At 64.2% G+C, this 55722-nt stretch carries 53 protein-coding genes and 3 tRNA genes (2 of these 56 only partly in view); 21 read left to right on the top strand and 35 right to left on the bottom strand.

Going from position 1 to position 55722, the window contains the following annotated elements:
- Positions 1-211, bottom strand: partial view of a (2Fe-2S)-binding protein gene (locus tag BVH73_RS01070; protein WP_079420209.1) — the 5' portion only. The gene continues 263 nt to the left of window position 1, outside the view; the window shows 211 of its 474 coding nt (coding positions 1-211); it begins with the start codon at positions 209-211; its stop codon lies beyond the left edge, outside the window.
- Positions 212-425: 214 nt separating this feature from the next.
- Here BVH73_RS01070 and BVH73_RS01065 point away from each other — a divergent pair, with 214 nt between their 5' ends.
- Together BVH73_RS01065 and BVH73_RS01060 are read left to right on the top strand one after the other, a co-directional pair.
- Entirely contained in the window at positions 426-1556 is a 1131-nt protein-coding gene (locus tag BVH73_RS01065) for a helix-turn-helix domain-containing protein (RefSeq protein ID WP_079415331.1), read from the top strand.
- A gap of 139 nt (positions 1557-1695) precedes the next feature.
- Positions 1696-1772 (top strand) — tRNA-Arg (locus BVH73_RS01060).
- A gap of 169 nt (positions 1773-1941) precedes the next feature.
- Here BVH73_RS01060 and BVH73_RS01055 read toward each other — a convergent pair.
- The 13 genes from BVH73_RS01055 to BVH73_RS00995 form a co-directional block, all read right to left on the bottom strand.
- Positions 1942-2847: an alpha/beta hydrolase gene (locus tag BVH73_RS01055; RefSeq protein WP_179947967.1), complete on the bottom strand. Its 906-nt coding sequence runs from the start codon at positions 2845-2847 to the stop codon at positions 1942-1944.
- A gap of 34 nt (positions 2848-2881) precedes the next feature.
- On the bottom strand, positions 2882-5083 hold the full coding sequence (locus tag BVH73_RS01050; RefSeq protein ID WP_079415327.1) for a TonB-dependent siderophore receptor: 2202 nt from the start codon (positions 5081-5083) through the stop codon (positions 2882-2884).
- Positions 5084-5648: 565 nt separating this feature from the next.
- A complete protein-coding gene (locus BVH73_RS01045) occupies positions 5649-7157 on the bottom strand; it encodes a glucose-6-phosphate isomerase (RefSeq protein WP_079415325.1) in 1509 nt (502 codons plus the stop codon).
- Positions 7158-7195: 38 nt separating this feature from the next.
- Positions 7196-9679 (bottom strand): glycogen/starch/alpha-glucan phosphorylase, encoded by a 2484-nt coding sequence (locus BVH73_RS01040; RefSeq protein WP_079415324.1) that lies wholly within the window; start codon positions 9677-9679, stop codon positions 7196-7198.
- On the bottom strand, positions 9676-11157 hold the full coding sequence (gene glgA, locus BVH73_RS01035) for a glycogen synthase GlgA (RefSeq protein WP_179947966.1): 1482 nt from the start codon (positions 11155-11157) through the stop codon (positions 9676-9678). The genes BVH73_RS01040 and glgA overlap by 4 nt, the downstream gene beginning before the upstream one ends.
- Before the next feature lie 169 nt (positions 11158-11326).
- Positions 11327-12655, bottom strand: a complete 1329-nt coding sequence (gene glgC / locus BVH73_RS01030) for a glucose-1-phosphate adenylyltransferase (protein WP_079415319.1) — start codon at positions 12653-12655, stop codon at positions 11327-11329.
- A gap of 50 nt (positions 12656-12705) precedes the next feature.
- Positions 12706-14337 (bottom strand): alpha-D-glucose phosphate-specific phosphoglucomutase, encoded by a 1632-nt coding sequence (locus tag BVH73_RS01025; RefSeq protein WP_079415317.1) that lies wholly within the window; start codon positions 14335-14337, stop codon positions 12706-12708.
- On the bottom strand, positions 14334-16490 hold the full coding sequence (gene glgX / locus BVH73_RS01020) for a glycogen debranching protein GlgX (RefSeq protein WP_079415315.1): 2157 nt from the start codon (positions 16488-16490) through the stop codon (positions 14334-14336). The genes BVH73_RS01025 and glgX overlap by 4 nt, the downstream gene beginning before the upstream one ends.
- A 9-nt stretch (positions 16491-16499) precedes the next feature.
- The gene (gene glgB / locus BVH73_RS01015) at positions 16500-18695 is read right to left on the bottom strand and encodes a 1,4-alpha-glucan branching protein GlgB (protein ID WP_079415313.1); all 2196 of its coding nucleotides are present in this window, start codon (positions 18693-18695) and stop codon (positions 16500-16502) included.
- 14 nt (positions 18696-18709) lie between these two features.
- Positions 18710-20233, bottom strand: coding sequence for a 4-alpha-glucanotransferase (gene malQ, locus BVH73_RS01010; RefSeq protein WP_079415311.1), 1524 nt, complete (start codon positions 20231-20233; stop codon positions 18710-18712).
- Between the two features lie 33 nt (positions 20234-20266).
- Positions 20267-20956, bottom strand: coding sequence for a 6-phosphogluconolactonase (gene pgl, locus BVH73_RS01005; RefSeq protein ID WP_079415308.1), 690 nt, complete (start codon positions 20954-20956; stop codon positions 20267-20269).
- Positions 20957-20959: 3 nt separating this feature from the next.
- Positions 20960-22420, bottom strand: a complete 1461-nt coding sequence (gene zwf, locus BVH73_RS01000) for a glucose-6-phosphate dehydrogenase (protein ID WP_079420207.1) — start codon at positions 22418-22420, stop codon at positions 20960-20962.
- A gap of 249 nt (positions 22421-22669) precedes the next feature.
- Positions 22670-23176 carry a MaoC family dehydratase gene (locus tag BVH73_RS00995; protein WP_079415306.1) on the bottom strand — a complete coding sequence of 169 codons (507 nt, stop codon included), beginning with the start codon at positions 23174-23176 and terminating at the stop codon, positions 22670-22672.
- 213 nt (positions 23177-23389) lie between these two features.
- Here BVH73_RS00995 and BVH73_RS00990 point away from each other — a divergent pair, with 213 nt between their 5' ends.
- The 3 genes from BVH73_RS00990 to BVH73_RS00980 all read left to right on the top strand — a co-directional run bounded on the left by BVH73_RS00990 (position 23390) and on the right by BVH73_RS00980 (position 25286).
- A complete protein-coding gene (locus BVH73_RS00990) occupies positions 23390-24433 on the top strand; it encodes a DUF3034 family protein (protein WP_079415304.1) in 1044 nt (347 codons plus the stop codon).
- 27 nt (positions 24434-24460) lie between these two features.
- Positions 24461-24916, top strand: coding sequence for a group I truncated hemoglobin (locus BVH73_RS00985; protein WP_079415302.1), 456 nt, complete (start codon positions 24461-24463; stop codon positions 24914-24916).
- Between the two features lie 76 nt (positions 24917-24992).
- Complete coding sequence (locus BVH73_RS00980; RefSeq protein ID WP_079415300.1) at positions 24993-25286, top strand: high-potential iron-sulfur protein; 294 nt, start codon at positions 24993-24995, stop codon at positions 25284-25286.
- Between the two features lie 73 nt (positions 25287-25359).
- Here the strand turns inward: BVH73_RS00980 and efp are convergent, their stop codons facing one another.
- Both efp and earP read right to left on the bottom strand, forming a co-directional pair.
- On the bottom strand, positions 25360-25914 hold the full coding sequence (efp, locus tag BVH73_RS00975; RefSeq protein ID WP_079415298.1) for an elongation factor P: 555 nt from the start codon (positions 25912-25914) through the stop codon (positions 25360-25362).
- Positions 25915-25949: 35 nt separating this feature from the next.
- Positions 25950-27116, bottom strand: a complete 1167-nt coding sequence (gene earP, locus BVH73_RS00970; RefSeq protein WP_079415296.1) for an elongation factor P maturation arginine rhamnosyltransferase EarP — start codon at positions 27114-27116, stop codon at positions 25950-25952.
- A 97-nt stretch (positions 27117-27213) separates the two neighbouring features.
- Here earP and BVH73_RS00965 point away from each other — a divergent pair, with 97 nt between their 5' ends.
- Positions 27214-27807 carry a uracil-DNA glycosylase gene (locus BVH73_RS00965; protein WP_245800375.1) on the top strand — a complete coding sequence of 198 codons (594 nt, stop codon included), beginning with the start codon at positions 27214-27216 and terminating at the stop codon, positions 27805-27807.
- Between the two features lie 5 nt (positions 27808-27812).
- Positions 27813-29759 (top strand): excinuclease ABC subunit UvrC, encoded by a 1947-nt coding sequence (uvrC, locus tag BVH73_RS00960; RefSeq protein WP_079415294.1) that lies wholly within the window; start codon positions 27813-27815, stop codon positions 29757-29759.
- 37 nt (positions 29760-29796) lie between these two features.
- Here the strand turns inward: uvrC and BVH73_RS00955 are convergent, their stop codons facing one another.
- Positions 29797-30273: a hypothetical protein gene (locus BVH73_RS00955; RefSeq protein WP_079415292.1), complete on the bottom strand. Its 477-nt coding sequence runs from the start codon at positions 30271-30273 to the stop codon at positions 29797-29799.
- A 486-nt stretch (positions 30274-30759) separates the two neighbouring features.
- On the opposite strand from BVH73_RS00955, the gene BVH73_RS00950 reads away from it, so the two are divergent.
- The 10 genes from BVH73_RS00950 to BVH73_RS00905 all read left to right on the top strand — a co-directional run bounded on the left by BVH73_RS00950 (position 30760) and on the right by BVH73_RS00905 (position 39761).
- On the top strand, positions 30760-32241 hold the full coding sequence (locus BVH73_RS00950; RefSeq protein WP_079415290.1) for a cytochrome ubiquinol oxidase subunit I: 1482 nt from the start codon (positions 30760-30762) through the stop codon (positions 32239-32241).
- A gap of 3 nt (positions 32242-32244) precedes the next feature.
- Positions 32245-33489, top strand: a complete 1245-nt coding sequence (locus BVH73_RS00945) for a hypothetical protein (protein WP_079415288.1) — start codon at positions 32245-32247, stop codon at positions 33487-33489.
- 28 nt (positions 33490-33517) lie between these two features.
- Positions 33518-33835 (top strand): c-type cytochrome, encoded by a 318-nt coding sequence (locus BVH73_RS00940; RefSeq protein ID WP_079415286.1) that lies wholly within the window; start codon positions 33518-33520, stop codon positions 33833-33835.
- Positions 33836-34239: 404 nt separating this feature from the next.
- Positions 34240-34818 (top strand): CDP-diacylglycerol--glycerol-3-phosphate 3-phosphatidyltransferase, encoded by a 579-nt coding sequence (gene pgsA, locus BVH73_RS00935; RefSeq protein WP_079415284.1) that lies wholly within the window; start codon positions 34240-34242, stop codon positions 34816-34818.
- Between the two features lie 121 nt (positions 34819-34939).
- A complete protein-coding gene (locus BVH73_RS00930) occupies positions 34940-35791 on the top strand; it encodes a DMT family transporter (RefSeq protein WP_154048512.1) in 852 nt (283 codons plus the stop codon).
- Positions 35792-35810: 19 nt separating this feature from the next.
- Positions 35811-36914, top strand: a complete 1104-nt coding sequence (locus BVH73_RS00925) for a tartrate dehydrogenase (protein WP_079415280.1) — start codon at positions 35811-35813, stop codon at positions 36912-36914.
- A 207-nt stretch (positions 36915-37121) separates the two neighbouring features.
- On the top strand, positions 37122-37394 hold the full coding sequence (locus tag BVH73_RS00920) for an HU family DNA-binding protein (protein WP_079415278.1): 273 nt from the start codon (positions 37122-37124) through the stop codon (positions 37392-37394).
- A gap of 74 nt (positions 37395-37468) precedes the next feature.
- A tRNA-Val gene (locus tag BVH73_RS00915) sits at positions 37469-37544 on the top strand.
- Positions 37545-37697: 153 nt separating this feature from the next.
- Positions 37698-39620 carry a SurA N-terminal domain-containing protein gene (locus tag BVH73_RS00910; protein ID WP_079415276.1) on the top strand — a complete coding sequence of 641 codons (1923 nt, stop codon included), beginning with the start codon at positions 37698-37700 and terminating at the stop codon, positions 39618-39620.
- 65 nt (positions 39621-39685) lie between these two features.
- Positions 39686-39761 (top strand) — tRNA-His (locus tag BVH73_RS00905).
- Positions 39762-40507: 746 nt separating this feature from the next.
- Here the strand turns inward: BVH73_RS00905 and BVH73_RS00900 are convergent.
- The 3 genes from BVH73_RS00900 to BVH73_RS00895 form a co-directional block, all read right to left on the bottom strand.
- A complete protein-coding gene (locus BVH73_RS00900; RefSeq protein WP_079415274.1) occupies positions 40508-40738 on the bottom strand; it encodes a hypothetical protein in 231 nt (76 codons plus the stop codon).
- Positions 40735-40944 (bottom strand): hypothetical protein, encoded by a 210-nt coding sequence (locus tag BVH73_RS15625; protein ID WP_154048382.1) that lies wholly within the window; start codon positions 40942-40944, stop codon positions 40735-40737. The genes BVH73_RS00900 and BVH73_RS15625 overlap by 4 nt, the downstream gene beginning before the upstream one ends.
- A gap of 377 nt (positions 40945-41321) precedes the next feature.
- Positions 41322-41675 carry a Rha family transcriptional regulator gene (locus BVH73_RS00895; RefSeq protein WP_154048381.1) on the bottom strand — a complete coding sequence of 118 codons (354 nt, stop codon included), beginning with the start codon at positions 41673-41675 and terminating at the stop codon, positions 41322-41324.
- Between the two features lie 317 nt (positions 41676-41992).
- Between BVH73_RS00895 and BVH73_RS15620 the strand changes: the two genes are divergently transcribed.
- Positions 41993-42568 (top strand): hypothetical protein, encoded by a 576-nt coding sequence (locus BVH73_RS15620; protein WP_154048380.1) that lies wholly within the window; start codon positions 41993-41995, stop codon positions 42566-42568.
- A gap of 30 nt (positions 42569-42598) precedes the next feature.
- Here the strand turns inward: BVH73_RS15620 and BVH73_RS00885 are convergent, their stop codons facing one another.
- From BVH73_RS00885 to BVH73_RS00820, 14 genes are all read right to left on the bottom strand, one after another.
- A complete protein-coding gene (locus BVH73_RS00885) occupies positions 42599-42943 on the bottom strand; it encodes a hypothetical protein (protein WP_079415270.1) in 345 nt (114 codons plus the stop codon).
- A gap of 177 nt (positions 42944-43120) precedes the next feature.
- Positions 43121-43390 carry a hypothetical protein gene (locus BVH73_RS00880; protein ID WP_245800374.1) on the bottom strand — a complete coding sequence of 90 codons (270 nt, stop codon included), beginning with the start codon at positions 43388-43390 and terminating at the stop codon, positions 43121-43123.
- Between the two features lie 27 nt (positions 43391-43417).
- Positions 43418-44311 (bottom strand): baseplate hub protein, encoded by an 894-nt coding sequence (locus tag BVH73_RS00875; RefSeq protein ID WP_079415268.1) that lies wholly within the window; start codon positions 44309-44311, stop codon positions 43418-43420.
- Between the two features lie 97 nt (positions 44312-44408).
- Complete coding sequence (locus tag BVH73_RS00870) at positions 44409-45413, bottom strand: DnaB-like helicase C-terminal domain-containing protein (protein WP_079415266.1); 1005 nt, start codon at positions 45411-45413, stop codon at positions 44409-44411.
- A complete protein-coding gene (locus BVH73_RS00865; protein ID WP_079415264.1) occupies positions 45410-45670 on the bottom strand; it encodes a hypothetical protein in 261 nt (86 codons plus the stop codon). The genes BVH73_RS00870 and BVH73_RS00865 overlap by 4 nt, the downstream gene beginning before the upstream one ends.
- Positions 45670-46425, bottom strand: coding sequence for a hypothetical protein (locus tag BVH73_RS00860; protein ID WP_079415262.1), 756 nt, complete (start codon positions 46423-46425; stop codon positions 45670-45672). The genes BVH73_RS00865 and BVH73_RS00860 overlap by 1 nt, the downstream gene beginning before the upstream one ends.
- Positions 46426-46641: 216 nt before the next feature.
- A complete protein-coding gene (locus tag BVH73_RS00855; RefSeq protein ID WP_079415260.1) occupies positions 46642-46977 on the bottom strand; it encodes a helix-turn-helix domain-containing protein in 336 nt (111 codons plus the stop codon).
- Between the two features lie 87 nt (positions 46978-47064).
- Complete coding sequence (locus BVH73_RS16125) at positions 47065-47193, bottom strand: hypothetical protein (protein WP_342746330.1); 129 nt, start codon at positions 47191-47193, stop codon at positions 47065-47067.
- A 93-nt stretch (positions 47194-47286) separates the two neighbouring features.
- The gene (locus tag BVH73_RS00845) at positions 47287-48120 is read right to left on the bottom strand and encodes a hypothetical protein (RefSeq protein WP_079415258.1); all 834 of its coding nucleotides are present in this window, start codon (positions 48118-48120) and stop codon (positions 47287-47289) included.
- 107 nt (positions 48121-48227) lie between these two features.
- Complete coding sequence (locus BVH73_RS00840; protein WP_079415256.1) at positions 48228-48503, bottom strand: hypothetical protein; 276 nt, start codon at positions 48501-48503, stop codon at positions 48228-48230.
- Entirely contained in the window at positions 48496-48849 is a 354-nt protein-coding gene (locus BVH73_RS15615) for a hypothetical protein (protein ID WP_154048379.1), read from the bottom strand. The genes BVH73_RS00840 and BVH73_RS15615 overlap by 8 nt, the downstream gene beginning before the upstream one ends.
- A gap of 80 nt (positions 48850-48929) precedes the next feature.
- Positions 48930-49223 (bottom strand): HigA family addiction module antitoxin, encoded by a 294-nt coding sequence (locus tag BVH73_RS00830; RefSeq protein WP_079415252.1) that lies wholly within the window; start codon positions 49221-49223, stop codon positions 48930-48932.
- 17 nt (positions 49224-49240) lie between these two features.
- Positions 49241-49519: a type II toxin-antitoxin system RelE/ParE family toxin gene (locus BVH73_RS00825; protein ID WP_079415250.1), complete on the bottom strand. Its 279-nt coding sequence runs from the start codon at positions 49517-49519 to the stop codon at positions 49241-49243.
- Positions 49520-49575: 56 nt separating this feature from the next.
- On the bottom strand, positions 49576-50952 hold the full coding sequence (locus BVH73_RS00820) for an integrase family protein (RefSeq protein ID WP_079415248.1): 1377 nt from the start codon (positions 50950-50952) through the stop codon (positions 49576-49578).
- A 613-nt stretch (positions 50953-51565) separates the two neighbouring features.
- On the opposite strand from BVH73_RS00820, the gene BVH73_RS00815 reads away from it, so the two are divergent.
- From BVH73_RS00815 to bla, 3 genes are all read left to right on the top strand, one after another.
- Positions 51566-52390, top strand: coding sequence for an SDR family oxidoreductase (locus BVH73_RS00815; protein ID WP_079415246.1), 825 nt, complete (start codon positions 51566-51568; stop codon positions 52388-52390).
- Between the two features lie 35 nt (positions 52391-52425).
- Positions 52426-53421: an AraC family transcriptional regulator gene (locus BVH73_RS00810; protein WP_079415244.1), complete on the top strand. Its 996-nt coding sequence runs from the start codon at positions 52426-52428 to the stop codon at positions 53419-53421.
- A 226-nt stretch (positions 53422-53647) separates the two neighbouring features.
- Positions 53648-54553 carry a class A beta-lactamase gene (gene bla, locus BVH73_RS00805; protein WP_079415242.1) on the top strand — a complete coding sequence of 302 codons (906 nt, stop codon included), beginning with the start codon at positions 53648-53650 and terminating at the stop codon, positions 54551-54553.
- Positions 54554-54799: 246 nt separating this feature from the next.
- Here bla and BVH73_RS00800 read toward each other — a convergent pair whose 3' ends face one another.
- Positions 54800-55722 carry the 3' portion of a LysR family transcriptional regulator gene (locus BVH73_RS00800; protein ID WP_079415240.1) on the bottom strand. It continues 13 nt past the right edge of the window, so 923 of the gene's 936 nt are visible here — the last part of the coding sequence; its start codon lies off the right edge, out of view; its stop codon occupies positions 54800-54802.

The raw sequence follows: 55722 nt of genomic DNA, 5'->3' as shown, positions 1-55722 counted from the left end.
TCTCGGCTCCCTGCGCCTGAGCGGCCAACAGGTTGCACGATTTCACGGCGCGCCCATTCATCAGCACCGTGCAGGCGCCACATTGGGCCGTATCGCAGCCGACGTGGGTGCCGGTGAGGCGAAGATGCTCTCGAAGGGCCTGCACCAGCAGGGTGTTGGGGGCGACGTCCACAGTGGCCGCCCGACCATTGACGGTCAGTGAAATCTGCATCTTCATCTCCTCGGGGTTGCAAGTCCGGCGGGTGCCGCCCTGCGTTGTTGTGAATGCATTGTTGGATGTCGGGAGTCCGCGCTCAAGTTCCGGGGCTGCGGGAAAACCCCCAATCGTTGGCGCGCAGACAAGAAATTCTCAAAATGGAACAATCGGACGCCCAGGGACCCGACAAAAATCCCGTGCGCCCATGCGGCGCGAGGAGACGAACGGTATGGATACACGATCACCGATACAGGCCGAACGCCGCCTGCAGTCGATCGAGCTGGCCCGCCGACAGGTGCTGGTGGAGGGGCTCGGCTGGCCTGCGCCCCTGCTCACGCCGCAGCGCGCCTGGATCGAGCGTTCCTGGCGGCGCTGCCTGGCCTCGGGCCTCGACCCCGCGCGTCAGGTCGAGTTCGACAGCGTGTCGGTGGCCCAGCTGCGTGGCACTGCCGAGCAACATCACGCTCTGCTGCAGGCCGCCCGTCCCGTGCTCGACGGTCTGGCGCATGCCATCGCCCGAACCCGCTATTTCGCCCTGCTCACCGATGCCGCCGGCGTGGTCATCGATGTGGCAGGCCCCGTCGACCATGCCGACCGACATGCCCATGCGATCGCCCGTGTCGGCGTCGATCTGTCCGAGCCGCACATCGGTACCAGCGCCATCGGCGCGGCGCTGGGCGAGCAGCACCCGGTCTGGCTGCACCGTGGAGAACATTTCTTTGCCGACACCGCGGTGTACAGCTGCGCCGGTGCGCCGCTGTTCGGCGCCGATGGACGCTGTGTGGGCATGCTTGATCTCACGGGGGTTCACACCGTGGAACGCCCCGAATTGATGCACATGGCCGCCCGTGCCGCCCAGTGCATCGGCAATGCTCTGGTGCTTGCGCAGCCGCATGCCCTGGCCCTGCGCCTGAATTGGCCCGGCCAGGCGCTGGGCGGCGAGGACGATGGACTGATCGCGCTGGATGCCGATGGCTGGATTCACGCCGCCAATCCGGCCGCGCGGACCATGCTGCCCGCCCTGGCGCTGGGCGATGTCGCCGTTCACGCCGAAGAGGTGTTCGCCATCGACCTGGGGCGGTTGTTCGACAGCACCCGCTGGGGCACGGCCTCGGCGGCCCAGCCGGTGGATGTGGCGCTCTGGTCCGGCTTGCGGGTGCAGGCCGCGGCCGTCGATGCCGCAAACGGACCCGAGTGCATCACCGCGCAGCCCCCCGGCGCAGCCCTGTCCTTGCGGGCGGTGGAAGACGCCCTGGTGCGCCGTGCGGTCGACGCCGCGCATGGCAACGTGGCCCGCGCCGCCAAGGCCCTGGGCGTCAGTCGGGCGACCGTCTACCGCAAGCTGGGCCAGAGGCGCTGAAGGCGGGAAGGCTGGGTGCGTCGGTGCGAAGGCTTGTCGTGGCCGGCACCCGAGTCGGCCGTCGCAATCATCTCGTTAGAATCCGCAGGCTTCCGCGCTCCGAAACCGTGTGCGCGGCATGCCACAGCATCGCATCGTCCTGCCCGTAGCTCAGCTGGATAGAGCAACGGCCTTCTAAGCCGTAGGCCACTGGTTCGAATCCAGTCGGGCAGGCCAAAAATTTCAATCAAACAAGGGTTTGGGGAAAGAGCCCGCGCCCACCATGCGGGCTTTGTGTCCGGTGCCCCCATCGCCATCTTTTCACGGTTTTGCTGACGGACATGCCTTCAAGTCGCATCACACGGAAAGACGAAGGCGCAACGCCCACTGGCCGATACGGGTCGTTCTACTTGAGCCGCGCCTGTCCCATCAAGCCGCGCGACTGCATCCACCAGACGAGTTCGTCGAACCAGTGATCGCTTGTCGTTCCCTTTGGTGTGAGGTTGAATCCGTGGCCGCCGTGTTCGTAGATGTGGAGTTCGGCAGGCGCTCCTGCTTTGCGCCATGCCTCGTAGATCTGCACGCTGTCATTGGGTAGATAGTCGTCGTCGGCTGCGGCAGCGATGAAGGCTGGCGATGCATCGGCAGGAACGGGTGTGCGCAACCCGCCGTAGAAGATGCCGACAAAGTCGGGCCGGCTCGCTTTGTTCCCGATCGCAAGGTCGACGGCGAGGAAGGCGCCGGCGGAAAAACCGATCAATCCCACCCTCCGTGGATCGATGCCCCATTGCGCAGCATGTTGGCGCACGATGTCGATGGCGCGCGCGCCATCCTCCACGGCATGTTTTTCGCCCGCAAATGGCGGCAGTTCGACGGGTGTGCCTGTTTTGGCACGGGCCATGATCACGCCCATCTCCTTCAAGTGGGTCTCGGGCATGTGCGTCGCAGTGTCCGGGCTGCGTATGGTGCGGTACTTCAGCACAAACGCGGTCACACCGAGCCGGGCCAGCTTGCGCGCGATGACGGTTCCTCCCTCCTGGTACTCCACCCCGACGAAGCCGCCTCCCGGGGCAACGATCACCGCTGTGCCGTTGGCGCGCCCGGGGGCAGGACGGAACAACTCCAGCGTGGGATCGCTGACATTGAAGAGGATGGTTTCGCCCCCCTTGCTCAGCTTCGCCCGCGTTTCCGGAACACCAAGCGAGGGGACCTTCCCTGCAGCGTAGAGCGGGATGATCATTCCGTGAGCGTTGGCCGCTTGCGCAATGACTGCGCCCGGCAGCACCGCATCGGCCACACCAAGTATGACCATGGCGGTCACAGACCTCAGCATTCCTCTGATCATTTCAGATCCTGGCCTTGAGCGTGAGAAAGGCCGATCGCGGTTGATTGGGCGCAACGACGGGATAACCCATATAGGAGTACGGATCCCAGGCCTGCCGCCCGGTGAGATTGACCAGGGAAAGTGCGACGGTAAACCGGCCGATGTCATAGGCCGCCTGTGCGTCGATCGCGGCATAGCCGGGCACAGCGATGGTGTTGGGAAGGGTCAATTCGCGCGAGCTGAAGGCCGTAACGCCTACGCCGAACGAAAGTCCCTTCGCCGGCCCAGTGAGCCACCGGTAGCGCACGGCAACTCGCCCGCTGTTGCTGGGCACCCGCGCGAGCCTGTCGCCAGGGGCCACGCCCTCATCGCGCGTGTTCGTGTGGGCATAGTTGACGAGCAGCGAGAACGCCGGCGTCGGCTCCCACACCAGATCGGCCTCCGCGCCGTTGGCCCGCTGCCGCCCACTCTGGATGTAATAGCCCACGTTGTTGGGATCCGGGGTGGCGACGTTGTCATGGGTCTGGCGAAAGAGTGCCAGCGTGCCTGAAAGACCAACTCCGGGCAGCGCCAACTTGATTCCGCCTTCAACGTTGCTGGAGGTTTCCGGCTTGGGGGTCTGTAGTCCGACGAAGCCAAAGGGCGCACGGAAGGCGGTCGCATAACCCGCATAGAGGGCGACCCCTTGTGCGATGTCGAGTGTGGCACCGAACCGCGGGGAAACGTGGGTGTAGGTCGTATCGTTGGCGACGCCGTAATCGCTGTTCTCAAGGAACTGGAGTGAGGTCAGGCGCAAGCCGCCCGTCAAATGCAGCGGGCCGTAGGTCGCCTGATCTTGTACATAGACTGCGGTTGTCTCGTAACGATCGTCCTCGTAGGAGTTGACCGGTGTCTGGGGTGTGTAACGCAGGTTGTATGCCGGATCGGCCAGGTTGATCGTGCCCGACGGGCTGTCGCTGACGAAAAGGCCCATGCCGCTATAAAAGCGGGTCCGGTCGTAGTTCACGCCTGCCAGCCATTCGTGTGTTCCGCCAAGCATGTCGACCTTGGCGGCCAGATTGGCATCCAAGGTCACTTCCCTGGTGCGCGTGACCATCGTGATGGGAAAGACGTTATAGATCGGTGGAGCGTCTCCCGGGGCCAGTCCGGGATAGACGAAGCTTCCGCTCTCATCGACATCGCCCGAATAGGTTCGGCCAGTGACTGTCAACTTCATGCGGTCAGAAAAGGCATGCCGCAAGGTGGCCGTGACCATGTTGTTGTCGTTTTTCGTCAATGGCTGGCCGATCGGTGAGCCCGGAAAGGCATCGCGGTCCAGCGTCCCGGCCAGGGCCGCATCGGCCGGAAGGCCGGAATATTCAAGAGAGCTTCGACGGTTGAACTGACCCTGCAGCAAAAGGTCGGTCGCATCGTCGATCCGGAACGAAAGGCTGGGCTGCAAAGACCAGCGCCTGCCGTGGACTTTGTCAATCCAACTATCGCTATCTTGGTAGCTGCCCGCGATCCGACCATCTATCGTCGAGGTCAGGGGGCCGGTCAGGTCGAATGAAGGATTCTGAGTGCCAAAACTGCCCGCCCGCATCGCTACATAGCCGCCCGGTTTATCGCTGGGCCGCTCGGTTTCGAGATTGATGACGCCGCCGAGTGGCGTACCCAGGCCGCCACCATAGAGCGTGGCGCTTGGCCCCTTGAGCACATCGATGCGCCCGATACCGACCAGACCGTCCGGGTCGTAGGCTTGTTGGTTGCCTGCAAAGATCGGCAGGCCATCGACATAGACCTCCGCCGGAAATCCACGCACGATCGGTGGAATGAACAGGATCTCGTCCGAGCGCGTGGGAGTGACGCCCGAGACGTTGAGGAGGGCGCTGCCCAGCGTGTTGAGTCCCTGATCGTCGATCAGCTTGCGGATGAGGACCTGAACCGACTGCGGCACATTGATCAGCGGCGTGTTGGTACGGGTTGCCGAACGGGAGTCGAGCGCCGTGTAGGACGATGGCTGGCTGTTGGCCGCATTGACGCCTGGGGCTGCCGCCGATGCCGGAGCAATTGGAGTTGGCCTGCTCGCCGTAACCGTCACTTCTGGCAATTGACTGATCGCGTCATCAGCGGCATCAGGCGATGCAGCGTGATTCAGTCGTAGGTTCTGCGCATGAACCGGCGGATGGATTGCAACACACAGGACCGCGAATGCCAGGCCGAGCCTCGTTCCTCTATTCCCCATTTTCCCTACCGTAAGTTATCTAGATATTTAGATATTGGAGAGTACGGTGAGCAAAAATTTGTGGGAATGCGACAAATTGTCGCGAGGTTGATCTGCCCCCTGCAGACGCATCAATCCAAAGTGGAGGTCCGGGTTGAATGGCTTTGTCCCCGGATTTCGAACCGATCGATAACAGAGATTCCCGGCCTGATCGGCCCGAGAAGGGCCAAGGAGTAGCCGGGGGCAGGTCAGTGCGAGATCAATGCGTGTCCCTGCCATGGCCGCGATTCGTTCGCCTTTGGCGGACATATCCGTACAGGGGTGAATCAGGTGCCGATCTGCGGCAACGCCATCAGCCACAGGCCGATGCTTTCGGCCGCGCTGGCGAGCTCAGTGCGAATAGCCGCCAACGCCCGGTCAAGGCCGTGATGGGGGCCCGAGAAATCGCGATCTGCAGGGCCTCAGGCTGCGGCCAGTTCGGTTGCGGATGATTGAGGCGTTGCGATGCGGTGCCTGCCTTACGGGCTGCCTGTTCGAGGGCTTGCTCCTCGCTCTTGAGTCAGGTGGCTGCCCTGGACACGAAGCGTCAGTCGCGTTGAGCGCGGAGATAGTCGAGTGAGGCGGCAGTTTCCGTGCTCAGACCCTGGGCGTTTTGCGACAGCAAGGCGTTTTCAATCTTGGTGGCAAGGGTCTTGCCGAGTTCGACGCCCCATTGATCGAAGGGATTGATGCCATAGAGCCACCCTTCCACGACGGTGCGGTGTTCGTAGAGGGCGAGCAGGGCGCCGAGGTGATAGGGGCTGAGTTGTTCCATCCAGATGAAGGTGGACGGACGCCCTCCGGGGCAGGCGCGGTGATGTGCGGCACGGGCGGCGGCGTCGGGCGACATGCCCTGAGCCATCAGTTCGGTCTGCCAGCTCGAGGCGTCTTTGCCATTCCACAGGGCATCGGCCTGGCCGAGGGCGTTGGCCAGCAGGGCGAGATGTTCTCGCAGATGGCGGTGCCAGGGATGGGCCACGGCGACGATCTCGTGAAACACCGGCACGGCGGCCTGATGCAGCAGCTGAAAATAGGTGTGCTGCACGGGGGTTCCCACGCCGCTGATGACCGCCGGTCCGCTGACGTGGACGGGCTGCATGCCGTCGGCGCTGGTGGATTTGCCCAGCGACTCCATGAGCAGTTGCTGCAGATACAGCGGCATGTGCGAGAAGGCGTCGCCGTACAGACCGATGGACAGCAGCGGCAGTCCGAAGCGCACGCGGTAGGCGTGGGAAAGGCCCGCCATCAGGCCGGGGGCGCTTTGCTCCAGCGGGGTTTCGAGGAAGTGCGCGTCCATCGCGTGGGCGCCGGCGTGAAGCTGGGTGACGACCTCGCGGCCGAAGGCCAGCAGCAGCACCAGCCCGTGCGCGCTCCACAGCGAGAAGCGTCCGCCGATTTCCGGCAGCGAGCGGAAGATCTGATCGGCCGGAAGGCCGAATCGCTGCAGGGCCAGCTCGGCGTTGGCCGTCAGGGCGACCAGGCGTGTCCGGGCCTTGTCGGCGCCGATGCCGTCGCCCAGCCAGCGCAGTGCGATGTCGGCGTTTCGCATGACCTCCTGGGTACGGAAGGACTTGCTGTTGATGACGATCCAGCTGCGCTCGGGCTGGGCGGTCGTGAGTGCGGCGTCGATGGTGGCGCCGTCGAGGTTGGCGACCCAGTGGATGCGGCAGCGCGCGGGCTGGAGCACCGAGATCGCGGTGTAGAGCGCGAGCATTGGCGTTTCCGATCCCCCGGCGCCGAGGTGGATGATGTCCAGCCCCTCGGGGCCTGCGTCCTCCACCAGGCGGTCCACCCAGTCGGCCATGCGGGCGAACTCGGCATGCAGAAATTCGGCCGCCGCTTGTGAGGCGGCGTCGCGCCCCTTGGCGCCCAGTCGCGACAGCACGTGCCAGGCGGGCCGGTTTTCGCTGCCGTTGAGCACCGTCTTGCTCACCAGATCTTCGGCCTTGTGGGGCAAGGCTTCGAGGGTCTTGAGCGCGGTGGCGAGCGCCTGTTCGCCGTGACGGGTGAACTCCAGCCGCAGGCCTGCGGTATCGATGGTCTTGGGGATGGGCATGACGGTAGGGCGCAGAAAGGGGAGGGCGATGACGGCGATCAGCTTAGCAAGGGCCTGGCATGCCAGATCTGCTCGGCATATTCGGCGATGGTGCGGTCAGAGGAGAACGGCCCCATGCCGGCGACATTGGTCAGCGCCCGTTTCGTCCATTCGTCGGGCTTGCGGTACAGCGCATCGACCTTGCCTTGCGCGGCGATGTAGCTGGCATAGTCGGCCAGCAGCATGTAGTGGTCACCCCAGTTCACAAGCAGGTCGTAGAGGCTCTGGTAGCGGTGCGGGTCTTCGGGGCTGAAGCGGCCATCGCGCAGGGTTTCGAGCACGCGCGACAGTTCGGGGTTGGCGCTGGCGATCGTGTGGGGCTGATAGCCGGTCATGCGCAGATCGGTGACTTCACCCGCGGTGAGGCCGAAGATGAAGATGTTGTCGGCGCCGACGTTCTCCTGGATCTCGACATTGGCGCCATCGAGCGTGCCGATGGTGAGGGCGCCGTTGACGGCCAGCTTCATATTGCCCGTGCCCGAGGCCTCGGTGCCCGCGGTGGAAATCTGTTCGGAAAGATCGGCCGCGGGAATGATCACCTCGGCCGCGCTCACGCTGTAATTGGGCACGAACACGACCTTGAGCAGATCGCCCACGCGGTCATCGTGGTTGACCGTCCTGGCGACATCGTTGATGAGCTGGATGATGAGCTTGGCCACGTGATAGGCCGAGGCTGCCTTGCCCGAAAAAATGATCACGCGTGGCACCGTGACGCTGCCCGGCTGCTCGAGGATGCGCAGGTAGCGCGTGATGACGTGCAGCACGTTGAGCAGCTGACGCTTGTATTCATGGATGCGCTTGACCTGCACGTCGTAGAGCGCATCGACCGGAATGCTCATGTCGTGGTGTGTCTTCAGCCAGGCGGCGAAACGCACCTTGTTGCTGCGCTTGGCACGCTGGAACTCTTTGATGAGGTCCGAGCTGCCCAGCAGCGGGCGCAGCTTGGCCAGGTCGGACAGATCGCGGCGCCAGTGCGTGCCGATGGTCTTGTCGAGCAGGGCGGCCAGCGGCGGGTTGGCCAGCGCGAGCCAGCGGCGCTGGGTGATGCCGTTGGTCTTGTTGTTGAAGCGGGTAGGCCAGATGCGGGCGAAGTCGGCGAAGATGGACTGCTGCATGAGTTCGGAGTGCAGCGCCGAGACGCCGTTGACCGAGTGGCTGGCCAGCACGGCGAGGTAGGCCATGCGGATGGAGCGCGTGCCCGATTCGTTGACCAGCGAGACGTGCCGCATCAGGTTGACGTCATGCCCGTGCTTCTGCGTGAGCCGGCTGAGGAAATAGGCGTTGATGTCGAGGATGATCTGCAGATGGCGCGGCAGCACGCGGCCCAGCATGTCGATGGGCCAGGTTTCGAGCGCCTCCGACATCAGCGTGTGATTGGTGTAGGAAAACACGCCCTGGCAGATGCGCCAGGCGTCGTTGAAGGGCAGGTGATGCACGTCGAGGAACAGGCGCATCAACTCGGGTACGGCGAGCACCGGGTGGGTGTCGTTGAGGTGGATGGACACCTTGTCGGCGAACTGGTCGAAGGTGGTGTGCGTCTGCAGGTAGCGGCGCATGAGATCCTGCACGCTGGCGCTGCAGAAAAAATACTCCTGGTGCAGCCGAAGCTCGCGTCCGGCGTCGGTCGAGTCGTCGGGGTAGAGCACGCGCGACACGTTTTCGGAGTGGTTCTTCTGTTCGACTGCGCCGAAGTAGTCGCCACGGTTGAAGGCGCCCAGATCGATCTCCTTGGTGGCCTTGGCCGACCAGAGTCGCAGGGTGTTGATGGTCTGGGTGTCGTAGCCGGGAATGATGGTGTCGTAGGCCATGGCCTCGACATCGTGCGTATCCACCCAGCGGGCGCGGTCGCCCTCCTTGATGACGTGGCCGCCGAACTGCACCCGGTACACCACTTCGGGCCGCGGAAATTCCCAGGGGTTGCCCGAGGTGAGCCAATAGTCGGGTACCTCGACCTGCCTCCCGTCGACGATGGTCTGGCGGAACATGCCGTAGTCGTAGCGGATGCCGTAGCCGTAGCCGGGAATGCCCAGCGTGGCCATGCTGTCGAGAAAACAGGCGGCCAGGCGGCCCAGGCCGCCGTTGCCCAGGGCTGCATCGGGTTCGAGATCGGCGATGGCGTTCATGTCGACGCCCAGATCGCTCAGCGCCGCGTGCAGCGGCGCGGTCAGCTCCAGCGCGATGAGGGCGTTGGTGAAGGTGCGGCCGATGAGAAATTCCATCGACAGGTAATAGACCTGCTTGGCGTCCTTCGTGTTGCGGGTATGGGTGGTGTTGAACCAACGCTCCACCATCAGGTCGCGCACGGCATAGGAGGCCGCATGCAGCCAGTCGATGGGCTGCGCCGAGCTCGGGTCTTTGCCGATCTGGAACATCAGCTTGTTGGAGATCGCTCGCTTGAGCGCGCCCACATCGTGAGGCGGCGTGTCGTGGACGAAGGGAACCGAGGCGGCTTCGGGAAGGGGCGGTTTGGGCTCAGGTGTCATGAGGATGCGCGAGAAGGAATCTGGAGGGCAGCTAGATACACCGCGCGGTAATGCCGGGCCGCTTGCGTCCAGCTGAAGTCTTGTTGCATGCCGGTTTGCCGCACCCGGGCCCAGGCGCGCGGCTGGCGATACAGGGCCAGTGCGCGACGGACCGCGTGGCGGTAATCCGCCTCCGAAAAGCTAGCAAAAACGATGCCCGTTGCCGTCCCATCGTCGAGGGTGGCGAGATCGGCATCGACCACCGTGTCGGCCAGGCCGCCCACGGCGCGCACTAGCGGCAGGCTGCCGTAGAGCAGGCCATACATTTGCGTCAGGCCACAGGGCTCGAAGCGCGACGGCACCAGCGTCACGTCGCTGCCGGCGAAAATGCGATGGGCGAAAGCCTCGTCGTAACCGACACGCAGGGCAACGCTGCCCGCGTGGCGTTGGGCCGCGTGGGCAAAGGCCGACTCCAGGGCGTGATCGCCGCTGCCCAGAACCAGCAACTGTCCTCCGCCTTGCACCAGGGAGTCGATGCCGGCGAGCACCAGGTTGAGGCCTTTCTGCTCGGCCAGGCGGCTGACCACGGTGAACAGCGGCGCACCCTTGCGCACCGCCAGACCGGCTTCCTCCTGCAGCGCGGCCTTGCAGCGAGACTTGCCCGCGGGCTGATCGGCGGCGTAATGGCGCGTGATCAGCGCATCGGTGGCGGGGTTCCAGACCGCCGCGTCGACCGCGTTGAGAATGCCGCCGAGCTCGTTGCGCCGCGCACGAAGCAGCCCGTCGAGCCCGAAACCTTGCTCGGGAGTCTGGATTTCGCGGGCGTAGGTCGGGCTGACCGTGGTGATCCGGTCGGCGTAATACAGCCCGGCCTTCATGTACGAGATCTGGCCGTGAAACTCCAGTCCTTCGACCTGAAACGCCGAAACGGGAAGGCCGAGTTCACCGAGCACATCGGCCGAAAACAGGCCTTGATACGCGAGGTTGTGCACCGTGAACACGACGGGAACAGGCCGCCCCGCGGTGAACTTCAGACAGGCGGCGGCCAGCCCGGCGTGCCAGTCGTGCCCGTGCACGAGCTCGGGCGTCCAGGCCGCATCGAGGCCGCGGGCCAGATGGGCTGCGCCCCAACCCAGGGCGGCGAAGCGGCGGTGATTGTCGGCATAGGGGCGGCGCTGCGCGTCTTCGTAGGGGTTGCCGGGGCGGTCGTACAAACCCGGGGCATCGAGCACATAGGCATGTACCGGGCTGCCCTCAGCGCCGGGCACGGCCGGGAGCGTGCCACGCAGCACGCGAACCGTTTCGCCCCAGGGCAGGCTGAACTGGCCAATGGGCTGACCATCGCGCAGGCCGTCGCGGATGGCGGGAAAGCCAGGCAGCAGCACCCGTGCGTCGCAACCGGCCGTGGCCAGCGCGGCAGGCAGGGCTCCCGCGATGTCGGCCAGCCCCCCGGTCTTTAGAAGAGGGTAGATCTCGGCGCTGACTTGCAGCAGCCGGATGGACACCCCGCCGCCGGGCCGCCCCAAGGCGGGTGTCTCCCCCTCCCGGCCTCCTCCACCCTGTGGGGGAGGAGAGGACACTCCCTCCCCGTCCGCGAGGTGGGTCGGCGTGGGGATGGCCTGCTCGGGGGGCTGCGAGCGGGCAGCGCGAGCGCGGGGGTTGCGCGCCTCAGTCATCGTCTTCCTCGTTGAGCTCGGCCTCGCCGAGGGCACGCAGCATCTTCTTGGTCACCAGCACCACGCCGCCGCTGGTGCGCTCGAAACGTCTGGCGTCCAGTTCGGGGTCTTCGCCGATCACCATGCCCTCGGGCAGCACGCAGCCACGGTCGACGATGACCTTGTTGAGTCGGCACGAACGGCTGACCGTCACATCGGGCAGCAGCACCGTGTCGTTGATGACGCAGAAGGAGTGCACCCGCACGTTGGAGAAGAGCACCGAGTTGCTCACCGACGAGCCGGAGATGATGCAGCCGCCCGACACCATCATGTTGATGGTCTGGCCGTGGCGGCCATGGTGATCCTGCACGAACTTGGCCGGCGGGAGCTGGCGCTGGCTGGTCCAGATCGGCCACTCGGTGTCGTAGAGGTTGAGTTCGGGCATGACCGAGGCGAGATCGAGGTTGGCGGCCCAGAAGGCATCGAGCGTGCCGACGTCGCGCCAGTAGGGCTGGCTCTGCTGCCCCCCCTGCACGCACGACATCGAGAACGGGTGCGCATGCGCCTTGCCTTCCCGCACGGCCTTGGGAATGATGTCCTTGCCGAAGTCGTGCGTGGAGGTGGCATCGGTCATGTCTTCGTCGAGCATGCGGTAGAGATAGCTGGCGGTGAAGATGTAGATGCCCATGCTGGCCAGCGAGACCTTGTCGTTGCCGGGCATGGCCGGGGGCTTGGCGGGCTTTTCGACGAATTCGACGATCTTGCGGTCGGCGTCGATGGCCATGACGCCGAAGGCGCTGGCCTCTTCGCGCGGCACTTCGATGCAGCCCACCGTCACCTGCGCGCCACTCTGGGCATGGTCTTGCAGCATGATGGAGTAGTCCATCTTGTAGACGTGATCGCCGGCCAGAACGACCACATACTCCGGCTTGCTCGACTGGATGATGTCGATGTTCTGATAGACCGCATCGCCGGTGCCGCGATACCAGTGCTCCTCGTCCACGCGCTGCTGGGCCGGCAGCAGATCGACCATTTCGTTGAGCTCGGCCCTCAGGAAACTCCAGCCGCGTTGCAGGTGCCGCAGCAGCGAATGCGACTTGTACTGCGTGATCACGCCGATGCGCCGGATGCCCGAGTTGACGCAGTTGGACAGGGCGAAGTCGATGATGCGGAACTTGCCGCCGAAATACACCGCCGGCTTGGCCCGCTTGTCGGTTAGTTGCTTCAGCCGGGAGCCCCGCCCACCCGCCAGCACCAGGGCGATGGAGCGGCGCACCAGCATGTGCGGCTGCATCTGGCGGTCTTGCATGTTCACCTGGCTCAACGGGCGGTTCTGATTCATGGCAGGTCTCCTGTGTGTTTTAGGGGTGAAGCTCAGGGCAAAACGCGGGCTTAGGTCATGACGCTGGGGGCATTCATTCCGGTGTGGTGGCGCACCTGGGCCACTTGCTCGGCCAGGGCGATGAGAGGGGCGAGCGCCTCCTGCGCGGGCAGATCGTGGCGTGCCGGGTCGGGCTCGTGGCGTTCCAGGTAGAGGCGCAGCGTCGCGCCTTCGGTGCCCGTGCCCGAGAGCCGGAACACCACGCGCGAACCGCTTTGCAGAATGATGCGCACGCCCTGCTGGCTGCTCACGCTGCCGTCGGTGGGGTCGGTGTAGGCGAAGTCGTCGGCCACGGCCACGGGCTCGCCCGCAAGGGTCTTGCCGGGCAGTTCAGGCAGCGCGGCGCGCAGGTCGCGCATCAGCGCGTCGGCCTGCTCGGTGGGAATGCCTTCATAGTCGTGCCTCGAATACACGCAGCGGCCATGCGCGACCCACAGTTCGCGCACCAGTTGTTCCACCGACTTGCCGGTCACGGCGATGAGGTTGAGCCAGAACAGCACGGCCCACAGGCCGTCTTTCTCGCGGATGTGGTTTGAGCCGGTGCCGTAGCTCTCTTCTCCGCAGAGGGTGACTTGGTCGGCATCGAGCAGATTGCCGAAAAACTTCCAGCCGGTGGGTGTCTCAAAGCAGGCCACGCCCAGCGAGGCGGCAACACGATCGACCGCGGTGGAGGTGGGCATGGAGCGCGCCACGCCCGCCAGCCCCGGCGCGTAGCCCGGAATGCGCGTGGCGTGCGCCGCCAGCACGGCGAGGCTGTCGGAGGGCGAAACCACGAAGTTGCGCCCGACGATCATGTTCCGGTCGGCATCGCCATCGGTGGCGGCGCCCATGTCGGGCGCGTCGGCCGCGGCCATGTGGTCGATGAGATCGGTGGCGTTGACCGGATTGGGATCGGGGTGCAGATCGCCGAAGTCTTCGCGCGGTTCGGCGTTGACCACGGTGCCCTTGGGTGCGCCCAACTCGCCTTCCAGCAGCGCGCGGGCGTAGGGGCCGCCCACGGCCCACATGGTGTCCAGACGCAGGCGGAAGCCGCGGGCGAACAGGGTGCGGATGGCGTCGAAATCGAACAGCTCGCGCTGCACCGCGCAGTAGTCGGCCACCGGGTCGATGATCTCGATCTGCGTGTCCAGCAGCGCATGGGTGCCGGGCGCGTCCAGCGGCAGATCGGGGCTGTCCACCGTGCGGACTTCGGTGATTTCGCGCGAGCGCAGATAGATGGCCTCGGTGACCGACTCGGGCGCCGGGCCGCCGTTGCCGATGTTGTATTTGATGCCGAAGTCGCCTTGCGGCCCGCCGGGGTTGTGACTGGCCGACAGCACGATGCCGCCACTGGCGCCGCGTTTGCGGATGACGGCGCTCATCGCGGGAGTGGAGAGAATGCCGCCCTGGCCCACCAGCACCCGGGCGTAGCCGTGCGCGGCGGCCATGCGCAAGATGGTCTGGAGGGCCACGCGGTTGTAGAAGCGCCCGTCGCCGCCGACCACCAGGGTCTTGCCGCGGGCGTCTCCCAGGACGTTGAACAGCGCCTGCACGAAGTTGTCGAGATAACCCGGCTGCTGGAACACGCTGACCTTCTTGCGCAATCCGGAGGTGCCGGGGCGCTGGCCTTCGAAGGGGTTGGCGGGACGAACGACGAGCTTCATGCCGGTGACTCTCCTGACTGAGTTGAGGCGGGTGGTTCCTGCGCGACGACCCACAGGCTGGTGGGCGGCAGCATCTGCTGCGGGCCCAGCGGTTTCGCGTGGGTTTCGCCCAGGGGCGCGACAAAGCCATTGTCGCTGGACAGTCTAAGAATCCAGTTCCCGGGCCGGAGGGTAAAGGGCACTTCTTGCCCCTCGGCATTGATAAGAATCAGAACCTGCTGCCGTGCCGCTCCGAGCTGCACCATCAGGGCGCCGTGATCGTCGCGCTCCCAGTCGGCGCGCTCCATCGGCTGGCCATCGCTGCGGTACCAGGTGGCGCCAGTTTGCGCAGCGGTGGCGGTGGGGGCCCACCAGTGCAGGCTCTGCAGCACGGGCAGGTCGCGGCGCAGGGCGATGACGCCGCTGACGTAGTCGCGCAGGCCGAGGTCGGCCTGCGCCCAGTCGATCCAGGACGTTGGGTTGTCCTGGCAGTAGGCATTGTTGTTGCCGCGCTGGGTGTGGCCGAGTTCGTCGCCGGCCAGCAGCATCGGAGTGCCCAGGGCGAGCAGCAACACGGCGAGCAGGGCGCGGCTCTGCCGGGCGCGGGCGGTGAGGATGTCGGGCGACTGCGTCGGCCCCTCGACGCCGTTGTTGGTGCTGAGGTTGTGACCGTGACCGTCGCGGTTGTCTTCGCCGTTGGCGTGGTTGTGGCGGTGGGCGTAGCTCACCAGATCGCGCAGGGTGAAACCGTCGTGGGCGGTGATGAAGTTCACGCTGCTGTGCGCGCCGCGCAGCGCGGGGCTGAATACATCGCTCGATCCGGCCAGACGGGTGGCGAATTCGCTCGGGGCGTTTTGATGTTGCAGCCAGAAGCCGCGCTGGGTGTCGCGGAACCGGTCGTTCCACTCCAGCCAACCCGGCGGAAACCCGCCGAGGCGGTAGCCGCCCGGCCCTAGGTCCCAGGGTTCGGCCACGAGCAGGCAGTTGCACAGCATCGGGTCTTGGGAAATGGCGCTGAGAAAGGCGCCGTCGGGCTGGAATTCGTGCGCCAGCCGGGCCGGGCCGCGCGCCAGGGTGCTGGCCAGATCGAAGCGGAAGCCGTCCACGCCGAACTCACCCACCCAGCGGCGCAGACTGTCCATGGCCACGCGCAGCACCAGTGGCTCGTTGAGGTTGACGCTGTTGCCGCAGCCCGTCCAGTCGAGCACCTGCTGCGGCGCCTGGGGGTCGCGGTGGTAGTAGAGCGCGTTGTCGATGCCGCGCATCGACAGGGTGGGACCGCGCGGGTCGAGTTCGGCGGTGTGGTTGTAGACCACGTCGAGAATCACCTCGAGACCCGCGCTATGCAGCGCTTCGACCATGTCGCGGAACTCGCTGCGGGGCGTGCTGCCCGGCGTGCCGCTCCACAGCCGCGTTTCGGGCGCACTCCAGGCGATGGGGGTGTAGCCCCAGTAATTGCTCAGGCCCATCTGCAGCAGCCGGGCCTCGTCGGCGCGAAACGCTACGGGCAGCAGGCTGACGGTGGTGACGCCCAGCGACTTGAGGTGCGCCACGCTGGCCGGGTGCGCCAGACCCGCGTAGCTGCCGCGCAAGGCGGGGGGCACCTCGGCAAGCTGGGCGGTGAAGCCTTTGACGTGCAGTTCGTAGATGACGCGCTGCGCCGGGTCGACGACCGGGCGGGGTGTCTTGAGCGGCGGCAGATCGGCGACCACGCGCGCCTTGAGCGCGGTGGCGGCGTTGTCGCGCGGGTCGGGGCGGTCGGGGTGGGCGGGGTCGTAGCCGAGGTGCAGATCGCTGCCGTCGTAGTGGCCGACCACCTCGCGGGCGCAGGGGTCGAGCAGCAGTTTGGCCGGGTTGAACAAGTGGCCGTCCTTGGGGGACCAGGGGCCGTGCACCCGCCAGCCGTAGATCAGCTGCTGCGCGGTCTTGGCGTCGGCGGGCAGGTGTGCTTGCCAGATGCCGTCGCGCGGGGCGGGCAGGGGCAGGCGCGCGATTTCGGTCTGACCGTCGGGTGCGAACAGGCAGAGTTCGACCGCCTGCGCATGCGGCGCGGCGAGGGCGAAGTGCACGCCGTCGGCCTGCAACTGCGCGCCCAGGCTGCTGGCGCGCGCGGCTTGCAGGCGCGCCAGCGCGAGGGTGGATCGGGGTTTGCCTGCGCGGCGCGGCGTGTTCATGGTCGTCGATCAGGACGCGGGCTTGAGGATGACGCAGGCCAGCGGCGGCAGGCTGAGCTGCAGCGCATGCGCGCGGCCATGCGAGGGCCGGGGCTCGGCTTCGTGCAGCGCCAGCGGCAGCCCGGAGCCGCCGTAGACCGGGTCGTCGGTGTTGATCAAGGCTTCCCAGCGCCCGCCCCGCGGCACGCCGATGCGGTAGTCGGGGCGCGGCGTCGGGGTGAAATTGCACAGCACGACCAGGCTGCCGCCGTCGGCTGCCCTGCGCTCGAAGGCCAGCACCGACTGCGAGGCGTCGTCGTAGGTGATCCAGGCGAAACCGTGGGGGTGATGGTCGCGCTGGTGCAGGGCCGCATGGGCGCGGTAGGTGAGGTTGAGGTCGCGCACCAGCCGCTGCACACCCTGGTTGGGCGCGTGGAGCAGCGCGTCCCAGTCGACGCTGTAGTCGGACTGCCATTCCGGCCCTTGCGCCAATTCGTCGCCCATGAACAGCAGCTTTTTGCCCGGATGGCTGAACATATAGCCGAGGTAGACGCGCAGATTGGCGAACTGCTGCCAGCGGTCGCCGGGCATCTTGGCCAGCAGCGCGCCCTTGCCGTGGACGACCTCGTCGTGCGAAAGCGGCAGCACGAAGTTTTCGTCATAGGCATACATCATGCTGAAGGTCAGCTCGTTGTGGTGGAACTGGCGGTGCACCGGGTCGCGGCGCATGAAGCTCAGCGTGTCGTGCATCCAGCCCATATTCCATTTGTAGTGAAAGCCCAGGCCTCCGCTGCGCAGGTCGGCGCTGGGCGGGCGGCTCACGCCAGGGAAGGCGGTGGACTCTTCGGCCAGGGTGATGGCGCCGGGCCGCTGCACGCCGACGGTGTGGTTCATGCGCCGCAGGAAATCGATGGCTTCGAGGTTTTCGCGCCCGCCGAACTGGTTGGGCACCCACTGTCCGGCGGGGCGGCTGTAGTCGCGATACAGCATGGAGGCCACGGCGTCCACCCGAAGGCCGTCCACGTTGAAGCGCTCCAGCCAGTAAAGGGCGTTGGCCACCAGGTAGTTGCGCACTTCGGTGCGGCCGAAGTTGTAGATCAGGGTGTTCCAGTCGTGGTGGAAGCCTTCCTTCGGATCGGCGTATTCGTAGAGGTGCGTGCCGTCGAAGTTGGCCAGCCCGTGCGGATCGGACGGGAAGTGCGCCGGCACCCAGTCGAGAATCACCGCCAGCCCGGCGGCATGCGCCGCGTCGACGAAAAACTGAAAATCTTCGGGTGTGCCGAAGCGCGCGGTCGGGGCGTAGAGGCTGATGGGCTGATAGCCCCATGAGGCGTCGAAAGGATGTTCGCTGACGGGCAGCAGCTCCAGATGGGTGAAGCCCATGTCGCGGGCGTAGGGCACCAGGGTCTCGGCCAGCTCGCGGTAGCTCAGCCAGCGCCAGCCCTCCATCTTGCGCCAGGAGCCCAGATGCACCTCGTAGATGCTGATGGGCGCATCGAACCCGTTAGCCTGCGCCATGGCGGGGCGCACTGGGTGCAGCGGCGGCAGGCCTTGCACGATGCTGGCGGTGTTGGGCCGCAGCTCGGCGCGGAAGGCCAGGGGGTCTGCCTTCTGCATCATCTCGCCGTGCTGGGTGAGGATGTCGAATTTGTAGAGCGCGCCTCGTCCGACGTTGGGCAGGAACAGCTCCCAGACCCCGCATTCGCGCCGCAGCCGCATGGGGTGGCGGCGGCCGTCCCAGCCGTTGAAATCGCCGATCACCGAAACGCGCCGTGCGTTGGGCGCCCACACGGCAAAGCGCGTGCCGGCCACGCCGAGCAAGTCACCCGGGTGAGCGCCCAGACATTCGTAGGGGCGCAGGTGCGTGCCTTCGGCGAGCAGCCAGGCATCGGTCTCGCCCAGCACCGGCGGGAAGCGGTAGGGGTCTTCGAGATCGACCACCCAGTCCGGGTCGCCGGCGCGCAAGGGCGGCCAGTGCACGCGCAGCAGGTAGTCGAACGCTTTGCGCCGGCGGCCCATGCGGGCGCTGAACACGGCGGTCTCGCCCAGCCGGTCGAGTGTGGCGACGATCTTGCCACTGGTGCGTTCGACGACTTCCACGCCCAGCGCGCCGTGCAGCACCGCGCTGACCCAAAGCCCCGCACCGCGCAGATGCATGCCCAGCACGCCGAACGGATCGTCGTGGCGGCCGTGGTCCAGCGCGGTGATGTCGTGTTCGGTCAGCATGGGCGCGATCCAGTTCAGGTGGGTAGACGGTTGTAGAGCTGGCCGAAGCGCTTGAGCGCCGCAGCATGGGCCGGTTGTACCTGAGCCCAGGTGAAACGCCAGCCCCAGTTGCCCTCTGCCGTGCCGGGCGTATTCATGCGATGGGCGCCATCGAGGCGGAGCACGTCCTGCATGGCGTACAGGGCGATGTCGGCCACGCTGGCGCTGGCCGTGCGCATCAGCGTCCAGGCGATGTCGCCGCCGTCGCAGGCCAGGTATTCGCGCAGGTGGTGGCGCACGCGCTCGGGCGCCTGCGCCCACCAGCCCTCCGAGGTGTCGTTGTCGTGCGTGCCCGGATAGACCACGGTGTCGTGGGTGTAGTTGTGCGGCAGGTAGGCGTTGAGGCCGCCATCGTCCTGCCCCCAGGCGAAGTGCAGGATGCGCATGCCGGGAAAGCCGAATCGCTGGCGCAGCGCGGTGACTTCGGGAGTGATGACGCCGAGGTCTTCGGCGATGATGGGCAGTGGCCCCAGAGCACGGGACACGGCCTCGAACAGCGCCTCGCCCGGCGCCGCAACCCAGCGGCCGCCGACGGCCGTGGGCTGGTCGGCGGGTATTTCCCAGCAGCTCTCGAAACCACGGAAGTGGTCGATGCGGACCCGGTCGACCAGCTCGAAGGTGGCGCGCAGCCGTGCGATCCACCAGGCGTAGCCCTCGGCGGCGTGCGCGCTCCAGCGATAGTGCGGGTTGCCCCAGCGCTGTCCGGTGGCGGAGAAATAGTCGGGCGGCACGCCGGCCACGACGGTGGGCTTGCCCGCGTCGTCGAGCTGGAACAGATCGGGCCGCGCCCACACGTCGGCGCTGTTGAGGGAGATGAAAATGGGCATGTCGCCCACCAGGCTGACGCCCTTGCCGTTCGCGTAGGCCCGCAGCGCCGCCCATTGCCGGAAGAAGCTCCACTGCGCGAACACCCAGAAGTCGATACGCGGGGCGTGCTCGGTTCGGGCCTGCTTCAGTGCCGCAGTCTTGCGTTGCGCGAGTGGGGCATCCCAGGTGCTCCACAGCCGATCACCGAACTGCTCGGACAGGGCCATGAAGAGGGCGTAGTCGTCGAGCCACGCGGCGTGTTCGGCGCGAAAGGCGGCCAGTTCGGCGCGCTCCTGCGGCGTGGACTGCGCCGCGAAGCGCGCGGCGGCGCGGCGCAGCCGTTCCATGCGGAAGGCAATGACCCGGTCGAAGGCCACGCGGTCATCCGCCAGACCTGCCGCGGGGGTGAGATCGTCGGCATCGAGCCAGCCGCGCTGGTGCAATTCGGCCAGGTCGATCAGCAGCACATTGCCGGCGAAGGCCGAACGGCTCATATAGGGCGAGTGGCCCAGGCCGATGTCGCCCAGCGGCAGGAACTGCCAGAGCGATTGTCCCGCGCTCTGCAGCCAGTCGACGAAGTGGTAGGCCGCCGATCCGAGATCGCCGCTGCCGTGGGGGCCGGGAAGGCTGGTGAGGTGCAGCAGCACGCCACTGGCTCGCGTAAAGCGTGAGGCGTTCGGGTTGGAACTCATGGCGCGTGGACGGCGGGCGTCCGCAGAAGAGGGTCAGGGTGTCCAGTAGGCATCGAAAGGGGTCTGCTGCTGTTGAATGAGGTAGCTGATGGGGAGCATCGGTCGCGGGGGGGGCTGACTGGCCTGGGCGTAGACGTCGCGCTTGGACGCGCCGGCGATCGACAGCAGCAAGCGATCGGTGCCCAGCAAGGTCGCCAGACTCAGGCTGATGCGCGCATGCGGCGCGCGCGGCGGTGTCACGGCCAGATAGGGCTGGGCATAGGCGGGGTCGAGCCCGTCGGCCAGTTCGGCGGCATCGGGAAACAGCGACGCCGTGTGGCCGTCGTCGCCCATGCCCAGCAGTGCGGCGGTGAGCGGCTGCCCCAGCGTGCGGAACCGGGTATTGGCGCGGGCCACACATCCCGCCAGGTCGTGCGGAACGTCCACCAGGGGAAGGAAGCGCGCCTGCGCCGCATCGCCCGTCAGCAGATGGGTGCGCACAAGGGCTGCGTTGCTATCGGCGTGATCGGCCGGAACCAGACGTTCGTCCACCAGGGTGATGGTGACACGCGCCCACTCGATAGGCGCCCGTGCCAGGGCCTGAAACAGGGGAATGGGCGAGCGCCCGCCCGAGACGGCCAGCACGGCGCGGCCATAGTGGTCAATTTCCTGCGTGAGCGCGGCGGTGAGCGCACTCACCAGGCGCGCGATCTGGTCCTGCGGAGTTGAGCAGATGTGCAGCATCGTTCACAGTTCCTCATGCCATGATGCGCCGTCGCGCGAGAGCAGGGCGCTGGAGGCGGCTGGTCCCCAGGTGCCTGCGGTGTAGGTTTTGGGCGCCTCGGCGTTGCGCGCCCAGCCCTCCAGGATAGGCTCCACCCAGCGCCAGGCGGCGGTGAGCTCGTCGCGGCGCATGAACAGCCCGAGCTGGCCGCGGATCACATCAAGCAGCAGCCGCTCGTAGGCATCGGCCCGGCGCTTTTGCGCCGTGGCCTCGAAGTCCAGATCGAGCTGCGTGGGATGCAGCCGCATGCCGTCGCCGGGCTCCTTGGCCAGAAAGTGCAGGCTGATGCTCTCCTCGGGCTGCAGCCGGATCACCAGCCGGTTGGCCCCCTGCAGCGCGGTCACGCCGCCGAACAGGTGCAGCGGCACGGCCCGAAAGCTGATGACGATCTCCGCCAGCCGCTCGGCCATGCGCTTGCCCGTGCGCAGGAAGAACGGCACCCCCGCCCAGCGCCAGTTCACCACCTCGGCCTTGAGCGCCACGAAGGTCTCGGTGCGGCTGGCCGCCTCGATGTCGGCTTCCTGCAGATAGCCCCCCACCGGCTGGCCGTCGATGGCGCCCGCGCGGTACTGCCCGCGCACGGTGCGCGCGGCCACATCGGCCTCGGCAAAGGGCTTGAGCGCCTGCAGCACCTTGAGCTTCTCGTCGCGGATGGCGTCGGCCTGCAGGCTGGCCGGGGGCTCCATGGCCACCATGCACAGCAGTTGCAGCAGGTGGTTCTGCACCATGTCGCGCAGCGCGCCGGTCTTGTCGTAGAACTCGCCGCGGCCGCCCACGCCCAGATCCTCGGCGATGGTGATCTGCACGTTGTCCACCCACTCGCGGCGCCACAGCGGCTCGAACAGCACGTTGCCAAAGCGCATGGCCATGAGGTTCTGCACCGATTCCTTGCCCAGGTAGTGGTCGATGCGGTAGAGCTGGTGCTCGGCGAAGGACGGGGCCACGGCGGCGTTGATGGCGTCGGAGGAGGCCAGGTCGTGGCCCAGGGGCTTCTCCAGCACGACGCGCACGCCGGGGTGGTTGAGCCCAACGCGGGCGAGCTCGGCGCAGATCTGGGCGAACAGGGCGGGGGCGGTGGCGAGGTAGCAGACGGTGACGCGCTCGCCGTCCGTGCCCAGCCGCGCGGCCAGGGCGTCAAAGTCTTCGGGGTGCGACGCATCAAGCTTGGCGTACTCGATGCGCTCGATAAAACCGCTCCACGCGGGGGCGTCGAAATCGGCTTTGAGGTGCGGACCGGACTGCGCGCGCACCTGCTCCAGATAGGCCTCGCGGCTGAGTATGCCCCGACCCAGTGCAAAGATGCGCCCCGACGGATGCAAGGTACCGGATTGGTGCGCCTGGAACAGCGCAGGCAGCAGCTTGCGCATGGCCAGATCGCCAGTGCCGCCGAACAACACCATGTCAAACACCGGGGAAGCGCTCATCTTGTGTTCAGCTTGCTTGGGCGTGACCATGAGAAAAATCCAGCTTGAGTGTAAGGACCGGCGTGCGGATCCGTATGGCGCCGCATGCCCCATTCCCGTGAAATTGACGTCGATCACGAAACCGAGCCGTGCGCTAGGGGGGCAGAGCAGACGCGCCCCTTTCACGGCAGGCTGTTCGAGCCGTGTGCAATTTCCTTGCCACCGCCGGATGGTGGGCGGGCGCACGCCGCGCGGCGTGCCGCGACGCGCTTAGCCGGAGGTCGCCGGTGGCGTCTCGGCACCTGGGGATCGGCGCCGGAACATGCCCCAGCCTTTCATGCTCAGCACGCAGTCGCCGTGCTGGTTGAACAGCTCCCAGTGAGACTGGACCAGCCCGACGTCGGGTTTGCTGCGCATGGGGCGGGCGTCCAGAACGGTCATGCGCAGCTTGAGCTCGTCGCCGGGGTGGACTGGCTTCAGCCAGCGCAGCTCGTCCAACCCGGGAGAGCCCAGGCTGGTCGAGCGCAACAGATAGGCGTCGCACATCAGGCGCATGGCCATGCTGCAGGTGTGCCAGCCACTGGCTGCGAGACCGCCGAACAGCGAGTTCCGAGCCGCCTCGTCGTCGACGTGAAAAGGTTGGGGATCGAACTGGCGGGCGAAATCGAGTACGGCTTCGCGGCTGACCTGGGTACTGCCGCATTCGCGTACGGCGCCCGAGGGAAAGTCTTCCCAATACAGCCGGTCGGACGGGGTGGGGGTGTGATCGGTGTTCATGAGCCCATGCTAAACGCGCCGCAGGAGCGATGCATTGGCGTGCTTCGATGCAAAACGTTACATCTTTCTCGGTGTTTTCTGCGGTTTTGCTGAATCCGCCGCTGCGGGGGGCGCGTATGCCCTGCATCGCAGGCGGAAAACGGCAGGGGCCGGATTGCGCTGCGGTCATTTCACGCGCGTGGAATGGAACGTCTGACCATAAGGAGCGAGACCATGAGTGCACATCGTTGGAAGAGAACCCTGGCGGCGACGGCCGTGGCGGGGCTTGGCGTCTGGGGGATGGGCGCGGCGCATGCGCAGGGCAGCCGCTTGCTGGCGACCAGCGGGGTCACCGAGGTGGGCGGCTCCACCGGGGGCGGCATCACCCCCTGGGCCGTGATTGCCGGCTATGACACGGGCGACGAGGTCGGCGGTTCGGTCACGGGCACCTACGTCACCGTGCCCAACTATGGCCTGACCACGCTGGGCGCGGCCGTGGGCATCCACAACCGCTTCGAGATCTCTGTGGCGCACGAGAACCTCAACGTCAATCTTGGCAGCCTGTCCAGTCTGGGTGTGCTGGGCAATCAGCCCGGTGGGTTGGGGGTGGTCAATAGCGGTGGCGTGGCGCCGAGCATCAATCTGGGCAACCAGACCATCAGCATGGATGTGCTGGGCTTGAAGGCGCGGCTGTTTGGCGACTTGATCTACACGCCTTATCCGCAGGTGTCTGTGGGCATCAAGTACAAAAAGAACAACGACTTCGACAGCAACTTCTCGGGCCTTGGACCCATTGGCATTCCCAAATTCCTCGGCGCGGCCAGCGACTCGGGCACCGACTTCTACGTGGCCGCCACCAAGGTCTTCCTCAACGGACTGTTCCACCGGGTGACCCTGGTCAATCTCACCCTGCGCGGCACCAAGGCCAACGCCATGGGTCTGCTGGGTTTTGGCACCAACGCCAACAACGGCATCGCCGGGGCGCTGGGGACCAAGAGCGACGACAGCTATCACGCCGAGCTCGAGGGATCGGCCGCGGTCTTCCTGCGCCCGGACGTGGCCGTGGGCGGCGAGTTTCGCCAGCAGCCTGACAACATGAAGTACCCGATCAATTCCAGCGCGACGGCCATCGGCTCGCCCGGGACGATGAAAGACGTCTTCGTCGCCTACTTCCCGAACAAGAGCCTGTCGCTGACGGCAGCCTATGCCGATCTCGGCCCCTTGCCCTTCCAGGCGAGCAACAAGGGCTTTTACCTCTCGCTTAACGGCACGTTCTGATTCCCACCCCACTCAGGAGAACTTTCGATGAAACTGCAATCCCTTCCGCTGGCGCGCCATCTGGGCGGCGCCGCACTGGCCTGCGCGCTGGCGTTTCCGGCGCTGGCTCATGCCCAGATGGCCTCGGGTCAGACCTTGTATGAGCAGCTGGGCGGCAAACCGGCCATTACCAAGGTCGTGCACGACATGATCGCCAACGTGGCCGCTGACAACCGCATCAATCACTTCTTTGCCAAGACCAATATTCCGCATCTGCAAATGGAGCTGGTCAACCAGGTGTGCGAAGGCACGGGCGGACCCTGCAAGTACACCGGGCTGAGCATGCAGCAGGCGCACAAGGGCATGAATCTGAACACGGCGGATTTCAACGCCCTGGTGGAAGACCTGCAGAAGTCGATGGACAGCAACAACGTGCCCCTGGGCCTGCAGAACCAGTTGCTGGCGATTCTGGCGCCGATGGAACCCGACGTCGTGCACAAGTAAGGCCTACGACGACGGCTCTGAGGCACGGAGCCCCTCGGGACTCCGTGCCGGTATCGCCCCCCCAAGGAGACTTCTCATGGACAACTCGAAATCGCCCCTGGCACTTTCCAACCCTCAGCGGCGTGGTCTGTTGCGCCGTGGCGGCCTGCTGCTCGCCGTGGTTGGCACCGCCGCTCTCGTGCCGGCACAGGCCGACGACGGCATGCTGAGCAAGACGGCCGTGCACTATCAGGACGGCCCGCACGGCGGCCAGCATTGCAGTGATTGCGCCTACTTCATCCCGGGTCAATCGGCCACGGACAGCGGGGCTTGCCGTCTGGTCGCGGGAACCATCTTCCCCAAGGGGTGGTGCGAGCGGTTCTCGTCGTAAGGCGAGGCAGGAACAACAAAGCCGCCCTCGGGCGGCTTGGTCGGTGCGACTAGATCGACGCGGTTGTCTGGTTTCAGACGCGGCTGCGGTATTCGCCCGTTCGGGTGTCGATCTCGATCTTGTCGCCAGTGGCCACGAAGATGGGCACGGGCACTTCGAAGCCGGTGGCCAGCTTGGCGGGCTTGAGCACCTTGCCCGAGGTGTCGCCCTTGATGGCGGGTTCGGTGTAGATGATCTCGCGCACCACGGTGGTGGGCATTTCGATGGAGATGGCCTTGCCGTCGTAGAACACCACCTCGACGGCCATGCCGTCTTCCAGGTAGTTCAGGCTGTCGCCCATATTGTCTTTTTCGACTTCGTACTGGTTGTAGTCGGCGTCCATGAAGACATACATGGGGTCGGCAAAGTAGGAGTAGGTGCACTCCTTGCGCTCCAGCGTGACCGGGTCGAGCTTGTCGTCGGCCTTGTAGACCACTTCGGTGCCGCCGCTGGTGAGCAGGTTCTTGAGCTTCATTTTCACCGTGGCGGCATTGCGGCCGCCCCGGCTGTATTCGGTTTTTTGCACCACCATCGGGTTGTCGCCAACCATGATGACATTACCGGCGCGGATTTCTTGTGCGATCTTCATTGAACAGTCTGTGGGGTTCCAAATAAACGTCCATTCTACCGGGCGGGCGCCAGACTCGGCCGATTGCTGCCAAGTTGCTGGACTTCATCGATGAGCTGGCTGGCCAGGTCGGTCTGGGTTTGCAGGCCGCGCGACCACTTCAGGGCGTGGCGCTGCAGCAGGGGCAGGCTGCCTACGAATTCGAGCCAGGCGGGCGCCAGATCGAGGCCCCGGTTCCAGGCGGTCCAGAAATGCACCACGGTGTCGCGAAGGTCGCTGTCGGCCTCGACCAGGTAGCGGTCGAGGAAGGCATCGAGCTTGCGGTCGTGGGCACTGTCCTCCTGCGGGTAGATATGCCAGACGAACGGCTTCGCGGCCCATTGCGCACGCACGAAAGAGTCCTCGCCCCGCACGATGCAGACGTCGGCGGCCCAGAGCAATTCATCGAATCGCTGCTGCGGGATGTAGGGCAGGGCGTAGATGGTCAAACTGCCGCGCGAGGTGATCTGCCCCGTCTGCAAAGCCATGTCCAGCCAGGTGTTGATCGTCTTCATCACCGGGCCGGGGCAGACCCAGAGCGCCACCGGTCGCTCCGAGGCGGCCATGGTGTTCAGCCAGCCATCGAGCCGCTGGCGGGCATAGCTGAAGAGCAGCACGGTCAGGGCGTGATCGGGGGGCGGAGGCAGGCCGAGCGCGCGCAGGGCGATGCGCCTGGCCGAGGGCTGCATCTGCCAGTTGTCGCGCTGGGCGATCAGGCTGGACTCCCGCAGCAGGCCGCCGGTCTTGCCGGTGAAGCCGGGATAGTAGAAATACTTCATGATGCCCCCGCTTTGCGGCGAGGGCTTGAGGTGATGCAGATCGACCCATTTCTCAGCGCTGAGATGTTCGAGGTTCAGCCAGATCGGCTGCGGGGAGGCTTTGCCGATCTGGGCGATGTAGGCCTCGCTGAGCTGACAGCCGAACATTTCGATGACAACATCGCCCGGCGTGGCCTGGGTCTGGCGTACCCAAGGCACAATCTGCACCCCGGCGATGGTCTGCTCAGGCGTGCGCAGATGAACCTGTGGGGCGATGTGTGAAAACGCCTTGAAGTCGTCCAGGAATAATCGCACCTGTTGCCGATGTTCGGCGACGAGTTGCCGGGCCAGCCGCCAGGTCACGCCAATATCGCCGAGGTTGTCGACGACATGGCAAAACAAATCCCACCGATGTTGGACTTTCATGAATATGCAGGGTGACAACGCACCGATTTCGAGATCTCTGTCTTTTTATGATCCGCATTGTCGTCTGTGCCCACGACTTGCGGCCTTTTTACACCAAGTGAAACGGGAGCATCCCGATTTTGCCTGCCAGCCGGTGGCGCCGTTCGGCCCGCTCGACGCGCCGCTGCTGATCGCGGGTCTGGCGCCCGGTCTGAAGGGCGCCAATGCTTCCGGGCGCCCGTTCACCGGCGATGGTGCCGGGCCGCTGCTGTACGGCACACTCACCGAGCTTGGCCTGGCGACGAGACCCGAGCCGGTACGCATCGGCGACCACCCTTCGACCTTGCGCGCGGCGGACGGGTTGCAGCTCCAAGGGTGCCGGGTCAGCAATGCCGTGAAGTGTCTGCCGCCAGGCAACAAGCCGCTGCCGACGGAAATCCGGACCTGCAATCGTTTCATGGCGGCGGAGATCGCGGCCATGCCGAATCTGCGTGTGATCGTGGCACTGGGCAAGGTGGCGCATGACGCCGTGCTCATGGCGCTGGGGCGCAGGGCGTCGTCGGCGCGCTTCGCCCATGCCGCCGAGCATCGCATCGAAGGCTACACCGTGATCGACAGTTATCACTGCAGCCGATACAACCAGAACACCGGCCGCCTGACGGCCCCGATGTTCCGCGCGGTGTTCGAGCGGGCCGTGCATCTTTTGAGTTGAGCATCATGGCATCCGATCCTTCCGTTCCGGAGCACAGCACGGCGCTGCTAGCGCAGGTCGCGGCGCTGCCACATCTGCCCGGGGTCTATCGCTATTTTTCGGCGGACGGCGCCTTGCTGTATGTGGGCAAGGCGCGCGACCTCCGGCGGCGGGTGTCGAGCTATTTCCAGAAGGATCACGGTGGCACGCGCATCGGACTGATGGTGTCGCGCATCGCACGGCTGGACACGACGGTCACCCGCACCGAAGCCGAGGCCTTGCTGCTCGAGAACAACCTGATCAAGACGCAGCACCCGCGCTACAACATTCTGTTCCGGGACGACAAGTCCTACCCGTACCTGCAGATCACGACGGCGCACGCGTTCCCGCGCGTGGCGTATTACCGCGGCGCGACCGACCGCAGGCAGCAGTATTTCGGGCCTTATCCCAATGCCTGGTCGGTCAAGGAAAGCATTGCGGTCTTGCAGAAGGTGTTTCAGTTGCGCACCTGTGAGGACACGGTGTTCGGCAACCGCAGCAGGCCCTGTCTGCTGCATCAGATCCACCGCTGCACGGCGCCCTGCGTCGGCAAGATCAGCCCCGAGGACTATGCGCGCGACGTGCAGCATGCGGTGCGCTTTCTTCGTGGCGATCATGGTGTGGTGATGGGCGATCTGCAGCTCAGAATGCAATCGCTCTCCGACGCCTGGCGCTTCGAGGAGGCCGCGGTGCTGCGCGACCAGATCGCCGCGCTCTCGGGGGTGCTGCAGCAGCAGAGCATGGAGGTGGGTAGCGCCGAAGACGTGGACATTCTGGCCGTGGCCCTCAAGGGCGGCCGGGCCTGCGTCAACCTGGCCATGGTGCGGGGCGGTCGGCATCTGGGCGATCGCGCCTATTTCCCCAGCCAGGTTCAGGCCGCGCTGGAACTGGAAGACCTGGCAGCAGATGACGACGCGCCGGCAGCCGATGCGGGCCGCAGTGCGGCGCAGAGCGTGCTGCAGGCCTTCGTCGCCCAGCATTACCTGCAGATGACGCCGCCGCCGGTTCTGGTGTGCGATCAGGCGATGGAGGCTGAACTGCTCGATGCGCTGAGCGAGCATGGCGGCCATCGGCTGCAGCAAATCACCCAGCCGCGCGGCCAGCGTCGCGATTGGCTGGACATGGCCCAGAAGGGCGCGCAGATCGCTCTGGCGCGCCTGCTTTCCGAAGAAGGCTCACAGCGTGAGCGGAGCATGGCGCTGGCCCAGGTCCTGGGGCTGGATGCCGTGCAGGCCGAAGGATTGCGGGTCGAGTGTTTCGACATCAGCCATACGGCGGGCGAGGCCACCCAGGCCTCGTGCGTGGTGTACGCCGAACATGCCATGCAGCCGGCACAGTACCGGCGGTTTCGCATCAACGACATCACACCCGGTGACGACTATGCGGCCATGCGCCAGGTGCTCACTCGTCGCTACAAGCGGGTCGCCGAAGCCCTGGCCGTGGACGCCGAGCAGGGCCCCGAGGCCGAAGGCCGCAGCGAAGCGCGGCTTCCCGATCTGGTGCTCGTCGATGGCGGGCGTGGACAAGTGGCGATGGCGCGCGAGGTGTTCACCGAACTGGGCCTGGATCTCGGTGTGATCGTCGGCGTGGAGAAGGGGGAAGGGCGCAAAGTCGGCCTGGAGGAACTGGTGTTCGCCGACGGTCGCGCCAAGCTCACCCTGCCCGCCGACAGCGCCGCGCTCATGCTGGTGGCTCAGATCCGTGACGAAGCGCATCGTTTTGCCATCACCGGCATGCGCGCGGCGCGCGCCAAGGTGCGCACGGGGGGATCGCGGCTGGAAGACATTCCCGGCATCGGCCCCAAGCGACGCGCCAGGCTGCTGGCTCGGTTCGGCGGCATTCGTGGGGTGGAGACCGCGAGCGAGGACGATCTGATGACCGTGGAAGGCATCTCCCGCGAACTCGCCCACGCGCTCTACAAGGCCTTGCATTGAGGCGTTGGCCTTGTCTGCCTCGTTGGCCCTATTTGCCTTATTTCACCGCGCCTTGCCTGTTGTGCAGTGAGGCCTTGTAAAGCGCGATCACTTCCTTGAACTGCTCGGCATTCAGCAGGGTGCGCATCTTGTCCACGCATCCCGCGCGCATGGCGACCAGCGCGGCCTCTTGCTTGCCGATGTCCTCGATCAGGCTCTGGCGCTCCGGCGTGTCGCCCATACCGTTCAACAAGTCCTCGCGCAGCTGCAGCCGGGTCTGGGCGAGCTTGTCTTCTGCGGCCTTGCGCTTGGCCGGGGCGGTCTTGAGCCATTCGGCGAACTGTTCTTGTTGCGCAGCATCGAGTTTGAGCGATTTTTCGTGTTGCTTGATGACGGGAACGAGCGCGATGACAGGCTCGCCCAGGTTGTAGGACGGCCCTTCGGCGGACGCGAACGACACCGGGCCCGCGAAGCTGATCGCCAGCAAGGCGAACTGGGCGGCGCGTTTGAGGCTGAACATGGGGGAGGCAAGCATGACGAACTCCTGTTGGGGCCCAGGCACGATGCATGGGCTGAAAACAGAAATGTAATCATATGTATCAGACTGACTATTGATTACCAGCAAGGGGGACGATTCATGCGGCGAAACGTCGCACCCTCGCGCGCTTGTGCGGTGAAAACGGCCCCAGGCCCGGTGATTCAGAGAGGCCCGGAGCCTTTGCCGATGACCACTTTGACATCAATCAAGGCCGTGACTTGAGCCTCTGCGGAGACGCCCCGTTTCGCGCCTAGGCTCTCAGCTGCCTGCCGCCAAGAGCAGGATCGTCGCGGGGCCGAGCTGACGCTGGCAACACGCTTGATACCCATCGGGTGGATTTGTCATTCAGGGTTTTCCCAGCGGCGTTTTGTCATCTTGTTCCCTGATCTATATCAGTGAATACTGATGAACCGATAAAGATCGGGCGGGCAACGGCACGAAGACCGTGAGCCGCTCATTGACACATTGCTTGAAGGAGTTCGTATGTCAGAGCTGATCGGCCTGTACCCGACGTGGTATGTGCCTCAAATCGGCACGGCCTGGGTGATGGGCATCATCGGCACGATCCACGTGCTGGCGTCCAATACCTCGGTCGGTGCCGCCGTGCTGTTCGCCATGCTGGAGAGCCGGGCGGTTCGGGAGAACAAGCCCGAAATCATGCAGTACATCAAGAAGTACGGCATGTTCCTGCTGGTGTTCTCCTACATCTGGGGATCGGTGACGGGACCCGGGATCTGGTATTCGGTCACCGTGGCCAGTCCGCGCGGCATTTCCGCGCTGATCCACAACTTTGTCTGGGCCTGGGCCACCGAATGGGTGTTCTTCACCGTGGAAGTGATCGGGGTGTACGCCCTGGTCTACACCATCGGCAAGATCGATCCGAAGACGCACCTGAAGATCACCTGGACCTTCGTGGTGAGTTCCATCGCGACCCTGGTGCTCATCGTGGGCATCCTGTCATTCATGATGTGGCCGGGCAATGATCGCTGGTACCTCACGGGCAGCGTGTTCGACGCCTTCTTCAATCTGAACTTCGCCGCGCAATTGGCCGAACGGGCCTTTCTGATGCTGACGTCGGCGGCGGTGGTCGGCACCATCATCGTCGCCGCCATTCCCAAGGGCAACGCGCTGAGGCAGGACGTGGGAAAGACCGTGGCCCAACTGGGCCTGTTCGGCCTGGTCGGCGGCGCGCTGTCGTTCATGTGGTACGTCGCCACGCTCCCGCCGAACGCCCTGGTCATCCTCAAGGATCGCCTGCCGCACTGGTTCGGCTATGTGGACTTCCGCGTGACCACCTTCATTCCGCTGGCGATCACCTCGGTGCTGATCGGCGGCTACCTGCTGTGGGTCTATCTCAAGCCCCAGGCGGTGAGGGTGCCCATGGCGGCCGCGATGGTCGTGATCCTGCTGGTCGCGGGCATCTGGCCGGAGGAGCGCACGCGGGAGAGTCTGCGCAAACCCTGGGTCGCCGGGCAATACATGTATTCCAATCAGATCATCGGCCGCGATGTGCCGGGCCTGGGCATCCAGGATGAAGTGCCCATCATCGCCAAGGAAGGTCTGCTCAAGACGGCCGCGTTCGTACCGGCCGACCTGCGCGTGATCACACCGCAGAACCAGATGGCGGCGGGAAGGCTGCTGGCGGTGATGTCCTGCTCGAACTGTCATTCGATCAACCGCGACGGTCCTCTGCGTCCGCTGCCGCAGTTGCTGCACGGCACGACCGACGTGGCCATGATCCAGGGATTTCTCGCCGGGCCGCTGGCTCACGGCACGGTGCCCTATATGCCGAAGATCGATCTGCCAGCCGATGAACAGAAGGCGCTCGCCACCTTTCTGGCGGCCGTCAACGCAGGCACGGTGGATGCCGAAGGCCATCCGATCGTTCGTGCCGCCGCCCCGGCGCCGCTGCCTACCGCCCTGGCGCAGGCCGCGGCCGTGTCTACCGAAAAAGCAAAGGACTGACTCATGGACAACGCCTCCGTTTCCGCCATGCTGCACGCCTTGCAGGACCCTGCGGGCCTGCCGGCGCCGGCATGGATCTTCCAGTATCTGAACGTCCTGACCTGGTCGTTCCACATCGCATTCGTCAATTTGGCGCTGGGCTCGGGCTTGCTGGCCATCATCGCCTTCATGCGCCGCCAGCAAGCCGCCTGGGCCCGGCTGTCGGTGGCCATGACCGGCGTGGCCAAAGTGGCCGTCTCGATGGCCATTGTGCTGGGCGTGGCGCCGCTGCTGTTCACGCAGACGATTTACGACCCGTCCTGGTACACCAGCAATGTGCTATCGGCCTTCTGGGTGATCTTTTTCATCTTCAGCCTGGGCATCGGCTACACGATGTGGTTCGTGTTTTATTTCAAGAATCACGACGTTTCGCACGCCGCCGAGGCTCCCGATGCGACGGTGTGGTGGGCCACAGGAGCGTTGTCGCTGTTGATTTTCGACGGCTTCATCATGCACGTCCTGTCGTATCAGGGCCTGTTTCCGCAGAAGTGGATGCAGTGGTATGCGCCGCACGGCGTGCCGGTGATGAACGGCATGGGCATTCACGCTTTTGAGCTGCCGCGCTTCGCCTTTTTCATCGTCATGTCACTCACCATGACCGGAGTTTTCCTGCTCGGCTACGCCCGCTACTTCCGGGCGCGTGATGACTTCCCGGCCGACTATCTCGATCTGGCGCATCGCCTCGGGGTGAAGACCGCCTACTGGGGTGTGGCCCTACAACTCATCACCGGCCTGCTGTGGGCGCTCGGGCTGCCGTCTTACATGCAGGTGTTCACCCAACCGCTCTTCTGGCTGACGCTGGTGTTGATCGTGGGCGTGGCCTTGTATGCCCGCCAGGTACCGGTGGGCGGGTCTGCGCTGCAGGCGTATTCAGCCATGGCCTTCTATGCCTTCATGGCCCTGCTCATCTCGGTCGATCGCGAGGCGCTGCGGGTGGCCTATCTGGCGCCGTTTCATTACGACCTGAATTCCAAACCGCACGATGAGTGGGGCGCGGTGTTCTGGTTCTTCGCGACCTTGATCTGCGTGGGCGGTGGACTCGTCACGTTTTATTCGACGCTGCTGTGGAAGGCGGGCAAGGTCAAAGGGCTTTACACCGCCGACCGGATGGTGTCCCGCATCGGAGATGCCGCGGTCTGGATCAACTTCACCTGGCTGGCCGTGTTCTTCGCCATCGGCGTGTGGGCCTATGTGCGCAACGTCGTCTGATGCTTATCTGAATCTGGAACTCTCGATCATGACTTTTCTGAAATCTGTTTTTCTGACGGCCGCTGGCGTGCTGCTTTCTGCGAGCCTGGCTCAGGCCGCGCCGACGGCGGCGTTCAGCGCGAAGTTCGGCGTGTGCTTTGCCTGCCACGGGGTGGATGGCCATGCCATTCTGCCGACCTATCCCAATCTGGCCGGCCAGAACAAGGACTACCTGGTGCAGACGCTGAGGGAGTTTCGTGACGGCACACGCCCGAACCCCGTGATGGGGCCGATGGCCAAGCCGCTGAGCAATTCCGACATCGATCAGGTGGCGATGTATTTCGCGGGCCTTAAAGCCACGAAGTAGCAGGTGCCGGCCGCTCCACCAGGCCGCAGTGCGCTCATGCGCCATGGGCCGTTGGAAGACGGCACCTGGCGCATGAGCTATCAGGGAGCCCGAGTCGGTCAGTCCGAGTGGGAGGATGGCCGCTCGCCTGGTCGGGCAGAGCGCCTGCGGCGTCGCACTCGCCACAAGGTCCAGATCACCAGCGCGATGGCAATGCCGCCGTAGATGTAGAGGAGGAGATCGACATGAGAGGCGAGCCAGCTGACGTTCATTCGAAGCGTTTCCTGCAGGGGGAAAGATCATTCAAGGTATTCACCCTATCATGCCGACCATGGCGACGCCCGGTTCTTCACATGGACCCGCTGGCGGCTGCCAGGTTCCGCGGCTGATGCCGATCCTCGACGCAATCTCCATCCACTCGCTCCATGTCCACACGCGCGCTCAACCTGCCGACGCTGCTCACCTGGGCGCGCGTGGCGGCCATTCCCCTCATCGTCGGGGTGTATTTCCTGCCCGTCGGCTGGATGACGCTGCCCGAGCGCAACCTGACGGCGACCGTTCTGTTCATTCTCAGTGCCATCACCGATTGGCTCGACGGCTATCTGGCGCGCAAGTGGAATCAGACTTCGTCGTTCGGCGCCTTTCTCGACCCGGTGGCCGACAAACTGATGGTCACCGCGGCCCTGCTCATCCTGCTGCAACTCGGTCGGATCGATGCCCTGGTGGCGCTGATCATCATCGGGCGCGAGATCGCCATTTCGGCGTTGCGTGAGTGGATGGCGCAAATCGGTCAGTCGCGACGCGTGGCGGTGAGCTACATCGGCAAGGTGAAGACGGCGGTACAGATGGTGGCCATTCCTTTCCTCCTGTTCGACGGCGTGCTGTTTGGCGCCACCAATACGGTGTGGATCGGTCAATGGCTGATCTGGATAGCGGCTGTGCTCACGCTCTGGTCCATGCTCTATTACTTCCGCATCGCCCTGGCCGGGATGAAGCTGGTATGAAACGGCCCCCTCGCTCGCTGCGCGCGCTCCCCCCGAGGGGGCGTCAGTTCCTTCGGAACGGCCGTGCGGAACTGACGTGAGTGCCACGGTGGCGGGGCCCGCGCCCTTGTTGAAGCGGGTGATGTCCTGGGTGTTCGTCCTGATCTGGAGCACGGGCTTCATCGTGGCTCGCTATGGCATGCCGTATGCGCCTCCCCTGAAATTCCTCAGCCTGCGCTACGCCTTCTCTCTGGCGGTTCTGTTGCCTCTGGTGGCCTGGCTGCGCATTGAGTGGCCCCGCGGGCGCAGGCAATGGCTGCATCTTGCGGTGGTCGGGGCGCTGATGCAGGCGGGCTATCTCGGCGGCGTCTGGGCGGCGGTGAAGCACGGCATTCCCGCGGGCACCGTGGCCTTGATCGTCGGGCTTCAGCCGCTGTTGACCGCGGTGCTGGTTTCAGCCGGTGGCCAGCGCATCCACCCGCGTCAATGGCTGGGCCTGATGCTGGGCTTTGGTGGACTGGCGCTGGTGGTGCTGCACAAGCTCGACGGCGGCGAACTGAGCGCCCACAACCTGATGCTGTCGCTTTTGGCGCTGGGCAGCATCACGGCGGGGACGCTCTGGCAGAAGCGCTATGTCCGTCCGGTAGCGGTGTGGAGCGCGTTGACCGTCCAGCTCGCAGCGGCCCTGTTGCTCAGCCTGCCGTTCGCGCTGATGGAGTCGGAAGCCGTGGTGTGGAGTGGCCAGCTCATCGGCGCCCTGGCCTGGTCGGTGCTGGCGCTGACGGTGGGGGCAGGGGCCTTGCTCTACCTGCTGATTCAGCGCGGCGCCGCGGTGCAAGTGACGAGCCTGATCTATTGGGTTCCTCCGGTGACCGCGCTGATGGGATGGGCCTTGTTTCACGAGACGCTCGGTCTGACGACCTGGGTGGGCATGGCGCTGGTGGCCGCCGGGGTGATCGCCGTGACGCGCCGGGCGCCGCAGCCTCGCGGCTGATCCGACGAGAGGAGATGCGATGACTGAAGCCGTTGATTCACCCCTGTTGCGCATCGCCGTCATGGCGGGCGACGGTATCGGGCAGGAAGTCGTTCCCGAGGGGCTGCGCGTGCTCGACGCCGTTTCTCGACGCCTGGGCATCGAGCTCCAGTTCGATCACTTCGACTTCGCCTCGTGCGCGTATTACGAGCGTCACGGCCAGATGCTGCCCAGTGACTGGAAGGAGCAGATCGGTGGCCACGACGCGCTGTTCTTCGGCGCGGTCGGCTGGCCGCAAACCGTGCCCGATCACGTCTCGCTGTGGGGCTCGCTGCTGCAATTCAGACGCGCGTTCGATCAATACGTCAACCTGCGTCCGGCCAAGTTGATGCCGGGTGTTCGTGCGCCCTTGATCAAGCGCGATGGCGGCACTTACGCCGCAGGTGAAATCGACATGCTGATCGTGCGGGAGAACACCGAAGGCGAGTACTCCAGCATCGGCGGGCGCATGTTTGCCGACACCGAGCGCGAGATCGTCATGCAGGAAACGGTGATGAGCCGTGTCGGAGTCGATCGCGTGCTGCGATACGCCTTCGAGCTGGCGCGCCGACGGCCGCGCAGGCATCTCACCTCCGCGACCAAGTCCAACGGTATCGCCATCATCATGCCCTATTGGGACGAGCGTGTCGAGGCCATCGCAGCCGAGTTCCCGGACGTGACGCGCGACCAGTTTCACATCGACATTCTGACGGCGCATTTCGTGCAGCGTCCGCAGGCCTTTGACGTCGTGGTGGCGAGCAATCTTTTTGGCGACATCCTCTCCGACCTCGGCCCCGCCTGCTGCGGCACCATCGGCCTGGCGCCTTCGGCCAACCTCAACCCTGAGCGCCGCTTCCCGTCGCTGTTCGAGCCGGTGCATGGCTCGGCGCCCGACATCGCGGGACGGGGCATTGCCAATCCCATTGCGCAGATCTGGAGCGCGGCGATGATGCTCGACTTCCTGGGCCGGCGCGATGCGCACGATGCCATCCTGCGGGCGATCGAGACGGTGCTCGACCCCGCCTCCGGCGCACCCCGCACCCCCGATCTCGGCGGGCAGGCGACGACGGCCGATGTCGGGCGGGCGGTGGCGGAGTGCGTCTGAGCGAGGGATTCGGTGGCCGGTGCAGTCTGGGGACGTGGCTAGAATGCAGGCTCTTGCGCGTGGACAACGCCATCGCTGTCATGCCGCATTGACACGGGCAAATGGCCCCGGCTCTAATCGACCGATCATCGCGCGCCCTGTGCAGGGCGCGATTTTTTGGCGCAGGGCGCGGCTTTGCGCCGTTATCCAGACTGAAGAGGGACACAAGTGAACAAGGCTGAACTGATTGAACACATGGCCAATAACGCCGATCTCAACAAGGCCCAGGCTGGCCGTGCGCTCGACGCACTGGTCGACGCCGTGCGCCGCACCCTGAAAAAGGGCGACAGCGTGTCACTGATCGGCTTCGGCACTTTTGCGGTCACCAAACGCGCGGCCCGCACTGGCCGCAATCCGCGCACCGGCGCTGCCATCAAGATCAAGGCCGCCAAGATTCCGAAATTCCGCCCGGGCAAGGGTCTGAAAGACGCCATCAAGTAACCGCTTTCCGCGGCAGACCCCTGCGAGCGCCATCGTTCGGCTCGCTTGGCTCAGGCCGCAATAGCAGCACAACCGGGTGCTTAGCTCAGTTGGTAGAGCGGCGCCCTTACAAGGCGTAGGTCGGGGGTTCGAACCCCTCAGCACCCACCATCGGTTGTTGCACAGGTTGATCATCCTTCACCTGTTTTTGATCCCTCTGAGATTCTCCCGGCCCTGTTGTTCCCAGCCGCCCCAGGGCGCCATGAACGACTGCAGACTCTGTGAGTCGGTCTCACAGGGCACCCCTCTTCAAGCCTCGCCACCATGCTCGAATCCATACGCAAACACAGCAAGCTGATGCAAATCGTGCTGTTCGTGTTGATTTTCCCGTCCTTCGTGCTGTTTGGAATCCAGGGGTACTCCAGTTTCGAGGGAAATTCGGATGTGGCGGCCAAGGTCGGTGGCCAGACCATCACCATGCAGCAACTCGACGCGGCCAATCGCGATGAGATCGCGCGTTTGCAAAGCATGCTTGGCAGCGCCGTGGACATCAAGCAGCTCGACACGCCCGAGCAGAAAATGCGCACGCTCAACGGCCTGATCCGTCAGACCCTGCTTCAACTCGAAGCGCGCCACGAGCACCTCGCCGTGACCGATGCGCAGGTCCAGCAGGCGATTCTGCAGATTCCACAGATTGCGGCGCTGCGCAAGCCCGACGGCAGCTTCGATGTGCAGGCCTACCGGAGCCTGATCGCGGCGCAAGGCATGAATACCGCGCAGTTCGAAGCGCAAGTGCGCGAGCAGCTCATCCTGCAGCAGGTGCTCGGCGGATTGACCGGATCCGTGATCGACAGCCAGGCCTTGGCCACGGCTGCGGCCAAGGCCGCCGCGCAACAGCGCGAAGTGAGGCTGGCGCTGTTCAAGCCCGCCGACTATGCCGCCCAGGTTCAGGTCACCCAGCAGCAGGTCGAAGGCTTTTACAAAGACAACACGGCCCGGTTCCAGAAGCCCGCGCAAGTGGATATTCAATACGTGGTCCTGAGCGCAGACGCGCTGGCGGGCCAGGCTCACGTGACGCCCGAGCAGATCAAGGCCTACTACGACGCCAACCCGAACAAGTTTTCAACGCCGGCCGAGCGTCGTGCCAGCCACATCCTGATCACCGTTCCGAGCGATGCAACTCCGGCCCAGCAGGATGCCGCCAAGGCCAAGGCCGAAGCCATCGCCAAGCAGGTCAAGGCGAATCCGTCCGAGTTTGCGGCGTTGGCCCGCAAGGATTCACAAGACCCAGGCTCAGCGGAGAAGGGCGGTGACCTCGGCTATTTCACCGCCGATGCGATGGTCAAGCCCTTTGCCGACGCCGTTTTTGGCATGCAGAAAGCCGGTGACATCGTGGGCCCGATCAAGACCCAGTTCGGCTATCACATCATCGAGCTGACGGGCATCAAGCCAGGTAGCCAACAGTCCCTCGAAGCCGCCAAACCCGGCATCGAAAAGCAGTTGCAGCAGGAAGCTGCGCAAAAGCAACTCTCGGCCGATGTCGAGACCTTCACCAACGCCGTCTATGAGCATCCCGACAGCTACAAGACCGTCGAAGACAAACTCAAGCTGAAGTTGCAGACCGCCAACAACGTGGCACGCACCCCCCTGGCCGAAGCTCCTGGAAGCTCCGATCCGCTGTCCAGCAAAGCCTTCCTCGACGCCCTGTTTGCGGAGAACAGTCTGCGCAACAAACACAATCTGCAGGCCGTGCAGATCGCACCCAATGTCTGGGCTTCGGGACGCGTGCTTTCCTACAGCCCGGCTCAAACCCTTGCCTTCGCGCAGGTGCAGAACCAGGCCAAGCAGATGCTCGTGGAACAGCGCGCCGCAGAGCTTGCACGCAGTGCCGGTGAGCAGGCGCTCAAGTCGCCCGCAACCCTGAAATTCGGTGCGCCGATCACGCTGAGTCAAGCCCAACCTTCGCCCGATGCGCCTGCAGCCGTCGTCGCCAAGGCCTTCAGTCTGAGCGCCGCCACACTGCCGACCTTGGCGGGCGTGGACCTTGGGGCAAACGGCTACGCCGTTTTGCAACTCGATAAGGTGACCGAGGGCCAAGCCCCTCCGGAGCTGGTCAGCGCGGCGGCTGGAGCCGAGCAGCAACTTCTCACCCAGGGCATCATGAACGCCTACATCGAAGCCCTCAAGAAGCGCTTTGGCGTGGAGATTCTCTACAAGCCCAAGGCCGACGCCACTGCGGCGGGTTGAACGCAGCGCGGCCAAACGACTTCAAACGCGCAAGACATTTCGTATAGAATGTTCGTTTTTCTGCGGTGGCTGTAGCTCAGTTGGTAGAGTCCAGGATTGTGATTCCTGTCGTCGTGGGTTCGAGTCCCATCAGCCACCCCAATAGAATCAAGCACTTAGCCCAGCCTTACCCGCTGGGCTTTTTGTTGCCCGGCGTTTATGTAATGGCTATGTAATGCGTGCGCGGGAATGGCTGCCGCTGTTCGGGGCGGCTGCGGTCCGTGAAGCCCCTCCGAAGCCCATCCGATGGGGTGCAATTTGAAATCCAACCCTTTCAGCAGTCCGCACCGGTGCGGAGAACTCATTCACCCGGTTTCCAGGAGGTCGCCACCCGAACACCTTGACCGCCGCCGCGCCGGTCAGTGCGCTTCACTCGGATTTTCAATCTGAGTGAAACGTAGCGCCCTATGGGATTTGGCGCCTGAAAAGGGTGTGCTCAAAATTGGACACACCTGCAACGCACCTGCAGCACATCGGCGCCCCGCGATGGTCGGATTTCAAATCTGAGCAAGACGGGGGTTTCATTTGGACGTGCCCCAGCACGCGATAGCGTGTATTTTCGTGCACTCGTGTCAAGGCGCAAGTCGCGTTTCAAACGAGGCATTGGCGGCTCAAAAGTGAGCCGTCAAAGTGCAACTTCAAATTGCACCATCGCGAGATCGAGCACAAAGCCTGCGCCAGATCAGTCGCTAGGCAGTCGGCTTCCTGGTACCGAGCTTGCGCTCCAATCGGGTAAGGCGTGCCATGAGGGAGAGGGTCGGAGCAATGGTCGTAGCCTGCGACCATTGGAGAGACGGGTTCCGGCCCTGTCGGTCGATGGCAAGTGCCATGCGTTCGCTATGCGGTTGCTACCCGCGCAGCTTCTTCAGCGCCAGCCGATGGTCGCGCAGCATCTCGGCAAATCGCCGCATCGTGGCGCGCTGCTCGGCGGTGTCCAGGCCGTGCACCAGGCTGTTACTCGCCGCCTTGGCCTTGCCCTCGGGCGTCCTCGGCCCGGTGGACTGCTCCCACGGTTTCCAGCGCTGGATTGCCTCGCGCTGCCGCTGACGGCGTTCTGGTGTCCATCCACTGTCGTTCATGGGGTTCGTTTCCTAAAAGTTCGGTTGCGGGCTTCGTGATTTTCTCCGCCTTGGCGCAGCGCTCGACCCTTTCGCATTTCAAATGGCAAAGGGCCAAATGCTTGCAATTCTTGCTGGTATTTGCGGGCCGCACGGCGGCTCAGCTCGCAGAACATCGCATTCAGCGTCTGTGCTTGTGCGCTCAGCATGCGATCCAGTGCGGACAAGTCGCCTCCCGCTGCACTCCTCGGCGGGGCGCATGGCGCAGGCGCGGGCACATTCCCAAGACGATCATGGCCCGACCTTCAAAACTGACACCCGAACAGTGGGAAAAGGTCGTGGAGCGTCGATTGGCCGGTGAGAGTTACGACAGCATCGCCAAGGATTACCCAGTATCGAAGGCAGCGATCATCAAGAAGGTCAATGACCGGATTGTGACCGTCAAAACTGTTGCTAATCAAATAGTTACGGCTGAGTCGGCGCTCAGAAAGTTACCGGTTACTGACCAGATACTGACCGTCCGTCTGGCTGATGATCTGCGCGCCACCTCGGCGAACATCGCCAACGTGGCCGCGACGCAATCGGCGACTGCGGTAGCAGACCGTCAACAGCCAGAAGCCCCAGCTTCTCGGCGCGCGTGGTGCCCTTTTGCGGGTCTTGCACGGTCACGCTTCTGCTCGGCTTCGCGCTCATAGGCCGTCCTCCCATCCGTCGAGGCCAACACCAGCACCTGCATCTTTGTCATGCGAACTTCGCGTCGGCTTTCGCCTTTGGAATCGAGGTAGGCGACGGACGCAAAATTGCGTCGGTTAAATTCATCGCTGCACTCGATTCGGTCGTAGGCGCGCAGCACATCGGCGTGCCGTTTGCCGAACCGTTTGGCGACGCGCCGCGAATCGGTCAACACTTGACCGCGCTCGGCGGTGACGAAACCCTGGAAATCGGTGATCTGGTTCATGCTGTGCCTTTCGGGAATGAAAAAGCCCCGCACGGTGGCGGTGTCAACACGCCGCCAAGAACCGCGCGGGCAGCACGTCGGCAGAAGTTGTGCACTCGACTAATTTACAGGGGTCGAAGCAGTCCGTTACATGCGCCAGGCTGTTCCTTAGTAGGCTGTGGCGAACACTCAGCCAAGCGGGAGGGGAGATGGCTCTAAAGCCGTGCAGGGAATGTGGAGCGCAGGTCAGTACGGAAGCAAAGACATGTCCACACTGTGGCGTCAGCAACCCGACGGCAAAGCCGCAGGGGAAAACATCCGCTGGGGGCTGGGTTCTGTTGCTGGCAATCATCAGCGCATTTATCTACTGGGTGGCATCGTCCAGCGACGGTGGCGGCAACACCACGGCAGCATCGAGTGCGTCGATGCCTGCGTCCGCAGCCATCAGCGCCAGCACGGTTGATGCGCTATCCAGCCTGCGCAGTGCTGCGCCGCGCCCTGCGCCGCCGCAGTCGGCCGCCGCGACCTGTGCCACGGACTACGCGACCTGCAAGGACAACGGCGACCTTGTGAACAACTACGACAAGATCGGTGACGCGCAGGTGGCATGCAAGGTAGCCACAGACGACAACGTGAAGTACGGAAACCCAGACTGGCCTTGGCTTCCGTTTGGCTCCTACGTCCCGGGAAATACCTATGTGAAGGCAGGCGTAGTGCGACTGGCTGAAAAGGCCGTGCAGATACAGAATGGGTTCGGCGCAATGGTGCACTCGGAGGTCGTCTGCGACTACGACCTGAAGACGCACAAAGTCGTCATGTTGAACATCAATGGCGATCCGGTATTGCTGGGCAATGATGCGCTTCTCGACCTGGCGCCTGATGATGCCGCTAGCGGGGCAAGCGCTGCGAAATAGTGAGACAGACTGACACCCGGTCTAGCCCGATCAGCGCCCCGATAGCTGGCGCATCAGGTCGGTGGCGCTGGCCAGCAGTTCCGCGTCCGGCTCTACTTCCTTGCGGGTCAGGATGCGGGCATGGTCGGACAGTTCCGCGCCTACGCCTCGCAGTAGTTCATCCGGGTCAAGCCCGATGTCCGCGCAGGTGGTGGTGAAGGCCAGCCAGTAGGCCCGGATGCCAGCGCCAGTGCGGGCGATGGATTGCAGCAGGTTTTCCGCTTCGTCGGGCGTGAACTCGTCGTTCTCGGCACTTGCGAAGTGAATCAACGCGCCCAGCGCGGCGGTGTAGCGCATCGTCTCCGGCTCGATCAGGAGCGCGGCATGTAGCGCCATCCTCTCCGCGCAATGGAGTAGCCGCCAAAAATTCCAGATCATGCGCCTTGTAGGTCGCCAGCGGCGCGGTCCTCATCAGGCGGGTAGTCTCCGCATCGTCGCGCCGGGCCATCGCGGCAATCACGGCAACGACACGCGCATGTGACGCGAGCGCGGAATACATCTTGTCGGTCACGGTCATTTGGCCTTCTCCGATTGCAGGCGCAGAGCACGCTCCAGGGCGGCGGTGCGCTGTTCCAGATCGTCGATGCGCAGAACCTGCGCAATCTGCACCAGAATGAAGGTCAGCTTCGATGCGTCGGCAACATCAAGGCGGCCAGAGCGCGCCTCCCGATAGAGCGTTGCCATCTCCCGGCGCACATCGGCGCTGGTGGCAAGCGGCGGGGTGGGGTGCCGGGTTCTCTCTGGCATCTCAACGACTTGCAGGGCTTTGGTTTGCGCGGTCATGGCGTGCAGTCTCCGCAGTCCAGCCGATCAAATCGGCGCTTTCGAGCCGATGATGTCCGTAAACCATGCGCCGTTTGGCGTCTGGCTTTCGAGTGTGTGGCTGTACCCCCATGCAGTCCACGGCCCGTTTGCGATGCCCACAACGCTGTCGGCCACCTCGAACTGCTTGCCCAGTTGAATATCGGGCAGGTACAGCGAGCGCAGCGTCAGGAACTGCCCCTGAAAGCTCGGATAGCCCACCATGCCGGTTTTTGGTGAAATCACCGGAGGGCTTGGGCTGTTACGCCAGCGGTTCTCTGGCCAAATGGCGAGAACGCCGTTTTCTACCGTGGCCGCGATGCCCGCAGCCCTTGCGCAGGCCTGAATCTTCGACCACGTTGTGCCAGGGAAGTAAGGATTGTCCAGCACGACCTGCACGCCGTTATTTTCGAAGGCAAACCCCCCCTCCTTGGCGAAGTCCGCCATGATGCTCGCCACTTGTGTCGGTCCCACAAATGACGATGCCCCTACAGGTCGTATCGCCGCAACGGCGGCTGATAGTCCGTACACATCCAGGTAGTTGTCGGTTCCGTCGAAGACGGGCACGGCGGACATGAGTACGCCTTGATACGCCGTTGAAAGGGCCTCTCCATCGTTACCTGCGGCCACCAGAACGGTGGAGCGCCCTTGCACCGCGCCCGGCGTGACGATCCCGACGCGGGCCATTGCGTTGATGATGCTCAGCGTCGGGCCGTAGATGCGGGCCGTGAGGCTCCCTTGTGCACCGCCTCCAGTCCCCTCGATGTGCGCTTGCACTCTGTAGCCTGTGAGGGAGACTGTCTCGCCGGGGTCGTCGCCGTACTCGCCTTGCCCGATGGAGATGGTCACGTCAATGCGGCGCCTGGCCAGTGAGCCGGACTTCTGGGGGATTGCTGGGTTCATTTGCGTTCCTTTATGGAGGTGGTGGTGTCCGCTGTAAGCAGTTGGAGAAAGACCTGTAGGTCGATAGGGGCGGATGGCGGCAAGCCGCGGGCGCCCATCAAGGCCCTTCGTTCCTATCGTCAAAGGGTTCGCCAGCGTTTGGAGGCTTCTGCTGGTGGGCGTGGGCCGCTTTGTGCCGCACGTAGGCAAGTGGCCGCTCCGCACTGTGCTGTAGGAACTGCATCGATCCCCGGTCGAACCACAGCAGGATGCGGCCCTCGAACTCCCCGTTTCGCTGCTTCTGCACGTCGAGAATCTGATCCGGGGCGTCTGTCTCCGGCGGCTGCAGGCCCTTCGCCCGCGCTTTGTCGGCCTCGGCTTCCTTGGGACGATTGCGCCAGAGCGTCACTACGTTGTGGGCTAGGTCCGTCACGCTGCTTGATCCCTTGATGTCCCACTTGCTGGGCACCTTTTCTGGCCCGGACTCCGAGGGCTTTCGCGTGTGCACGACGACGTGCAGGTGCAGTCCGGTTTCCTTGGCCACCTCAGTCATCTGATTGATGAACGCCTTCTGGCCGTTGTAGTCGTCGTCACCGTTGACAACCTTCGTCATGGAATCGACCAGCACATGTTCGATGTTCAAGGTCTTGCGCGACCAGCGCAGCACTGCGCACAACCGATCGGCTGACATGCTGCCGACGTGATCGAAGATCCATGCCCGATCCCGCATCACGGCTGCGGCCAAGTCGCAATCTGCAGGGGAGGGCCACCGGACGGCCGCGGCCTGCCGGAACATGCGCTTGAGCGTTTCTCGAGCGGACATCTCCAGGCTGATCGTCAGCGACCTGTAGCCCTGTTGCGCGACGTCGAGTATGACCTGGCCTGCGAGCATTGACTTGCGACTGCCATTCGATCCGGCCCATAGGGTGATCTCCCCGGGCCGGAAAGCCAGCAGATCGCGCGCCTTGGGCCAGCCGAGGGTGGCGAACTGCTCCTGCGCGGTCTCGCCGTTGAACGCCCTTTTGATGTCGTCAAGCAGATCATCGGCCGTCCGCACGAAGGCGGAGAAGTCGGGCTCGGCCATGTAGTCGGCCAGCTCAAGGTCGGAGGCGCCGATGATCATCGCCGAGCCCCCATCATTCGCAAAGCTAGGCGCTTGTCCGCGCCGGTGAGTTCGAGCAATTTGATGTCGTAGCCGTCAATGGCCCAGGTGCCCGCGCCGGTCTCCATGTCGGCATCGATGCGCCACTGCCGTTCGGCCTCGAACAACTTCTGGCCCAGCGGGACGAAGATCGAGGTGACTGCCGTGTCATCAAAGGCTTGACGCAGGTCGGCTTCCAGGTCACGGCCGCGGACTGGGCTGAGGATGAGCGTTCGCATCACACGCCCTCCCATTGCTCGTGTTGCGCCTGTGCAGCGGCATCGTCCGGCTCATCCTCCCAGCGTCTGCCATTCAGCCATGTCGCAGCGTGCGGGACAAACTGGCCACGGTCGCGCTGCCACTGCTCGGAGGCCTTGGCCCGTTCGAGGCCTTCACCGATGGCCTGCACGAGATCAGCATCAGGCTTGAGCCGCTTCCACGCCTTCATGGCATCCTGCTTGCCAACCTTCCTCGGGTAGCTCTTCCAGAAGGTGGCGAAGCCATCCATCAGTCCGTCGGCGACAGCCGATGATGAAGGTGTTTTGGAATCAGGAATCAGAGAATCAGGAATCAGAGCGATTGCTCCCGGGCTTGCCTCGGACTTATCCGAGATAAATCCCGAATTTGCCTTGGGCCTGCCTCGGACTCGCTCGCCGTTCGCCTCGAATGAGGCCGGGGCGGGCAGGAGGCTTTGGCGCTCCTGATGGTGGGGGCTCTGATGCCGCGCGAAGTTGATGACCTGAATCAGGGGACGATCATCTGCTGAGTAGCGCAGGATCAGCCCGCGGTCGTGTAGGGCCTGGAGCAGTGCGTCAACGTCTGCGTTATCGCACGGCAGCAGCTCGATCTTGATCCGCTTGGGACGATCCTCAAGGCGTCCGGCGCGGTCGGCCAAGCACCAGAGCCCGATGAACAGCAGGCGACCAAGCGGGTCGATCTCGGCCAGATCCTCGTTCAGGAAGAAGGAGGGTTTGATGTTGCGAGCACGGGCCATATCAAACGCCCCCGCTCGTCGCCGCGATCAGATCGGCCAGCCGCATGCGCAGATCCCAAGCGCGGCAGGTACTACAGGCACCTGCGCCGCGGCAAATGCATGCAGCGGTCAGCAGAGATTGCTTGCGTGGTATGCGCTCCAGGTCCTGGTCGGCGGCATGGCGCCGGGCAATCGGAGAGCGCAGGATCTGCGCGGAGTGAGGCTTGGTGTAACGGCTCACAGCAACACCCCCTGCCGCGGCTCGCCCATCAACGTGTAAAGCGCGACGCTATGCGTGCGGCCGTAGTCCGTTTCGCGTCGGACGCGATGGCTGATGATGGTGTAGCCCTGCTCGTGGCGCAGTTCGAAGATCCGCGCCGCCGGCATCATCGTGTCGAGCTCTCGGCGCGCCGTCACCGTGTCGATCGAACCGTGCTTGCGCAAGTAGTCCAGCAGACGTTGCTGCTGCGCGGCGCGGGTATTACCATCCGCCTGCTTGCTGTTTTTCTTTGTACCCCCGGCGCCGCAGCCTTCCACCAGGCTTGTGGCGCTTTTTACATCGCGGGGCCGCATCAAGCACCCCCGTTCAGCACGCGCTGCAAGTCCGACACGCGCCACCCTAGGCGGCCATTGATGTGCACCGGGCGCAGTGGCCCGCATTCAAGGCACGCCCACTTTCTGAGTGGTCTGCGGGCTGCGTCCAAGTGCTGCGGCGGCGTCGCGTGTCACCAGCGCATGGCTGGGCGGCAGCTTGGACAAATCGGGGATTGATACTGCGTTGCGTTCCATCACCGTTCGCTCCGTGGCGAGTTGTTGATGATGGAATAGGAATGGCGCAGCACCGTGCTGCGTCAACTGCTGCGCTTTTGCGCCAGCGAAAACCTAGGTTTTATGCGGCTTGCGGGCTAATTGTGCATACATGGGTGCAACACCCGCAGCACTGTGCACAGCATCCTTGCGCAGCACACGGTCGATGGTTTGGCGGTACGTTCCAAGGCGGCGCGCTGCTTCGGTCATGTTGTCTTGGCACTCCTTTAGCATCGCCCTGGCCAGCGCAGCGCGGCGCGGGATGTTGCCCTGTGCGTTTTCGAATTGCTCGGCAGGCGTCCCCTGCTCTGCAATCGCTGCAGCCTCTACCGCTGGCGCTGATTCCGGCGCTTGCTCGGCCAGTAAGGCGCTGCCCAGCAAGTCCGGGCAATGTTCCTTGGCCCAGGCGCGAAGCTTGACCTTCGTCATGTATAGCCCTTCGCGCCACTTCGGCGGCAAGGGCTGGCCCTTCGGCCATCGCAACCCGCTGGGCGCTTGGCGCAGCGGCAAAGTATCGGCTTGCGCCTCGAATGTGCGCATGATTTGCGCTTCGGCGGCGCTCTGCTCGGCCTTGTCCATGCTGGGGTTGTTCGCTCTCAGTTCCTCACTGAAGGCCCAGGCCCACCCTGCCGGCGTCCTTGCCAAGCGCTCTTCATATGCCATGTATGCAAGGCTGTGGGCTATCGACTCCCATTGCACTTGTACGGCTCTTCGCCCCTGCTTTTTTGCGTTGAAGCCGATGGACTCAGGCCGACGCATTACAGCCCAGTTTTTGAAGCCACCAGCAGCACGGATGCTCAGCGCCTCAGCGCTCAATTCCTCCGCCTCATCATCAATGATGCGCATGGTTTCGTGGTCTTCCGGCGTCAGTGCGTCGCCTTGTCCGTCGGGTTTGTTTTGCTTCGTCATGCTCTGCGCTCCTTCACGCGCTCGCCTTCAATGTGGAGCGCCAGGCAGGCGGGCGAAGGTTCCCGCTTTTTCCGCCGTCGCGGTAGCCTGGCGCAAAAGTGTCAGAGTCAGCGGAAGTAGCGAATCTCCGTCAACTCGATGCCGGTGATTGCATCTTGCGGAAGTTGCGCATACTTTGCTGCCTCTCTCGCCTCGTCTGCTCGTTGAAACGGACCCGCCAGGCGTTTCCCAATCAAGCGGCCACCTGATGGCAGGGGTGTGTCGCAGACAACGTAATACTCGATGCGTTTCACCCCTCGCATACGAATCGCGAGTTCTTCCGGGGTCAAATCGTCGTCGGTGCCGAGCTCGCTTTTCGGGTGGTGGTTCGTCGTCTCAAACATGGTTGGCCTCCCTTGCGGCCTTCGCGGCCTGGATGGTGGCGAGGGTTTCGGCATGGTCGAGGGCGATCCAGCCATTGCCGTAAATCTTGTCAGCCGCGCTTTCCAACTCATCCTCCGAGAAACCCTCCAACACCGTGGTGTTGAGGATGGCGTCGTGGAGTTGCTGCATTCGCACGGCAATGCCTCGAAGTTCGTGCACATGCGGGTCATCCAATTGGTGACAAAATTTCAAAAGGGCACCGCATTGCAATGACAATTCATAGAGCGCGTCGTTTGCAATGAAGCTTCGGGCCTCATGTATCGCGTCTTTGGACGGTGCGACGGGGTTACGATTCGATTCAGCCATGATTCACCTCGACATAGGTGGGTTGTGGTCAGGGCGGCGCGGTGTGATTGCACCGAGGCTGCCCGCTTTGCCTGATACCGTCAGGCGGCGGTTTTCATTCGCGGCAATGGCTTGATGTGCGGGCGCTTGACCTTGCGGGCCTGCGACAAGTCCCAGGCGCCCTGCATGCCCTGCCACAAGTCCGGGGACGTGCCTAGCCAATCGGCAAGGCGCAGCGCCATATCGGCAGACACGCCAGCGCGGCAATTCAGCAACTTGGAAAGCGTCACGCGGGCAACGTGTAGTTCTTCTGCGGCCTGCGTCACCGTCACCCCTTCGGGTAGCCATTCGCGCAGCACCTCGCCGGGGTGCGCTGGGTTGTGCATCATGCTCATGTCGATTTCCCCTAGTCCTAGTGATAGTCGCGGTAGTCCACAAGCTCCGCATCGTTGCCCGTGAATCGAAACGTCATGCGCCAGTTGCCATTCACCCACACGGCCCAATGCCCGGCAAGGTTGCCGGTTAGCGGGTGCAATCGCCATGCTGGCGCGTTCATGTCTTGCGGGCTTTTGGCGTTGTCCAGGGCCGATAGCAGCAGGCGCAGCTTCGTCGCGTGGTGCGGCTGAATGCCTGCCTTGCTTCCCGTGTGGAAAAAGGCTTCAAGCCCAGCATGGCGAAACGTTCGAATCATGGTTGTATTGTATCGCGTAGCGTGTCAGCTATCAACAAGGGGGAATGTGTCGCACCTCACTGCACCCGGCGCAGCGTCGGCAGTTCCTGCGTGGCGTCAAACGCGATACCGGCTTGCTCCAAAATCCACGCCTCGATGCGTTCATGGTGAACGCGCAGCAAGTCGAGCGGGCGGCGCTTGTAGTGCTTCTCCGCCGTGGCGCTGGGCTTGTGGCCTTGAATCTGTGCCACCACACCCGCCGGGATTTCCAGCCATTCGGTAAGCGTCGAGAAACTGCGGCGCAAGCCGTGCAGCGTCAAATCGTCCAGGCCTGCGGCGGTGCAGGCGCGGGCGTGCGGCGTGTTCGGCTTGGACAGTTGCCCGCTGGCGCTGGTGACGCTGCTGAACACCCAGGCATTGCGGCGCGGCAGGCAGGCCAGCAGATGCGCCACAAAGGGCGTGAGCGGAATCATGCGCTCGCCCTCCACCTTGTCCCGAATGGCGATGCTGCGCCATTGCGTGTTCACGTCCTCCCAGCGCAGCGCCAGCACTTCACCAGGCCGGGCACCCGTCAGCAGCATGATTTGCAAGGCGGCGGCGATGGCCGGGTTTTGAATCTGGCGCACATGGGCGAACCATGCGGGCAGTTGTTCGCGCGTAAGAACATCGGATTTCGTGCCGGGCTTGCCCAGGGCTTCGCGGGTGCGGCGCGTCTTGGCCGGGTTCGGTGTCTTGACGATGCCCGCATAGTGCGGATGTTCGGCGCACCACGTCAGGAACACCCCCAGCAGCCGATGCGCCAGCCGGGCCGATGCCGGGCGTTCCTGGCCTTCGCGGGCGGCCCATGCCTCGATGGTGGGCGCGTCAAGGGCACTCAGCGCCAGCGGCATGAACACGGCCAGCGGGCCGGGCTTCGTTTTCTCTCCGGTGCTGGCACCTCTGCGTTTGGACGGTTCGCCACCGGGCGCGGACTTCTCCAGGTTGTCGCGCAAGTGCAGGGCGCTCCAATGCGGGCGGCGTTCTTCGATGTAGGCGGCCCATACCTCGCCTACGGTCAGGCTTTGGCGCTGCACCTCGGTTTCGGCCTGCACGCGCGCTGCGGCCTTGGCGGCGTCCTGCTCCCGGCGTTGCTCGGCTGGGTTGATGCCGCTATCAACAAGGGATTTCAGGCGGGCGGCTTCCTGGCGCGCTCCGCGTTGCACCTCAATGCGCTTGCGGTTCGCCTTGTCCAGCGTCCACACTGATTCGAGCGGCCAAACATCCGGGCGGCCTATCGTCACCCGTACAGCGCCAGCGCCTAGCCAGCCTTGAAATACATAGGCGCGGGCACCGCTTGCCGTCACGCGAAGCCCTAGGCCGGGTTGCTTGGCGTCCCAATGGATGGCCTGCTGCTTGCCTGCCGGGCATGTGAACTCCGCCACCCGTGCCGCCGTGAAATTCTCGCGCTTGCCCATGTTCCAGCCTTCCTATGCGGCCCGTGTAATGGCCGTGTAATGGAATTTTAGGCATTTTCGGGAATAAAGGGAAACACTCTTATGCACAGAATATCGCATATGTGCTTGTTTTTGCGGGAAATGGCATCACGGCGGAATGCTGCGGAATGACATTTTTTTAGGATTGTGATTCCTGTCGTCGTGGGTTCGAGTCCCATCAGCCACCCCATCCGATGCTAGAACTGGGCACCCGAGCGGTGCCCATTTTTTTGCCTGCTGCGGCCGCCAACAGCGCGGCGTTTCGCCCCTGCATGCGTACCACACGCGCGAGTTCAGCAGTGCGCGCCCGACTCGGCGAGTGGCGTCGGGCGCCGGCAAATCGATCGCACGATGCAGCCCGCCTAGAGGTGGCGCTTGACGGACCTGAGCAGGCTGGTCTTCGGCGTGTGCGGACACCGATCTTATCGAGGGCAACGTCGGCAATGCGGCTACGGGCATGAAAGATTGCCGCCCGGAAGGCGCGAGCACTTGGCATGCCAGCGACGCGATCAGATAGCGACTTGGCGCAATCGGATGCTGCCTGAGCCGCGTCTTTCTTGAACACTGGCTCCACCAACAACTCTGGAGCCACACTGTGACCCCTCTCACCGTTCTCATCACTGGCGCTTCTTCGGGCCTGGGGCGTGCTACCGCAAAATACTTCCATGCCCATGGCTGGAATGTCGTTGCGACGATGCGCGATCCCGATCAAGAAAGGGAACTGACGCAACTCTCCGGTGTCCTGGTCACCCGACTCGATGTCCAGGATGAAGAGAGCATTCAACATGCCGTGGCTTTGGGCCTTCAGCGTTTTGGCCGCATCGATGCGCTCGTGAACAATGCCGGATATGGCGCCTATGGGCCGCTGGAGGCCACATCCATGGCAAAGGTTCGCCGACAGTTCGATGTGAACGTGCTGGGGCTTCTTGCCACGATCAAGGCCGTTCTGCCGCATTTCAGGGCACAGCGCGGTGGCACCATCGTCAACATTTCCTCGGTGGGCGGGCGCCTTGCCTTTCCGCTGGGCACGCTCTACCACGGGTCCAAATTCGCGGTGGAAGGCCTGTCGGAATCCCTTCACTACGAGTTGGCGCCGCTTGGTGTTCGCGTCAAGGTGGTGGCGCCTGGCGGCATGAGGACGGATTTCGGCACCCGCTCCCTGGACTTCAGCAACGATCCCGCCATCGAGAGCTATCAGCCACTGGTTCAAACCACCCTTGGCGTGCTGGGCCCGATGCTGGCGCAGGGCGCGGAGCCGGAAGATGCTGCGGCGGTCGTCTATGCTGCGGTCGGCGATCCAAGCCCTCGGCTCCACCACGTGGCAGGCGCCGATGCAGCGCAGATGCTCGCTCAACGCAATCAAGTGGGCGAGGAAGCATTCATGGCCGGCATGCGAACACAGTTCGGCATTCACGGCTGACAGCGGAACAGATCGCAGGAGAAGCACAGCGGGTGATGCAAACCCAGACCTACGCCTTGGATGCGACATGGCGCACGCTGCTCAGCGATCTCGGCATCTCGCCGCAGAACGCGCTGCGTCGAGCGAACCTGCCGGAGGACTTGCTGCAGCAAGCCCCTGTCCGCTTGCCGCCCGACAGCTACTTCCGGTTCTGGGAAGCCATTGAGGCGGAGACCGGCGACGCCTGTTTCCCGCTGCGGCTTGCGCGCACCATCCGCAGCGAGTCCTTCCTGCCGCCCTTGTTCGCGGCGCTGTGCAGTCCGGACCTGTTCGTGGCCGTGCAGCGCATCGCGAAATTCAAGGCCTTGGTCGCGCCCATGGACTTGGCCGTCATCGAGGGGCGGGGGACCGTGGCCATCGAATTCACCTGGCCCGACGGGCCGCCTCCGCCCGCGTCACTGGTGGTCATGGAACTGCTGTTCGTGGTTGCCCTGGCGCGCATGGGCACCCGAGAGGAGATCCATCCCATCGAAGTGCAGACGACGCGCCCTCCTGCGCCCAGCGATCCCTATGAACAGTATCTGGGCCTGCCGATTCGACGTGGCGGAACCCATCGAGTCACCTTCAGTGCCTCAGATGCCCACAGACCGTTTCTGACCTCGAATGCCGCCATATGGGCCGTGTTTGAGCCAGAGCTGCGTCAGCGCCTGGCCGACTTGGGCGCTGCGGTGACGACCGCCGCCAGGGTGCATGCGGCGCTGTTGGAAGGCTTGCCGAGCGGGCGCTGCAGCATGGAGGCCATTGCCGCCAAGCTCCTGATGAGCAAGCGCACGCTGCAGCGTCGGCTGGAAGGTGAAGGGCGTCATTTCCAGCACATTCTCCAGGAGACTCGCCAGTCCTTGGCCAGACATTACTTGTTGAAGACCACGCTGCCCATCGCCGAGATTTCGTTCCTGTTGGGCTTTGACGAGCCGAACTCGTTCTACCGGGCGTTCAAGAACTGGACTGGGCGAACCCCGGACGGCGCCAGGCAGGGACAGGTTGCACACTGACAGTCCATCCTCGTCCAATGATCAGGTGAGTCTGCGGGCGGTCGATGACGGCAATGGGTCGTGACCGGCCCCTAGGTCGAATCCGGCGAGAGTCCGTTCAGGCCGACGAGCCGCCCCTCGCCAACGTCTTCACCGCGGTCTGCGGTCTTACGCCGGATGACGTCGGGAGACCGGTTCTGACCCACCGCAGTACGATGCGCCGCCCAATTGCAACTGAAAGTCATCCATGCGTTATCGGTTCCTTCGCCTGATCGTTCCAATTGCGATTGGGCTTTCCACCGCAGGTTCATGTGGGGTCGCAAACGCCATGGACGTCGCTGCGCTGAGTCGCGCGGTATCCCACGCGGAGGCCAGCCTGCACGCCCGGATCGGCATTGCGATGATCGACACCGGAGATGGCGCTACATGGAGTCACAACGGCGACGAGCGCTTCCCGATGAACAGTACCTACAAGGCATTTGCTTGTGCTGCAGTACTTTCCCGCGTCGACGCAAACACGCTGAATCTCGACATGATGGTGCCGATCGATCGCGCAAGGCTCGTTACCTACTCACCAGTCACCGAGAAGGTTCAGCCTGGTGGCGCACTGAGCCTATCGGACTTGTGCAGCGCGGCCGTGAGCGTCAGCGACAACACCGCGGGCAATCTGGTGCTCGACGCGATTGGGGGCCCTTCCGGATTCACGGAATTCATGCGCTCGATCGGCGATCGAGCAACTCACCTCGACAGGCTTGAGCCTGAACTCAACGAGGCAACGCCCAAGGACGTTCGCGACACAACGACTCCCCATGCTGCTGCGACGGATCTCCGCAAGTTGCTGCTTGGTCATGTGTTGTCTGCTCCTTCCAAACGCCAGTTGTCGCAGTGGATGGTCGGAAATAAGGTGACCCAAGGGCTATTGCGTGCGGGATTTCCATCCGATTGGCGCGTTGCCGATAAATCGGGGGCTGGTGGCCATGGGTCACGCTCGATCATCGCGATTGCTTGGCCGCCCGAGCGCGCGCCGATCGTCGTGGCCATCTACATCACCCAGACCGTAGCACCAATGTCCCGGTGCGACCAAACCATCGCGCAACTGGGCGAGGCAATTGCGAGCGCAATTCAGGAACGGTCCACAAGTACACGAAAGTGATGCTGAGTGCGCCATTGCGGTCGTCGCCGAGGGCAATACCCGGCGCCCGCTTTGGCCGATTTGCAGGCGCACGCTTGCTATGGCATGACACGCCGATGCGTCGACGGCGCTCATCGAGCCGAGCTTTTTGTCGTCTGACGTTCCTGGAGGTGCCGTTGGCAAATGCTGGAACGATGGATGACAGACGATCATTCGCAAAAGAATGCGTGATGATTGCCGATCTACTCGCCTGATGCGCCGTTGCGCTCAGGCTTGTTGCGACTTGGCAGTCTTACCCTGAAGCGTCAGGACCTGTGAGGCCTGCTCGACCACGAGTTCGGCAAAGGCTTGAGCGGCGGGGCTGAGGCGTTTGCCATCACGCTGGACCAGATACCACTGCCGCTTGAGCGGGAAGCCTTCGACATCGAGGACGCACAACTGGCCGGAGGCCAGTTCGGCCTGCACGGTGTGCAGCGACACCAGGCCCACTCCCAGACCGACCTCGACGGCCTGCTTGATGGCCTCGTTCTTGTTCATCTCCATGGCCGGCCTGAAGGGCAGATGCTGGTCGAGAACGAAGTTCTCCAGGGCCCGGCGGGTGCCGGAGGCGGGTTCGCGCACGACCAGGGGTTCTTCGATCAATCGGGAGAGTGAAATGCGCCGTTTCCGGGCCAGGGGATGATTGGCTGCGGCGATGATGACCAGCGGGTTCTCCATGAAGGGTTGCGCGCTCAGGTGATAGCCCTCCGGCGGAGCGCCCATCAGGGCGAGGTCGCTGATGTTCTCGGTCAGGTGCTTGAGCAGGGTTTCGCGGTTGATGACGTTGAGGCTGACGCGTACTTCCGGGTTCTGGCTGCGAAACAGGGCCATCAGCCTGGCGGCGAGCACGCTGGCTGTGCTCACGGCCGAGACGGTCAGAACGCCGCCCTTGAGCCCCTTGAGGCTGGCAAGAGACTGCTCAAGATTGGCCAGTTCCCGGAAGACGAAATGGGCGCTTCGCAGGGTTTCGTTGCCCGCTTCGGTGAGCCGGATCTTCTTGCCCGAGTGCTCGAACAGCGGCATGTCCAGCAGATGTTCCAGTTGTTTGATCTGCATGGACACGGCGGGCTGCGTGAGGTGGAGCGCCTCGCTGGCGCGCGAAAAACTGCCGCATCGCGCAACGGCCTGGAGGATTTCGAGCTGCCGCAAGG

Origin of the sequence: Thiomonas intermedia, from assembly GCF_002028405.1 — a bacterium.
Taxonomy (GTDB): Bacteria; Pseudomonadota; Gammaproteobacteria; order Burkholderiales; family Burkholderiaceae_C; genus Thiomonas; species Thiomonas intermedia.
The sequence above is the reverse complement of the archived record's forward strand: the minus strand, read 5'-3'. Positions and strand labels throughout refer to the sequence as shown.

What these genes read in the sequence shown, in the direction of transcription:
- BVH73_RS00860 (WP_079415262.1), bottom strand. Translation starts at nt 46,425, where the DNA reads ATGGCCCGTGCTCGCAACATCAAACCCTCCTTCTTCCTGAACGAGGAT.
- BVH73_RS00995 (WP_079415306.1), bottom strand. Translation starts at nt 23,176, where the DNA reads ATGAACACCGATCACACCCCCACCCCGTCCGACCGGCTGTATTGGGAA.
- glgB (WP_079415313.1), bottom strand. Translation starts at nt 18,695, where the DNA reads ATGCTGACCGAACACGACATCACCGCGCTGGACCACGGCCGCCACGAC.
- BVH73_RS00855 (WP_079415260.1), bottom strand. Translation starts at nt 46,977, where the DNA reads ATGCGGCCCCGCGATGTAAAAAGCGCCACAAGCCTGGTGGAAGGCTGC.
- BVH73_RS01040 (WP_079415324.1), bottom strand. Translation starts at nt 9,679, where the DNA reads ATGACACCTGAGCCCAAACCGCCCCTTCCCGAAGCCGCCTCGGTTCCC.
- BVH73_RS00925 (WP_079415280.1), top strand. Translation starts at nt 35,811, where the DNA reads ATGACTGAAGCCGTTGATTCACCCCTGTTGCGCATCGCCGTCATGGCG.
- BVH73_RS01045 (WP_079415325.1), bottom strand. Translation starts at nt 7,157, where the DNA reads ATGCCCATCCCCAAGACCATCGATACCGCAGGCCTGCGGCTGGAGTTC.
- BVH73_RS01065 (WP_079415331.1), top strand. Translation starts at nt 426, where the DNA reads ATGGATACACGATCACCGATACAGGCCGAACGCCGCCTGCAGTCGATC.
- BVH73_RS00900 (WP_079415274.1), bottom strand. Translation starts at nt 40,738, where the DNA reads ATGAACGACAGTGGATGGACACCAGAACGCCGTCAGCGGCAGCGCGAG.
- BVH73_RS00830 (WP_079415252.1), bottom strand. Translation starts at nt 49,223, where the DNA reads ATGAGCATGATGCACAACCCAGCGCACCCCGGCGAGGTGCTGCGCGAA.
- BVH73_RS00940 (WP_079415286.1), top strand. Translation starts at nt 33,518, where the DNA reads ATGACTTTTCTGAAATCTGTTTTTCTGACGGCCGCTGGCGTGCTGCTT.
- earP (WP_079415296.1), bottom strand. Translation starts at nt 27,116, where the DNA reads ATGAAAGTCCAACATCGGTGGGATTTGTTTTGCCATGTCGTCGACAAC.
- BVH73_RS00980 (WP_079415300.1), top strand. Translation starts at nt 24,993, where the DNA reads ATGGACAACTCGAAATCGCCCCTGGCACTTTCCAACCCTCAGCGGCGT.
- pgsA (WP_079415284.1), top strand. Translation starts at nt 34,240, where the DNA reads ATGTCCACACGCGCGCTCAACCTGCCGACGCTGCTCACCTGGGCGCGC.
- BVH73_RS00955 (WP_079415292.1), bottom strand. Translation starts at nt 30,273, where the DNA reads ATGCTTGCCTCCCCCATGTTCAGCCTCAAACGCGCCGCCCAGTTCGCC.
- BVH73_RS00950 (WP_079415290.1), top strand. Translation starts at nt 30,760, where the DNA reads ATGTCAGAGCTGATCGGCCTGTACCCGACGTGGTATGTGCCTCAAATC.
- BVH73_RS00845 (WP_079415258.1), bottom strand. Translation starts at nt 48,120, where the DNA reads ATGACGAAGCAAAACAAACCCGACGGACAAGGCGACGCACTGACGCCG.
- efp (WP_079415298.1), bottom strand. Translation starts at nt 25,914, where the DNA reads ATGAAGATCGCACAAGAAATCCGCGCCGGTAATGTCATCATGGTTGGC.
- BVH73_RS16125 (WP_342746330.1), bottom strand. Translation starts at nt 47,193, where the DNA reads ATGGAACGCAACGCAGTATCAATCCCCGATTTGTCCAAGCTGCCGCCC.
- BVH73_RS00880 (WP_245800374.1), bottom strand. Translation starts at nt 43,390, where the DNA reads ATGACCGCGCAAACCAAAGCCCTGCAAGTCGTTGAGATGCCAGAGAGA.
- BVH73_RS00910 (WP_079415276.1), top strand. Translation starts at nt 37,698, where the DNA reads ATGCTCGAATCCATACGCAAACACAGCAAGCTGATGCAAATCGTGCTG.
- malQ (WP_079415311.1), bottom strand. Translation starts at nt 20,233, where the DNA reads ATGAGTTCCAACCCGAACGCCTCACGCTTTACGCGAGCCAGTGGCGTG.
- BVH73_RS00930 (WP_154048512.1), top strand. Translation starts at nt 34,940, where the DNA reads ATGTCCTGGGTGTTCGTCCTGATCTGGAGCACGGGCTTCATCGTGGCT.
- BVH73_RS00990 (WP_079415304.1), top strand. Translation starts at nt 23,390, where the DNA reads ATGAGTGCACATCGTTGGAAGAGAACCCTGGCGGCGACGGCCGTGGCG.
- glgC (WP_079415319.1), bottom strand. Translation starts at nt 12,655, where the DNA reads ATGAATCAGAACCGCCCGTTGAGCCAGGTGAACATGCAAGACCGCCAG.
- BVH73_RS15615 (WP_154048379.1), bottom strand. Translation starts at nt 48,849, where the DNA reads ATGGCTGAATCGAATCGTAACCCCGTCGCACCGTCCAAAGACGCGATA.
- BVH73_RS00825 (WP_079415250.1), bottom strand. Translation starts at nt 49,519, where the DNA reads ATGATTCGAACGTTTCGCCATGCTGGGCTTGAAGCCTTTTTCCACACG.
- BVH73_RS00885 (WP_079415270.1), bottom strand. Translation starts at nt 42,943, where the DNA reads ATGGCGCTACATGCCGCGCTCCTGATCGAGCCGGAGACGATGCGCTAC.
- pgl (WP_079415308.1), bottom strand. Translation starts at nt 20,956, where the DNA reads ATGCTGCACATCTGCTCAACTCCGCAGGACCAGATCGCGCGCCTGGTG.
- BVH73_RS00875 (WP_079415268.1), bottom strand. Translation starts at nt 44,311, where the DNA reads ATGAACCCAGCAATCCCCCAGAAGTCCGGCTCACTGGCCAGGCGCCGC.
- BVH73_RS01055 (WP_179947967.1), bottom strand. Translation starts at nt 2,847, where the DNA reads ATGGTCATACTTGGTGTGGCCGATGCGGTGCTGCCGGGCGCAGTCATT.
- BVH73_RS01025 (WP_079415317.1), bottom strand. Translation starts at nt 14,337, where the DNA reads ATGAAGCTCGTCGTTCGTCCCGCCAACCCCTTCGAAGGCCAGCGCCCC.
- BVH73_RS01050 (WP_079415327.1), bottom strand. Translation starts at nt 5,083, where the DNA reads ATGGGGAATAGAGGAACGAGGCTCGGCCTGGCATTCGCGGTCCTGTGT.
- BVH73_RS00895 (WP_154048381.1), bottom strand. Translation starts at nt 41,675, where the DNA reads ATGAACCAGATCACCGATTTCCAGGGTTTCGTCACCGCCGAGCGCGGT.
- BVH73_RS00810 (WP_079415244.1), top strand. Translation starts at nt 52,426, where the DNA reads ATGCAAACCCAGACCTACGCCTTGGATGCGACATGGCGCACGCTGCTC.
- BVH73_RS00985 (WP_079415302.1), top strand. Translation starts at nt 24,461, where the DNA reads ATGAAACTGCAATCCCTTCCGCTGGCGCGCCATCTGGGCGGCGCCGCA.
- glgX (WP_079415315.1), bottom strand. Translation starts at nt 16,490, where the DNA reads ATGAACACGCCGCGCCGCGCAGGCAAACCCCGATCCACCCTCGCGCTG.
- zwf (WP_079420207.1), bottom strand. Translation starts at nt 22,420, where the DNA reads ATGAGCGCTTCCCCGGTGTTTGACATGGTGTTGTTCGGCGGCACTGGC.
- BVH73_RS00865 (WP_079415264.1), bottom strand. Translation starts at nt 45,670, where the DNA reads ATGCGAACGCTCATCCTCAGCCCAGTCCGCGGCCGTGACCTGGAAGCC.
- BVH73_RS00870 (WP_079415266.1), bottom strand. Translation starts at nt 45,413, where the DNA reads ATGATCATCGGCGCCTCCGACCTTGAGCTGGCCGACTACATGGCCGAG.
- BVH73_RS00820 (WP_079415248.1), bottom strand. Translation starts at nt 50,952, where the DNA reads ATGGGCAAGCGCGAGAATTTCACGGCGGCACGGGTGGCGGAGTTCACA.
- uvrC (WP_079415294.1), top strand. Translation starts at nt 27,813, where the DNA reads ATGGCATCCGATCCTTCCGTTCCGGAGCACAGCACGGCGCTGCTAGCG.
- bla (WP_079415242.1), top strand. Translation starts at nt 53,648, where the DNA reads ATGCGTTATCGGTTCCTTCGCCTGATCGTTCCAATTGCGATTGGGCTT.
- BVH73_RS00945 (WP_079415288.1), top strand. Translation starts at nt 32,245, where the DNA reads ATGGACAACGCCTCCGTTTCCGCCATGCTGCACGCCTTGCAGGACCCT.
- BVH73_RS00840 (WP_079415256.1), bottom strand. Translation starts at nt 48,503, where the DNA reads ATGTTTGAGACGACGAACCACCACCCGAAAAGCGAGCTCGGCACCGAC.